The 57,671-nt window shown below is 39.5% G+C and carries 48 protein-coding genes and 3 pseudogenes (1 of these 51 running past the window's edge); 19 read left to right on the forward strand and 32 right to left on the reverse strand.

The genetic code is table 11. The annotated features are described in order from the left end of the window. Both EAL87_RS08165 and EAL87_RS00010 read right to left on the reverse strand, forming a co-directional pair. Positions 1–122: pseudogene (locus tag EAL87_RS08165) on the reverse strand (restriction endonuclease subunit S); the annotation flags it as partial. A 4-nt stretch (positions 123–126) separates the two neighbouring features. Continuing rightward, positions 127–2,580 carry a type I restriction-modification system subunit M gene (locus EAL87_RS00010; protein WP_120912467.1) on the reverse strand — a complete coding sequence of 818 codons (2,454 nt, stop codon included), beginning with the start codon at positions 2,578–2,580 and terminating at the stop codon, positions 127–129. A 69-nt stretch (positions 2,581–2,649) separates the two neighbouring features. Between EAL87_RS00010 and EAL87_RS00015 the strand changes: the two genes are divergently transcribed. Together EAL87_RS00015 and EAL87_RS00020 are read left to right on the forward strand one after the other, a co-directional pair. Further along, complete coding sequence (locus EAL87_RS00015; RefSeq protein ID WP_162972490.1) at positions 2,650–5,625, forward strand: type I restriction endonuclease subunit R; 2,976 nt, start codon at positions 2,650–2,652, stop codon at positions 5,623–5,625. Continuing rightward, complete coding sequence (locus tag EAL87_RS00020) at positions 5,625–6,332, forward strand: YgjP family zinc-dependent metalloprotease (protein WP_120912469.1); 708 nt, start codon at positions 5,625–5,627, stop codon at positions 6,330–6,332. The genes EAL87_RS00015 and EAL87_RS00020 overlap by 1 nt, the downstream gene beginning before the upstream one ends. Before the next feature lie 356 nt (positions 6,333–6,688). Here the strand turns inward: EAL87_RS00020 and EAL87_RS00030 are convergent, their stop codons facing one another. Both EAL87_RS00030 and rocF read right to left on the reverse strand, forming a co-directional pair. Then, entirely contained in the window at positions 6,689–9,214 is a 2,526-nt protein-coding gene (locus EAL87_RS00030) for a TonB-dependent receptor family protein (protein WP_162972492.1), read from the reverse strand. A 353-nt stretch (positions 9,215–9,567) separates the two neighbouring features. Beyond that, positions 9,568–10,536 (reverse strand): arginase, encoded by a 969-nt coding sequence (gene rocF / locus EAL87_RS00035; protein ID WP_120912470.1) that lies wholly within the window; start codon positions 10,534–10,536, stop codon positions 9,568–9,570. A 204-nt stretch (positions 10,537–10,740) separates the two neighbouring features. On the opposite strand from rocF, the gene EAL87_RS00040 reads away from it, so the two are divergent. The 3 genes from EAL87_RS00040 (at position 10,741) to EAL87_RS00050 (ending at position 15,187) form a co-directional block, all read left to right on the forward strand. Then, a complete protein-coding gene (locus EAL87_RS00040) occupies positions 10,741–11,883 on the forward strand; it encodes an alanine dehydrogenase (RefSeq protein WP_120912471.1) in 1,143 nt (380 codons plus the stop codon). Positions 11,884–12,152: 269 nt separating this feature from the next. Then, on the forward strand, positions 12,153–13,250 hold the full coding sequence (locus EAL87_RS00045) for an NAD(P)-dependent alcohol dehydrogenase (RefSeq protein ID WP_120912472.1): 1,098 nt from the start codon (positions 12,153–12,155) through the stop codon (positions 13,248–13,250). A gap of 140 nt (positions 13,251–13,390) precedes the next feature. Next, positions 13,391–15,187 (forward strand): DUF262 domain-containing protein, encoded by a 1,797-nt coding sequence (locus EAL87_RS00050; RefSeq protein WP_120912473.1) that lies wholly within the window; start codon positions 13,391–13,393, stop codon positions 15,185–15,187. 10 nt (positions 15,188–15,197) lie between these two features. On the opposite strand, the gene EAL87_RS00055 is transcribed toward EAL87_RS00050, so the two are convergent. After that, positions 15,198–15,926, reverse strand: coding sequence for an outer membrane protein (locus EAL87_RS00055; RefSeq protein WP_120912474.1), 729 nt, complete (start codon positions 15,924–15,926; stop codon positions 15,198–15,200). 101 nt (positions 15,927–16,027) lie between these two features. On the opposite strand from EAL87_RS00055, the gene EAL87_RS00060 reads away from it, so the two are divergent. From EAL87_RS00060 to hcpG, 5 genes are all read left to right on the forward strand, one after another. After that, a complete protein-coding gene (locus EAL87_RS00060) occupies positions 16,028–16,966 on the forward strand; it encodes an NAD(+)/NADH kinase (RefSeq protein ID WP_205584677.1) in 939 nt (312 codons plus the stop codon). A gap of 23 nt (positions 16,967–16,989) precedes the next feature. Further along, a complete protein-coding gene (locus EAL87_RS00065; RefSeq protein WP_120912475.1) occupies positions 16,990–18,564 on the forward strand; it encodes a DNA repair protein RecN in 1,575 nt (524 codons plus the stop codon). Further along, positions 18,561–19,868 (forward strand): putative RqcH family protein, encoded by a 1,308-nt coding sequence (locus EAL87_RS00070; RefSeq protein WP_120912476.1) that lies wholly within the window; start codon positions 18,561–18,563, stop codon positions 19,866–19,868. The genes EAL87_RS00065 and EAL87_RS00070 overlap by 4 nt, the downstream gene beginning before the upstream one ends. A gap of 18 nt (positions 19,869–19,886) precedes the next feature. Next, complete coding sequence (locus EAL87_RS00075) at positions 19,887–20,183, forward strand: hypothetical protein (protein ID WP_120912477.1); 297 nt, start codon at positions 19,887–19,889, stop codon at positions 20,181–20,183. A 141-nt stretch (positions 20,184–20,324) separates the two neighbouring features. Further along, on the forward strand, positions 20,325–21,302 hold the full coding sequence (gene hcpG, locus EAL87_RS00080; RefSeq protein ID WP_120912478.1) for a Sel1-like repeat protein HcpG: 978 nt from the start codon (positions 20,325–20,327) through the stop codon (positions 21,300–21,302). A gap of 34 nt (positions 21,303–21,336) precedes the next feature. Here the strand turns inward: hcpG and EAL87_RS00085 are convergent, their stop codons facing one another. Together EAL87_RS00085 and rpe are read right to left on the reverse strand one after the other, a co-directional pair. Beyond that, positions 21,337–22,200 (reverse strand): 3'-5' exonuclease, encoded by an 864-nt coding sequence (locus EAL87_RS00085; RefSeq protein WP_120912479.1) that lies wholly within the window; start codon positions 22,198–22,200, stop codon positions 21,337–21,339. Continuing rightward, positions 22,178–22,831: a ribulose-phosphate 3-epimerase gene (gene rpe, locus EAL87_RS00090; RefSeq protein WP_120912480.1), complete on the reverse strand. Its 654-nt coding sequence runs from the start codon at positions 22,829–22,831 to the stop codon at positions 22,178–22,180. Before rpe ends, EAL87_RS00085 begins: the two co-directional genes overlap by 23 nt. A 71-nt stretch (positions 22,832–22,902) precedes the next feature. On the opposite strand from rpe, the gene EAL87_RS00095 reads away from it, so the two are divergent. The 4 genes from EAL87_RS00095 to EAL87_RS00110 are packed head-to-tail and all read left to right on the forward strand — an operon-like array spanning position 22,903 to position 25,611. Beyond that, positions 22,903–23,775: a class 1 fructose-bisphosphatase gene (locus tag EAL87_RS00095; protein ID WP_120912481.1), complete on the forward strand. Its 873-nt coding sequence runs from the start codon at positions 22,903–22,905 to the stop codon at positions 23,773–23,775. Beyond that, positions 23,775–23,978: a hypothetical protein gene (locus EAL87_RS00100; RefSeq protein ID WP_001879690.1), complete on the forward strand. Its 204-nt coding sequence runs from the start codon at positions 23,775–23,777 to the stop codon at positions 23,976–23,978. Before EAL87_RS00095 ends, EAL87_RS00100 begins: the two co-directional genes overlap by 1 nt. A gap of 12 nt (positions 23,979–23,990) precedes the next feature. Then, entirely contained in the window at positions 23,991–24,887 is an 897-nt protein-coding gene (locus EAL87_RS08005) for an SAM-dependent methyltransferase (RefSeq protein ID WP_162972493.1), read from the forward strand. Beyond that, a complete protein-coding gene (locus EAL87_RS00110) occupies positions 24,880–25,611 on the forward strand; it encodes a type II restriction endonuclease (protein ID WP_120912482.1) in 732 nt (243 codons plus the stop codon). The genes EAL87_RS08005 and EAL87_RS00110 overlap by 8 nt, the downstream gene beginning before the upstream one ends. A gap of 119 nt (positions 25,612–25,730) precedes the next feature. Here EAL87_RS00110 and EAL87_RS00115 read toward each other — a convergent pair whose 3' ends face one another. The 16 genes from EAL87_RS00115 to EAL87_RS00190 form a co-directional block, all read right to left on the reverse strand. Beyond that, positions 25,731–26,588 (reverse strand): cytochrome c1, encoded by an 858-nt coding sequence (locus tag EAL87_RS00115; protein WP_120912483.1) that lies wholly within the window; start codon positions 26,586–26,588, stop codon positions 25,731–25,733. Next, positions 26,585–27,823: a cytochrome b gene (locus EAL87_RS00120; protein ID WP_120912484.1), complete on the reverse strand. Its 1,239-nt coding sequence runs from the start codon at positions 27,821–27,823 to the stop codon at positions 26,585–26,587. Before EAL87_RS00120 ends, EAL87_RS00115 begins: the two co-directional genes overlap by 4 nt. A gap of 10 nt (positions 27,824–27,833) precedes the next feature. After that, positions 27,834–28,337, reverse strand: coding sequence for a ubiquinol-cytochrome c reductase iron-sulfur subunit (gene petA, locus EAL87_RS00125; RefSeq protein WP_000763640.1), 504 nt, complete (start codon positions 28,335–28,337; stop codon positions 27,834–27,836). A gap of 131 nt (positions 28,338–28,468) precedes the next feature. Further along, complete coding sequence (mfd, locus tag EAL87_RS00130) at positions 28,469–31,462, reverse strand: transcription-repair coupling factor (RefSeq protein WP_120912485.1); 2,994 nt, start codon at positions 31,460–31,462, stop codon at positions 28,469–28,471. Between the two features lie 3 nt (positions 31,463–31,465). Next, the gene (locus tag EAL87_RS00135) at positions 31,466–31,876 is read right to left on the reverse strand and encodes a polymer-forming cytoskeletal protein (protein WP_120912486.1); all 411 of its coding nucleotides are present in this window, start codon (positions 31,874–31,876) and stop codon (positions 31,466–31,468) included. Beyond that, complete coding sequence (gene csd1 / locus EAL87_RS00140; protein WP_120912487.1) at positions 31,795–32,733, reverse strand: peptidoglycan DD-metalloendopeptidase Csd1; 939 nt, start codon at positions 32,731–32,733, stop codon at positions 31,795–31,797. The genes EAL87_RS00135 and csd1 overlap by 82 nt, the downstream gene beginning before the upstream one ends. Before the next feature lie 8 nt (positions 32,734–32,741). Further along, a complete protein-coding gene (gene csd2, locus EAL87_RS00145) occupies positions 32,742–33,668 on the reverse strand; it encodes a M23B family cell shape-determining DD-metalloendopeptidase Csd2 (RefSeq protein ID WP_120912488.1) in 927 nt (308 codons plus the stop codon). Further along, a complete protein-coding gene (locus EAL87_RS00150) occupies positions 33,668–34,843 on the reverse strand; it encodes a bifunctional folylpolyglutamate synthase/dihydrofolate synthase (protein ID WP_120912489.1) in 1,176 nt (391 codons plus the stop codon). The genes csd2 and EAL87_RS00150 overlap by 1 nt, the downstream gene beginning before the upstream one ends. Next, the gene (gene lptE / locus EAL87_RS00155) at positions 34,833–35,345 is read right to left on the reverse strand and encodes an LPS assembly lipoprotein LptE (protein WP_120912490.1); all 513 of its coding nucleotides are present in this window, start codon (positions 35,343–35,345) and stop codon (positions 34,833–34,835) included. The genes EAL87_RS00150 and lptE overlap by 11 nt, the downstream gene beginning before the upstream one ends. Then, positions 35,342–37,762, reverse strand: a complete 2,421-nt coding sequence (gene leuS, locus EAL87_RS00160) for a leucine--tRNA ligase (protein ID WP_120912491.1) — start codon at positions 37,760–37,762, stop codon at positions 35,342–35,344. Before leuS ends, lptE begins: the two co-directional genes overlap by 4 nt. A 10-nt stretch (positions 37,763–37,772) precedes the next feature. Continuing rightward, positions 37,773–38,111 carry a DUF6394 family protein gene (locus tag EAL87_RS00165; RefSeq protein WP_000383778.1) on the reverse strand — a complete coding sequence of 113 codons (339 nt, stop codon included), beginning with the start codon at positions 38,109–38,111 and terminating at the stop codon, positions 37,773–37,775. A gap of 9 nt (positions 38,112–38,120) precedes the next feature. After that, complete coding sequence (gene secF, locus EAL87_RS00170) at positions 38,121–39,092, reverse strand: protein translocase subunit SecF (protein WP_120912492.1); 972 nt, start codon at positions 39,090–39,092, stop codon at positions 38,121–38,123. 8 nt (positions 39,093–39,100) lie between these two features. Beyond that, the gene (secD, locus tag EAL87_RS00175) at positions 39,101–40,678 is read right to left on the reverse strand and encodes a protein translocase subunit SecD (protein ID WP_120912493.1); all 1,578 of its coding nucleotides are present in this window, start codon (positions 40,676–40,678) and stop codon (positions 39,101–39,103) included. Next, a complete protein-coding gene (yajC, locus tag EAL87_RS00180; protein ID WP_120912494.1) occupies positions 40,675–41,058 on the reverse strand; it encodes a preprotein translocase subunit YajC in 384 nt (127 codons plus the stop codon). The genes secD and yajC overlap by 4 nt, the downstream gene beginning before the upstream one ends. A 47-nt stretch (positions 41,059–41,105) precedes the next feature. Next, the gene (gene nhaA / locus EAL87_RS00185; protein WP_120912495.1) at positions 41,106–42,422 is read right to left on the reverse strand and encodes a sodium/proton antiporter NhaA; all 1,317 of its coding nucleotides are present in this window, start codon (positions 42,420–42,422) and stop codon (positions 41,106–41,108) included. Between the two features lie 23 nt (positions 42,423–42,445). Then, positions 42,446–45,286: a RecB-like helicase gene (locus tag EAL87_RS00190; protein WP_120912496.1), complete on the reverse strand. Its 2,841-nt coding sequence runs from the start codon at positions 45,284–45,286 to the stop codon at positions 42,446–42,448. A 249-nt stretch (positions 45,287–45,535) separates the two neighbouring features. On the opposite strand from EAL87_RS00190, the gene rpsB reads away from it, so the two are divergent. Together rpsB and tsf are read left to right on the forward strand one after the other, a co-directional pair. Then, positions 45,536–46,330: a 30S ribosomal protein S2 gene (gene rpsB / locus EAL87_RS00195; RefSeq protein WP_000258279.1), complete on the forward strand. Its 795-nt coding sequence runs from the start codon at positions 45,536–45,538 to the stop codon at positions 46,328–46,330. Next, positions 46,330–47,397: a translation elongation factor Ts gene (tsf, locus tag EAL87_RS00200; protein WP_120912497.1), complete on the forward strand. Its 1,068-nt coding sequence runs from the start codon at positions 46,330–46,332 to the stop codon at positions 47,395–47,397. The genes rpsB and tsf overlap by 1 nt, the downstream gene beginning before the upstream one ends. A 55-nt stretch (positions 47,398–47,452) precedes the next feature. Here tsf and EAL87_RS08450 read toward each other — a convergent pair. The 6 genes and pseudogenes from EAL87_RS08450 to flgB form a co-directional block, all read right to left on the reverse strand. Continuing rightward, positions 47,453–47,518 (reverse strand): annotated as a pseudogene (locus EAL87_RS08450) (AAA family ATPase); the annotation flags it as partial. Positions 47,519–47,840: 322 nt separating this feature from the next. Beyond that, positions 47,841–49,682 carry a peptidoglycan D,D-transpeptidase FtsI family protein gene (locus tag EAL87_RS00205; RefSeq protein ID WP_120912498.1) on the reverse strand — a complete coding sequence of 614 codons (1,842 nt, stop codon included), beginning with the start codon at positions 49,680–49,682 and terminating at the stop codon, positions 47,841–47,843. A gap of 6 nt (positions 49,683–49,688) precedes the next feature. Continuing rightward, entirely contained in the window at positions 49,689–49,817 is a 129-nt protein-coding gene (locus tag EAL87_RS00210) for a transcriptional regulator (protein WP_120912499.1), read from the reverse strand. Positions 49,818–49,840: 23 nt separating this feature from the next. Then, positions 49,841–50,170 carry a flagellar hook-basal body complex protein FliE gene (gene fliE / locus EAL87_RS00215; protein ID WP_001147916.1) on the reverse strand — a complete coding sequence of 110 codons (330 nt, stop codon included), beginning with the start codon at positions 50,168–50,170 and terminating at the stop codon, positions 49,841–49,843. Between the two features lie 127 nt (positions 50,171–50,297). After that, the gene (gene flgC / locus EAL87_RS00220; protein ID WP_021303938.1) at positions 50,298–50,783 is read right to left on the reverse strand and encodes a flagellar basal body rod protein FlgC; all 486 of its coding nucleotides are present in this window, start codon (positions 50,781–50,783) and stop codon (positions 50,298–50,300) included. A 12-nt stretch (positions 50,784–50,795) separates the two neighbouring features. Further along, positions 50,796–51,309: pseudogene (flgB, locus tag EAL87_RS00225) on the reverse strand (flagellar basal body rod protein FlgB). 110 nt (positions 51,310–51,419) lie between these two features. On the opposite strand from flgB, the gene EAL87_RS00230 reads away from it, so the two are divergent. Continuing rightward, positions 51,420–52,586, forward strand: a complete 1,167-nt coding sequence (locus EAL87_RS00230) for an FtsW/RodA/SpoVE family cell cycle protein (RefSeq protein ID WP_120912500.1) — start codon at positions 51,420–51,422, stop codon at positions 52,584–52,586. A gap of 22 nt (positions 52,587–52,608) precedes the next feature. On the opposite strand, the gene EAL87_RS00235 is transcribed toward EAL87_RS00230, so the two are convergent. Continuing rightward, positions 52,609–53,616, reverse strand: a complete 1,008-nt coding sequence (locus tag EAL87_RS00235) for an ABC transporter substrate-binding protein (protein WP_120912501.1) — start codon at positions 53,614–53,616, stop codon at positions 52,609–52,611. Between the two features lie 197 nt (positions 53,617–53,813). Beyond that, positions 53,814–54,815: an ABC transporter substrate-binding protein gene (locus EAL87_RS00240; RefSeq protein WP_120912502.1), complete on the reverse strand. Its 1,002-nt coding sequence runs from the start codon at positions 54,813–54,815 to the stop codon at positions 53,814–53,816. A gap of 238 nt (positions 54,816–55,053) precedes the next feature. Here EAL87_RS00240 and EAL87_RS00245 point away from each other — a divergent pair, with 238 nt between their 5' ends. Then, the gene (locus EAL87_RS00245) at positions 55,054–55,650 is read left to right on the forward strand and encodes a peroxiredoxin (RefSeq protein WP_000961654.1); all 597 of its coding nucleotides are present in this window, start codon (positions 55,054–55,056) and stop codon (positions 55,648–55,650) included. 145 nt (positions 55,651–55,795) lie between these two features. Then, entirely contained in the window at positions 55,796–56,611 is an 816-nt protein-coding gene (locus EAL87_RS00250) for a MetQ/NlpA family ABC transporter substrate-binding protein (RefSeq protein WP_120912503.1), read from the forward strand. Between the two features lie 492 nt (positions 56,612–57,103). Here EAL87_RS00250 and mrdA read toward each other — a convergent pair whose 3' ends face one another. Then, a protein-coding gene (mrdA, locus tag EAL87_RS00255; RefSeq protein WP_120912504.1) for a penicillin-binding protein 2 crosses the window boundary here: on the reverse strand, positions 57,104–57,671 show its end. 1,199 nt of this gene lie beyond the right edge of the window; only the last 568 of its 1,767 coding nucleotides appear in the window; its start codon lies off the right edge, out of view; its stop codon occupies positions 57,104–57,106.

A 57,671-nucleotide genomic window follows, 5' to 3' on the forward strand; every position in this document is an offset into this window, starting at 1 on the left:
TTAGAATTAGTGCAAAACCATTTAGGATTTTCAATAGGTCTAGGTGATGCCCCTCTTTTAATTTCGGCAATATCCCCAAGCCTCACTCTTTGCCAATTTGAGGGCGTTGTTAATGCGTCCATGCGTTTATCGCCCCATTAACCCCAAATCTTTCAAATGCTCTAAAACTTTTGATTCGCTCTCTTTGACTTCTTGGTCTAGTTCTAACAAGCCGTTAGAGTAAGTTTGAATGATTTCATTAAGGGCGCTAGCAAAAGCGTTGATGCGTTTTTGGATCTTGTTTTCTAGGGCGTTTTTTAGGCTGTTAAGCCATTTGTCTTGGATGATGAGATCCTTAATTTCGCCTAATTTCAAGTTTTTATACTGGTGGAACGCTTTTAATTCCAGCTCCTCATAAGCTTTATTTTTGCTTTTTAGCGCCTTGTTTTTAGCCTCTAGCCATTCTAAAGCGGTTTTTAGGATTTTTTTATCTTCTGGGTCGGTGGCGTTTTTTAGTTCCTTTTTCAAAACGCTTTCATTGATTTTCAATCCATCAAAAAGCCCTTCTTCGTTAGAATGCTCTTCTATAAATTCTTCAAAATGGGCCTCTTTTTCATTAAGGGCGTTTTCTAATTCTTCTAATTCTTTCGTTTCTTTTTCAAAAAAGCGTTGTTTGATTAAATGTTTAGGGATTAGATCGCTTTTATAGTAAGTTTTTTGAATGACAAAATCCGGCTCCTCTAAATAGTTGGCTTTTTTGTTTTTGTCTTTTAGGGGGGTTAATTTCCTTAAATTTTTAGTGCTCTCAAAGCCGTTGCATGAAAGAAGGAACCAATCGTCTTGCAAAACTTCATTGTAGTAATCTTTAAAGAGCTGATACACGCCGTATTTGTCTAAAATTTCTATTTTTTCAAATTCGTATAAAACTTTTGAACAAACGCTTTCTATGAGGGTTTTTGGGTTAAAACCTAGCTTTAAAGAGTTAAAAGTTGTGGATAAATCCAATCGGTCAAAAACGCTTAAAATGGAAGCGTGGAAGGTTTGGTATTCTAAGCTTTGGGCGATTGATTCTTTAATGTTTTCGCATTCTGTTTTTAAAGCGTAATAACCCTCTTTATCGCTCTTTTTAAAAAGCGTGTTTTTAAGCTCTTTAAACACTTGAAAATAAGGGGCGTAGGCTTTTATTTCGTTTTTGGGCAAATAACTGGCCTTGTGGCTGTTGATTAAAGCGAACAAGTCTTTTTCTGTTTCTTGCTTGGCGGCAATGTAGCGCGGGATGTTCAAGTTATAGTCGTTAGCGCTGATTTCTTCTAGGCTCACCATTTTGGAATAATAGGGGATTTCTTTGTAAGCGTTAAAAGTGTCTATCATTTTTTGGACATCTTGATCCCTTAAGCGGTTTTTATTGCCGTCTTTTTTAAAATCCTTGCTCGCATCGATCACAAAAACGCCTTTTCTGGCATGCGCGTTTTCTTTGTCCAAAACGATCACGCATGCAGGAATGGAAGTGCCGTAAAAAAGATTAGGGGCTAGGCCTATCACGCCTTTAATATAGCCTTTTATTAAAAGATTTTTTCTGATTGCACCCTCGGCATTCCCCCTAAATAGCACCCCATGGGGTAAGATCACTGCCCCTTTGCCCGTGTTTTTTAAGGATTTGATGATGTGGAGCAAAAAAGCAAAATCGCCATTTTTTTCAGGGGGCGTGCCGTCTTCAAAACGATTGAAACGATCGTTAATGACTTGCTTGCTTTTAGGGTCTATGCTTAGCCCGTCAGTCCAGTTTTTCAGGCTAAAGGGAGGGTTAGCCACGACATAATCAAAGGTTTGTAGCATGCCGTTTTTAATAAAAAAGGGGTTAGAAAGGGTGCTAGAACCCCCTTTAGCAATATCAGCAGTAGCGCTATTGTGTAAGATCATATTCATTTTACAAAGGGCTGTTGTGGAAATGTCTTTTTCTTGACCATAGATAGTTAACCCTTTTTCACCGGCCAAACTAGAAGCTTTTAACAATAACGAACCGCTCCCGCAAGCGGGATCATAGATGCTTTTATCCTGTCTGGTGTTTTCATCAATGCCAAGCAAAAGGGATAATAAAAGCGAAACTTCGCTAGGGGTGTAAAACTGCCCTTTGGATTTACCGGATTCGCTGGCAAAATGGCGCATTAAATATTCGTATGCATCGCCCAATAAATCATCGTCTAAAGCCCCATGCGCGCCCAAACTCAAATCCGCAAAGATTTTAACCAGATTAGAAAGGGTGTCCATCATCGCTTTACCCTCGCCAAGCTTAGTGTTATCGTTAAAATCCACGCTGTCAATCACGCCTTTTAAATCGTTTCGCTCTGCGATCTTGGCGATGATTTTATTGAGCTTATCGCCTATTTCCTTATCGCCCTCTAAAGCGAGGATGTCTTCATAAAAGCACCCTTGTGGCACTTCTATTTCGCTAAAGTTATTGTTTCTGGCTTTATCGCTGATGTATTTTAAAAAAAGCAGGTTCAAAACGTAGTTTTTATACTCGCTCGCATCCATTCCGCCCCTCAAGCTATCCGCTCCAGCCCATAAAGAGCTATACAATTCGCTTTTTTTGATCGCCATTTTAACCGCCCTATTTTGTTTTTAGGATTATAATATAAAGCGGTAAAAAGCGTTCTTAAGGGGTTTATGATGAAAACAGAAAGAGAAGTTCAAAAACAAGTCATAGAAACTTTTAAAAGCATGGGCTATGCGTATTTAGGGGATTTAACAAAGAGCGATAATAAAAACATCAATAAAGAAAGCCTAAAAGCATGGCTAATTAAAAATCAAAAAATTGAGCCTGAAAGGTGGCCTAAAATTGAGCAGAAAATCCATAACGCTTTAAAAAACGATTTATACGAAGCGAATCAAACATTTTACGAGCTTTTGATTTATGGCGTGGGAACTAAAATAAGCCAGAATGAAAACTTCCAAACGACTTATCTCATTGATTGGAAAGATGTTTTTAAGAATGAATTTAGCGTGGCTGAAGAAGTGAGCGTTAAAGGGCCAAACGCAAAACGGCCGGATGTGGTGCTTTATGTTAATGGGATCGCTTTAGGGGTGCTAGAATTGAAAAAATCCAGCGTGAGCGTAGAAAGCGGTATCCGGCAAAATTTAGACAACCAAAAGAAAGAATTTATTAGAGATTTTTTTAAAACGATCCAATTGGTGATGGCGGGCAATGAAAGCCAGGGGCTAAGGTATGGCGTCATAGAGACTGAAGAAAAATACTACCTTTCTTGGAAAGAAGAGGGCGTTTTAAAAAATTTGTTTGAGACGATTGAATGTTTTCTAGAAAAAGAAAGGTTTTTAGAATTTATCCATGATTTTTTGATTTTTGATAAGGGGCAAAAGAAATGTGCCAGGTTCCACCAATATTTTGCGATTAAAAAAACGCAAGAATTTATCAAAAGAAACGAAGGGGGGATTATCTGGCACACGCAAGGCAGCGGTAAGAGCCTGACTATGGTGTGGCTTACTAAATGGCTAAGAATAAATAGGAAACAAGCGAGGATTTTAATCGTTACGGACAGGAGGGAATTAGACGCTCAAATTCAAGGCGTGTTTGAAGGAATAGGCGAGGATCTTTATCGTGCAGACAGCAAGAAGGATTTATTGAGCGTGCTGTTTGAGAATAAGGAATTTTTGGTTGGCTCGCTTGTGCATAAGTTTGATGACAACGACTTAGAAGATTTAAAAAAACAACCTGTTTTAAAGGAATGGGTTGTTTTAGTGGATGAATGCCACAGAACCCAAGGCGCTAAATTGCACAAAGCCATGAAAAGCCTGCTCCCTAATGCGATTTTTATAGGCTTTAGCGGCACGCCTTTGTTGAAACAAGATAAAAAGACAAGCCAGGAAGTGTTTGGGGATTATATCCATTGCTATAAATTCAATGAAGCCGTTAGCGATAGGGTGGTGTTAGATTTAAACTATGAAGCCAGAAGCGTGGATCAATATGTCAGTAGCCATGAAAAGCTGGACGAATATTTTGAATTAAAAACCCAAGGTTTGAATGAGACGGCTAAAACAGAGCTTAAAAAGAAATGGGTTAATTTGCAAAAAGTTTTTTCCACCAAAGACAGATTAGCTCGTATTGTGCAAGATATTGTATTGGATATGGCAAAACTCCCAAGATTAAGCAGTGAAAAGGGGAATGCCATGCTGGTGGCTGAAAGCGTGTATAACGCATGCCGGTATTTTGAACTCTTTTTAGAAACAGAATTAAAGGATAAGGTGGCTGTGATCACAAGCTATGAACCCAATATCGCTGATCTTAAAGATTGCGGGAGCGATGAGAGCGAAGAGAGTTACAAATACCGCACTTATTGTAAAATGCTGCAAAACTTTTTTAATGAAACAGATGAGAAAAAAGCCCTTAATAAAATTAAAGAGTTTGAAGAAAAAGTTAAAGAGCGTTTTATTAATGAGCCTGCTAGAATGAAGCTGTTGATCGTGGTGGATAAGCTATTGACCGGTTTTGATGCGCCAAGTCTCACTTATTTATACATTGATAAGAAAATGCAAGATCATGGGCTTTTTCAAGCGGTGTGCAGGGTGAACAGACTGGATAGCGAAGATAAGGATTTTGGCTGTATCATAGACTATAAGGATTTGTTTGAGAGTTTAGAAAAAGCGCACAGCGATTACACGAATAAAGCGTTTGAAAACTATGAAAGAGAAGACATTCAAGGGCTTATCTCTGACAAAGCCCAAAAGATTAAGAAAAAATTAGAAGAAGCTAGAGGGCAATTGAGATCGCTTTGTGAAAGCGTGAAAGAGCCAAAAGATGAAACGGATTATACCGCTTATTTTTGCGGGAGCGATTTAGAAAAAAACGCTCAAAAAAGGCGGTTGTTTTACCAGCTTGTTGGCGCGTTTTTAAGAATGTTTGTGGAATTGAACAACTTAGAAAAGCCCATTTATTCTAAAGAAGAAACGCAACAAATCAAACAAGAAGCGGAATTTTACAGGCATTTACAAAAAGCGGTTGGCTTGAGTAGTGGGGATAGCGTGGATTTAAAAAGCTATAGCGAAGACATGCGCAGGATCTTAGACGCTTACATTAAAGCCACGGACAGCAAGACGCTAATTAAAATAGAAGATCAAGGGCTGTGTGAAGTTTTAGCCCAAATGGATATTAATGATTTTAATAAGGTGCTGTCTCAAGTCTTTAAAAATGAAAGCTCTATGGCAGAAAGCATCGCTAATAATACTAGAAAACGCATTATAGAAAAAGAAGCGAGCGATCCTAAGTATTACGAAAAATTATCTTCGCTTTTAAACGATTTGATTCTCCAGTTTAGAGAAAAGAAATTAACCTATTTAGAATACTTGCAACAAATCCACGACTTAGCCAAAAAAGTTATTGATAAAGAAAATAGAAATTACCCTAAAAAGATCAACACTGACGCTTTAAAAACCCTCTATGATAATTTAGATGAAGATGAAGAGTTAGCCCTAGAAATAGACGCATGCATAAGGGATAATAAAAAAGATGGTTGGGTGGGGCATCATCAAAAAGAAAAAATCCTTAAATTCGCTTTAAGAAAAATCATAGACGATGAGGGTTTGTCAGAAAGCATCTTTAATTTAGCCAAACGCATAGAGGAGTATCATTGATGAACGCTTATTGTTTAACTTTAAATAATACCAACATCGCTATAGAAAAAAAGGCTATTAAACATTTACACATTAGCGTTTGCCCGCCTGATGGCTCTGTGCATGTGTCTTGCCCCCTAGCTTTAAACGATGAGAGTCTCAGGCTTTCTTTGATTAAAAGACTCCCTTGGATAAAAGAACAGCAACAAAATTTTTTAAACCAAAACAGACAGAGCCAAAGAGGAATGCTAGAAAGAGAAAGCCATTATCTTTTTGGGAAACGCTATCTGTTAAAGATTGAACACACCATAAAAAAACACTTCGTCCTCCAAAGCCCTAAATATTTAATCTTGCATGTCCAGAAAAAGACAAGCTTAGAAAACCGCTTAAAGGTGTTAGAAAGCTATTACAGACAAGTTTTAAGAGAAAAAATACAAACCTATATCAACCATTATGAAAAGATTTTAAACGAAAGTATACGAAGCTTTAAAATCCAAAAAATGAAACGGATATGGGGGAGTTGTAATATAACTAAACGCGCCTTACTTTTTAATTTGGAATTGGCTAAAGCGCCTAGTGAGGGCATTGAATATGTGGTTGTGCATGAATTATTGCATTTCAAAGCGCGCCACCATAACGAATATTTTAGGGATTTGCTGAGTTTGTATTTGCCCAATTGGCAAAGGGCTAAGGCCAGCCTCAAAGAAACTTATTTGGAATATTCTTAAATGAATGTTTCATCATTTCGATAAAACCGCTAAAGTCTTTTATTTTAAATGTTCTAATCCTCCATTTTTTAAACCACTTTATTTGAGGGGGTTTATTGATCGCTTTATGGGCTTATGCTAGAGTGTTTTTTAGAATGATTAGCATAAACACCCCCTTGAGTGTTTTCAAACCCTAAACATTCTAATTCTTGTTTTAAATCGCCATCCTAAAAAGACTGATCTTTTAGCTTGAATACAGCCGAACGGCCGTGTTTACATCTTGTAAGGGATTTTTCGTGGTGGGTTTGTTGGGGTTTTGACCGCTATAAAGAGAGCGGCTCATCATCGCACAATAATCCCCCTCCTTTTTAAAGCCTTTAGAAAGTGTAGTTTAAATACGCTGTAACTGATCTTCCAGGTGCAGGTTGCAAGCCTGCAGGGCTAGAGCCAATCCCTGTAAAATAATACTTCATGTTGAAAATATTATTGATTTGCAAGCTTCCTGTAACTCTGTGTCTTCCGTTTTCCCAGAAAATTTGGCTCACTTGGATATTCCACACCCAATACCAAGGCAAGAGCCCTTCATGTTGGGTCATACACCAAGCTTCGCATTGATAACCGCTATTAAGAACGCTTTCATAGTTGTTCCCCCCACTATAGTATTGCATCCCATAATAGCCTCCTGCTGCACTGTTGCTAATCCCGCTATAAGCGCGGCTATAAAAATAGCTAGAAATACCAATGGTGGTTTTACGCCAGTTGTAACGAGCGTCAAAAATGAACTGGAAAGGGCTTACAAAAGGGAAATGCTTGTTGTAGCTAGTCCCTTTTAGCACATCCCCGTTCAAGTCTGTTAAAGGGCCATGGCTGGTTACACGAGTGTCAATGTAGTTGAAAGCGGCATGGAATTGCAACCCTCTAATGGGCCTGTAATACAATTCCAGCTCCACGCCTTGAGAATAGCCATTAATGGGGCGCACATTACCTTTCATGGGGCCGCTTGTATAGATTGAATACTGCCCGGTGGCAAAATCGCGCGCCCAAATCCTAAAGTAGTCCGCATTAAAGCTGAACTTATCCTTATAGGTGTAGCGCACTCCTGCTTCCACAGTGTCAAAGTGTTGGGTGAAATACTCCGCTCCTCCATAGCTCAAAACGTCTAATTGAGGCGGAACAAAAGAGCGTTGGTAGTTGAAGTAGGTAAGCACGTTGTGATCGCCTTGCACAGGGATAAAGCCAATGTTGGTTGAGGGCATCCAATTGTTCATGTGCTTGATTTTTCTTAAATCCTTTTCAGGGATTTGCACCCAGTTAGCCGCATTTTCGTTGTTGTATTGCACAAAAGCGTAGCGCAAACCAGGCACGATGAAAAAGCGCCCGTCCCAAGCTTCAATGCGATCGCTCAAATAAACCGCTGTGTAATTGTTACGCCAGTTGTTCCAGTTTCTATAAACGCCATGCTTGATGTGGGGTTGCCAACCGCTCATCACGTTAGCGCCCTCACACAAGAAGCCTGCCCCCTCACCGCTCGTTTTAGTGGCGCATTCATTGGTGTTTAAGTATTGGCGTTGTAAAAAAGTGGTGGTCATGAAACGCAAGCCCATGATAAAGGTTTGCTTGACTTTCCCGGTATTGACGATCAGATTCACTTTAGGCTCAAAAGCGTTATTGATGGAGCGCACAGGGTTTTCTACTTCTGCCCAGCCATTGTAGTTAGTGGCATAATAAGGCACAGCCAAGTTATACCCTGCCGGAAGTCCCGCCGCCCTGCATGCCGCTTCACTAAAACAAGTAACCATGTTAGCGCTATTGTAGCTAGAGCTCACTTGAAAGTCCCTAGTCATCAACTGCCCATAGTAAGTGAAGCTAAAAGTCCCACCCACTCTGTCTAAATCCCCAAAGCGGTTTTCATACACAGCCCCAAAGCGTTGCGAGCGCCCGCCTTTTTGGTTTAAGGGGCGTAAATTAGCGAAGCGGTTTATTTTGTAATCTTGCTCGCTGAGTGATCCCGGTTGGGCGATAGCAAAATCGTAGTATTGGTAATAGGCTTTAATCCCGTTGTTTTCATTAATGTCATAGACCCCATCCAACCAATAGTTTGAAATATTAGAGGGGCTATTGTCCCTAAAGCCTTGCCCTCTAACCCAGTTAGCTTGCGCTTGGATACCCACATGCTTATTGATCATCCCTCCGCTCCTCACATAAGTGTTATAGAGGAGGTTATTGCCTAAAGACTTGATAAAAGAAGGATCGCCGGTTTTATCAGGGGGAGCGGCAAACCCGGCGTTTCTAGCCTTAGCCCAATAAGTGATCCTTTCAGCCGCTTGGTTTTCCCATTGAGTAGGGATAGGCTTAGTGATGATATTGACAATACCCCCATAAGTGTTAGGCCCATATTGCACGCTGCCTCCACCTTTAATCACATCAATGCGATCAATGGCTTGGAAGGTAACAGGGAAAATGTCTAGCTCAATGTGAGCGTAGGGGGCCATATAAACAGGAATACCATTGACTAACATCAGTGTCGCATCGCTATGCCCTGAACCCCCCGCTCCAAAGCCACGGATTTGGATAGTGGGCATAGCCCCTACGCCTGTCGCATTCCTAATTTGCAGACCCGGGACATTCTGTAAAGCTTCTTCAATGCTTTGGTTAGCTTGTTGGGTGAGCGCTTTATTAGAGATCACCGTGCGGCTTCCTGTGTATTTTTTCACTTCTTCATCTTGCCAACTCTTAGGCGCGGTAATCCCGCTATAACCCAAATTGACCTGCCCAGAATAATCAGATTTATCCTTTTTCCCGGCAGTAGAAACCTTGCCCAAAGTGTAGTCTTTATCTTTAGCGAACAAAGACTCTTGGCAAATCAAGCTGGCAGTCAAAGCCAACAGAACTTTTTTATGCAACACCAACTCCTTATGTTTTGAGAGATTTAAAAGTTGTTTAAATTTTTTAAGTAAAATCACGCCAATAACGAGTGCAAGCATTATTAGGTAATAAAAACTAAAAAAACTTAATAACGCACGGAATTTTATCGTAAAATTCTTAAAATTTTATTAATCCCATGAAAATCTTTTTTTTTTTTTTTGATTTTGCTGATTTTGCTCAATCTCTAGTGAAAAATCCCTATTTTTGACACACAGCTAGCTTGCATGCGTTCTCAAAATGCACAAGACATTCTTTGACGCTCAAAGCGGTTTAATTTTCCATCTAAACACTGCCCCTTTTTCAAGCTTTTATCGTTTTGTTTGAAAAGCGATCAGCAACTCCTTGCAAAAGATCGCTTCTTATCTTTAAATTTACAGCTATTGATGATGAGATCTAAGATTTCTAAAACCTGCTTTTCTTCTTCATTATTGTGTTTTATACTCACCGTGGGGTTGTATTCGGTTACTTCAATGGCTCCCAGTCGGTCTTTAAAACCTTCTAAAAGCAAGCCCAATAATTGCTTTAACTCATCAAAACTCAGCCCGTTATTTTCACGCACGCCGGTAGAAGTGAAAAGCTTGCCATCCATAATGTCTAGATCCAAACTAAGGTAAATAATATCCACCGCTTTTAATAATTCTTTGGTTTTTTGAACCACTTCTTGCATGTTTTCTCTTATCGCTCCCACGCTGAATAAAGGGATTTGTAATTCCTTAATCACATCTCTTTCGCTCTGTTCGGTACTTCTTACCCCAAAATACACCAAACATTTAGGATCAATTTCTAACCCTCCCTTTTCTAACCCCAAAGAGCAAAGCTTTTGCCATGCCTTTTCTTCGCTCTCGCTCATGCGATTAAACCCGCTATGGACACGATTTAAAACCATGCCTAAAGGCATGCCGTGGATATGTTTTGAATCGCTGTCATAAGCCGTATGGATATCCGCATGCGCGTCTAAATACAAAATCCCTATTTTTTTGTCCTTATGAACGCTCCTAAAGGCTTGGAAAATCCCAAACATGTTCGCATGCTCTGAGCTTAAGATCAAAGGGAATTCTTTTTTCTCAAACACTTCTTGCATGCAAGGGATCAAATTTTCTTTACAAAAAAGGTAGTAATCTTCAAAATTCTTAGCGTATCTAAACTCCTTATAAAGCACGCACCGCTCTTGAGTGATCGTTTGCATGCCTTTAATCACATCGCCATGCGTGGCACTCAAAGCCTCTCTCAAACGCCTAACCCCTTTATCGGTGCCTCTTTTTGACGCTCCTAACTCCGCTTCTAATCCTACTAAAATCATTTTATAACTCCTTTTAAATCCCCACTCATATTTTTATTCTAAACCAAAATTAACAACCAATTATTAATAAGCAAATGGATAATAAATAGAACAATTTCATTGTGTAAAAGAGTAAAACCATTCAAGTTTTTGATAGAAAAACACTCAAATAGTCTTATTGAGCGAATATAATCGTAACTGACACTACATATTTAAAGGATTAACATGACTATTGGGCTAGTTAAAGAAAGCATGGATTTAGAATCACGAGTGGCTTTGGTGCCTGATGATGTGGCGCTAATCATTCAAAAGGGCGTGGAGGTTTTAGTTCAAAATAGCGCCGGCACTAATAGCGGTTATAGTAACGAAGCGTATGAAAGCGTGGGGGCTAAAATCGTGGATTCTAAAACAGCGTGGGGGCAGGATTTGGTGGTCAAATGCAAAGAGCCTTTAGAGCATGAGTATCATTTACTAAAAGAAAAAGCGACTCTGTTTAGTTATTTGGATTTAGCGTATCAAAAAAGCTTGTGCGAAATGTTTATAGATAAAAAAATCACTTCCATTTGCACTGAAACCATTGCCGGGCCTAAAAACGACTACCCTATTTTAGCACCTATGAGCGTGGTGGCTGGGAGGTTGGCCGCGCATTTAATCCAGCATTATTTATTGGCTTTAGAGCATGTTAAGGGGTTTATGGGTAAGGGGGTCATGCTAGGGGGTTTATCGGGCGCGCAAAGGGCTAAAATTGTCGTAGTTGGGGGCGGTGTGGTTGGCATGGAGAGCGCGAAAGTCTTAAGCCAAATGGGGGCTAAAGTAACGATTTTAGAATTAGACTACGCTAAATTGCAAAACCACCCCTATTATCATTTGTATGATTTAGAAGTTTTAAGCGTGAATGAAGCCAATATCATTCAGGCCTTAAGCGGAGCGGTGGGGCTAGTGGGAGCGGTGTTAGTTACAGCGAGCCAAACCCCTAAAGTGATCTTAAGAAAGCATTTAAAACGCATGCAAAAACAAGGGGTAGTCATTGATGTGGCTTGCGATTTAGGGGGGTGCATAGAGACCATACGCCAGACAAGCCATTCTAACCCGGTGTATGTGGAAGAGGATTTGTTGCATTATGGCGTGCCGAACATGCCAGGGATTGTCGCTAAAACGAGTTCTATGGCTTATAGCCATGCGAGCGTGCCGTATTTGTTGTATTATTTAGAGCATGGCTTGAAGGGTTTTTTAAAAGCCAACACTAAAATCGTGGCGAACACGCTTGGAGGCTTGAGCGCTTATAACGGCTATATCACCCAAGAAGGCATCGCTAAAGCTTTCAATCTGGCGTTCAAATCGCCTTTAGAGGTTTTAAAGGAGCTTTAAAAAATAAGCTTTAGCAAGGGTTTTAAAGGTTGCTTTAGGGTAAAGGTTTTTCTTTAGCTTAAGAAATCTTTAAGCATAAATCCCTTAAAATCCTTTCACATTTAGCCTTTAAATAGTTTTTGTTAAATTTTTGACGGTTACAGAAACACACAAACACTCTTCTTTTGAACCTGTTTGACGGTTACAGAAACACACAAAAATCCCTTTTTTCCTTGTTGTTAAAACTACAAATAAGACTGAATGATACTTTGATGTTTTAAGGAGTTTTTATGGGCAATACTTGCAATTGTAACAGCCAACGAGTGCCTTTTAAAGGTTTTGCGATAGACAACAAAGACGGGAAGTTCCACGAATGGGAGCATAGCCGCCATGCCATGGGCGAATACGATGTTGTCATTGACACCCATTTTTCAGGAATTTGTCATACGGATATTCACTTCGCTCATAGCGATTGGTTGCCTGGAATTTATCCTATGGTGCCTGGGCATGAGATTGCTGGGGTGGTGAGCGCGGTTGGTTCTAAAGTAACGAAGTTTAAAGTAGGCGATCACGCTGGAGTGGGTTGCATGGTAAATTCTTGCGGTGAGTGTCATACTTGTAAGCATGAACACCAAGAACAATGGTGCGAAAACAACAAAACCATTTACACTTACAGCTGGGAAGATTCTTTCCACAATAATGAGCCTACTTATGGCGGGTATTCTAACAATATCGTGGTGAGCGAAAACTTTGTGATTTCTATCCCTAAAGAAGCCCCATTGGACAAAGCGGCCCCCTTGCTTTGCGCGGGCATTACCGTGTATTCGCCTTTGAAATTTTCTAAAGTTACTAAAGGCTCTAAAGTGGGTATCGCTGGCTTTGGCGGGTTGGGGCATATGGCTTTAAAATACGCCGTGGCTATGGGAGCGCAAGTGAGCGTGTTCGCAAGGAATGACAAGAAAAAACAAATGGCTCAAAAATTAGGTGCGACTAACTTTTATACAAGCGTGGAAGAATGTAAAGAAAAATTTGATCTAATCATTTCTAGCATTCCCACGCAATATGACTTGCTCGCTTACACGAAATTATTAAAATATGGCGGTGAAGTGGCGGTTGTGGGTATCCCTCCAAAAGATCCGCAAAGGAATTTGGATTTTGGCGATTTGGTGCTGTTTTCAGGCAATCATAAGGTTTATGGCTCTTGGATTGGGGGTGTGAAAGAAACCCAAGAAATGATGGATTTTTCCATCAAGCACGGCATTTACCCTGAGATTGAGCTAGTTACCGGTCAAGAAATTGATGCGACTTGGGACAAACTCTTAAACGGGCAAGGGAATTTCCGCTACGTGATTGATATGAAAAAATCCATGGAAAATTTTAAGAAATAAACCCCAAAAACCCCTAAATTAGGGGTTCTTTTCTGTCTGCTCCAACAAAAACCATGCATTTTAATGTGTGAAAATATTTCAAAAAAAAAAAAAACACTTTTTAATGTTATAATCTACCCTAAATCATACAGGGGGTTTTTATGGCAAACGAAAGCATTGAAGGCAAAGCTCATTCATTAGGAGATATTTTAGCTACAGAATTTAAGGCTTATTACCAAATTCCGATCTACCAACGCCCTTACCAATGGACAGAAAAAAACTGCGAAAAGCTTTTAGACGATTTGTTTTCTAGCTATGAATACTATAAAGAAAGCGATTATTTTTGCGGCTCATTAGTTTTAATCGCAATTGGCACAGATTCTGCAACCAACGCTACAACCTATGATGTTGTAGATGGCCAGCAGCGCTTAAGCACTTTCATTTTGCTCGCAAAAGTTTTAGCCACTCTCTATAATAATGAAGTTTTAAACAATAAAACTAGCAAAGATTTTTTAGAAAAGAGTTTGGGCGATACTGATGGAGAAAAAAGAAAGCGGTTGACTTTTAATACTATAGGGTTTAACGCTAAAGATGATTTTCAAGGTGCATTAGATTTTTTTGACGATCTTGATGCAAGCAAGGGTAAGAATAGCAAGAGCAACGACCCAAGCAAGGGTAAGAACAACTACTTAAAAAATGCGATTTGTTTAAAAGACTATCTTGAAAAAAAAGAGATTGAAAACATTAACGATTTTATTAGGTGGCTGTATTTTAAGGTTGTATTTATCAGAACCACTTGCTCCAATATAAGTATGGCGTTAAGGATTTTTAGTGTTTTAAACGCTAGGGGTTTGCCCTTGCATGCGATAGATGTTTTTAAGGCGGAGTTGCTAAAAAAACTCGCTAAAGAAGAGGATCAAGAAGAGTTTGTGTCTCGTTGGAATGCCTTGCGTCAAAAATGCTCAGAGAATGAGTCAAAATTTCCAAAGAGAAAAGAGAACAAGCGAGAGAAGAACGCCGCAGAAATATTATTCAGCTGGTATTTAATCTATCTCAATCCGGTAACTAGTGGGAAAAGCATGGAAGAAAGACTTGCTGATCAGTTTGAAAGGCTTAATAAACCCCCTTTAGAATACTTTAAGGGCGTAGAAGATTTTTACAACGCTTATGTGGAAGTTTTAGAAATGCCGGATCGATACGCCCACTTGCTCTCTTATGTGCCTACGGATTCTTGGCGTGCCATCTTGTGCACCAGTTCGTTGCACTGCTATAACCAAAGCGAGATAGAGGCTTTAAAGGAGTTGTTGGTCAAGTTTTACTACCAAAATTGGGTTGCAGAGCAAACAGAACCTAAAAAACAAACTAATTGCAACATTATTAAAGCCCTAAAAGAAAAGCAAAGCGTAGAGAACATCGCTTCTATTGTGAAAGAATATTTAGATGATGATAAAAAAAATAAGATAACACAAAACTTTAGAGAAAAACTAAAAGATGACCATTTGTATGAAAAACACAAAAAGGCTTCAAAAAATTCATGGCTCAGACCTATTCTCATTTTAGTGGAATATTCCATGAGCGATAACGCCAACCCCGCTTACATTAAAATAGATGATGATTTGCATGTTGAACGCATTTTGCCCCAAAACCCCGATCTTTCAAGCCAGTGGGTGAAAGACTTTAGCGAAGAAGAAAGAGGATTATACACGCATTCTTTAGCCAACCTCACGCTTTTAGGGGGCACGAAAAACTCTCAAGCTTTAAATTTGGATTTCAAAGATAAAAAGAAAATCTACATGGGAGAAGAAATCAAGTCAAGAAAAACGAAAACTTCTAAGGTGATGACTTGCTATAAAATGACCATAGACATTGCACACAAATACACAGAATGGACGCCCAAAAGCTTAGAAAAAAGAAAAGAAGAGCTGATTGGAATCATTGAGAGCGTTCTAACGCTCTAGGGACGCACCCCTAGAAAGTGAACACGTAATTCACATACCACGAATACACGCGCCTAAACCCTATATCCAAATTTTTTGCAGTGATATAGGGGTTTTTTTTCAGCATGGGGAATTTCACGCCCGCTTCAATGCTGGAATGCTTTAAGATCCTTAAGCGAGCCCCCACATTGAATAAAAATTGGAAAGAAGTGGCTTTTTTACTCACCAAAACTTGCTCCACTAAAATGCTCTCAAAGCTCGGCGTCGCCATAAGCCATGAATTGCCGGCCAATTGCACCCCACCAAAAGCCCCCAAACTCATGATGCCGTTATTGATGACATTAACCATCAAGTCCATAGCCCCCCCATAAGTGAGCATGTTCGGCTCAAAGGTTTTGGGATCAGCAAGGCTCGTTAAACGATTGATTTCTTGTTTCCCAAGAATTTGACCCGCCAATTGCGCCACCTCGCTGTTATAGTTAGGGTTTTTAAGCTTAATAGAATTGGCATGAGCGTAGTCAAAAAACCCATAAAGGCGCAAGCCAAAGTGTTTTTCAAAGAAGAATTGATACCCTAAAAGCGCGTCAAAGCCCTTGATAGTAGCGTTAGTGGCTTGTTTTTGAGAATTAATATCCGCATGCATTTGGGCTTGTCCTTGCAAATAACCCGCCCCTAAAAAAACGCCATTGCCATCCATGGCTAGTAGCGCATTGATAGAAACAATCAAAGCTAATAAAGATTGAGAAAAAATTTTTTTCATATATGATTCCTTAACATAATGTTTACATTCTTAAAAAGAATACCCAAAAAAGAATTAAAAAAGTTTAAAAAATGAAACATTAACCAAAATAAAAATTTTTTATGAGTTTCACACAACATGATAAAAAAGCGTCTAAAACCCCCTTTTTTAAAATTTTGTTTCAAGCTTTAAGCTACAATATACGCATGAAAGATTCATACCAAACTATCGGCGTGTTTGTGCGGCCCACCCACCATCAAAACACTCTTTTTAGCGAGCTAGAGCAAGCTAAAGAATGGGTTTTAAAGCTTTTAGAAGATGAAGGGTTTGAAAGCTTTATGATTGATAATGCTAATCCGTTAGAAAATGAACGCCTGATAGAAAAAGCTTATGCGTTTTTGTGTTTAGGGGGCGATGGTACGATTTTAGGGGCTTTAAGAATGACGCATTCTTACAATAAGCCATGTTTTGGGGTTAGAATGGGGAATTTAGGGTATTTGACCGCTATTGAACTGGGCGGCTTGAAAGATTTTTTACAAGATCTCAAACACAATCAGATCAAATTAGAAGAACATTTGGCCCTAGAAGGCCGTATTGGAAAAATCTCTTTTTATGCGATCAATGAGATTGTGATCACTAGAAAAGAAGCTTTAGGGGTTTTAGACATCCAAGCTTATGCGGGCCATACGCCCTTTAACACCTATAAAGGCGATGGGCTTATCATTGCCACGCCCTTAGGATCGACCGCTTACAATTTGAGCGCTCATGGGCCGATTGTGCATGCTTTAAGCCAAAGCTATATTTTAACGCCCTTGTGCGATTTTTCTTTAACGCAACGCCCCCTAGTGCTAGGAGCGGAATTTTGCTTGAGTTTTTGCGCGAATAAAGACGCTCTTGTCATCATTGATGGGCAAGCCACTTATGATTTGAAAGCCAACCAACCCCTATACATTCAAAAAAGCCCCACGACCACCAAACTCTTGCAAAAAAATTCAAGGGATTATTTTAAAGTGCTTAAAGAAAAGCTGTTATGGGGGGAAAGCCCTAGCAAAAAAAGCTAAAAAGATAAAAAAGGGTGAAACGCATGCAAGATTTTAATAACGCTCAAATCACGCGCTTAAAAGTGCGCCAAAACGCTGTCTTTGAAAAACTGGATTTGGAGTTTAAAGACGGCTTGAGCGCGATTAGTGGGGCTAGTGGGGTGGGAAAAAGCGTTCTTATTGCGAGCCTTTTAGGGGCGTTTGGGCTTAAAGAGAGCAACGCTTCAAGCATTGAAGTGGAATTGATCGCGCCTTTTTTAGACACTGAAGAATACGGCATTTTTAGAGAAGATGAGCATGAACCCTTAGTCATCAGCGTGATCAAAAAAGAAAAAACGCGCTATTTTTTAAACCAAACAAGCCTGTCTAAAAACACGCTCAAAGCGTTATTAAAAGGTTTGATTAAACGCTTGTCTAACGATAGATTCAACCAGAATGAACTCAACGATACTTTAATGCTCTCCTTACTGGATGGCTATATCCAAAACGAAAACCAGGCGTTTAGCCCCCTTTTAGGCGCGCTTGAAGAAAAATTCACCCGCTTAGAGGAGCTAGAAAAAGAAAGGCGATTATTAGAAGATAAAAAGCGTTTCCAAAAGGATTTAGAAGAGCGTTTGAATTTTGAAAAAATGAAATTAGAACGCTTGAATTTAGAAGAAGGCGAATACGAACGCCTTTTAGAGCAAAAAAAATTGCTCTCCAGCAAGGAAAAATTGAACGACAAAATCGCTCTGGCGTTAGAGGTGCTAGAAAATACCCATAAGATCACGCATGCTTTAGAGAGCGTGGGCCACAGCGCTGAGTTTTTAAAAAACGCTTTATTAGAAGCGGGCGCTCTATTGGAAAAAGAGCAGGCTAAATTAGAAGAGTGCGAGCGTTTGGATATTGAAAAAGTATTAGAAAAACTTGGCATGCTAAGCGGGATCATTAAGGATTACGGGAGTATTGCACATGCTAAAGAACGATTAGGGCATGTTAAAAACGAATTGCATAACCTAAAAGAAATTGACCATTATTGCGAAACTTACCACAAAGAAATAGAGCAACTAAAAACCGAATGCTTGAAATTGTGCGGAGAAATAAGCGGCTTTAGAAAAGAATATTTAGCCGGTTTTAACGCTCTTTTAAGCGCTAAAGCGAAAGATCTGCTCTTAAAAAGCCCCAGTTTGGTTTTAGAAGAAGCCCCCATGAGCGAAAAAGGCGTTCAAAAACTCGTTTTGAATTTGCAAAATTCCCAATTAGAAACCTTAAGCTCTGGAGAATACAGCCGTTTGAGGTTGGCGTTCATGCTTTTAGAAATGGAGTTTTTAAAGGATTTTAAAGGCGTGTTGGTGTTAGATGAAATGGATTCTAATTTGAGCGGTGAAGAGAGTTTGGCGGTCTCTAAAGCCCTTGAAACTTTGAGCAGCCATTCACAAATCTTTGCCATTTCGCACCAAGTCCATATCCCAGCGCTCGCTAAAAACCATATTTTAGTCTTCAAAGAAAACCACAAAAGCTTTGCAAAAACCCTTAATAACGAAGAAAGGGTTTTAGAAATCGCGCGCATGATAGGGGGGAGCGAGAATATAGAGAGCGCGATTTCTTTCGCTAAGGAAAAATTAAAGGCGCAAGAATGAAATTTTTTCTTTTAAAGAAATTCAGCGAATTTTTAAACGCTCAAACGCATTTTAATCTCAAACGCTTGAGCATGTCTAGCTTTTTATTAGAGATTTTTTCTAAAGAAAAACACGCCTTTGTTGTGGATTTGAGTGTGCCTTATATCGGTTTGTCCAAAAAACCCCCAGAGAGCGTTTTAAAAAACACCCTAGCGCTAGATTTTTGTTTGAATAAATTCACTAAAAACGCCAAAATTTTACAAGCAAACGTCATTGATAACGATCGGATTTTAGAAATCAAGGGCGCTAAAGATTTAGCTTATAAGAGTGAAACTTTTATTTTGCGTTTAGAAATGATCCCTAAAAAAGCCAACCTCATGATCTTAGATCAAGAAAAATGCGTGATAGAAGCCTTTCGTTTTAATGACAGGGTCGCTAAAAACGATATTTTAGGGGCATTGCCTCCTAATATTTACGAGCATCAAGAAGAGGATTTGGATTTTAAGGGATTGTTAGAAATTTTAGAAAAAGATTTTTTATCCTATCAGCATAAAGAATTAGAACACAAAAAAAATCAAATCATCAAGCGATTGAATACCCAAAAAGAACGCTTGAAAGAAAAATTAGAGAATTTAGAAGATCCTAAAAACTTGCAGCTGGAAGCCAAAGAATTACAAACTCAAGCCTCTTTATTACTCACTTACCAGCATTTAATCCATAAGCATGAAAGCCGCGTGGTTTTAAAGGATTTTGAAGATAAAGAATGCGCGATTGAAATTGATAAGAGCATGCCCTTAAACGCTTTCATCAATAAAAAATTCACTCTCAGCAAGAAAAAGAAACAAAAATCGCAATTTTTGTATTTAGAGGAAGAGAATCTAAAAGAAAAAATCGCTTTTAAAGAAAGTCAAATTAATTATGTTAAAGGAGCACAAGAAGAAAGCGTTTTAGAAATGTTTATTCCGGTAAAAAATTCTAAAATCAAACGCCCGATGAATGGGTATGAAGTGCTGTATTATAAGGATTTTAAAATCGGTTTAGGGAAAAACCAAAAAGAGAATATCAAGCTCTTACAAGACGCAAGAGCGAATGATTTGTGGATGCATGTAAGAGGTATTCCTGGATCGCATTTGATTGTTTTTTGTCAAAAGAATACGCCCAAAGATGAGGTTATTATGGAATTAGCCAAAATGTTGATTAAAATGCAAAAAGATGTGTTTAATAGTTACGAAATTGACTACACGCAACGAAAATTTGTCAAAATCATCAAAGGAGCTAATGTTATTTACTCAAAATACCGAACTATTAGTCTAAAGGACACTTAAACACTTAAGGAGGTTAGCATGGGTGTTTCCGCTTTAGGCAATGTAACTTATATCAACCAAAACGCTCCTTTAAATTCTGCTATCCAACAGGGTGCAAGAAGTGATATGCTGGATTTAGCGCAAAGCTTTCAAAGTAAGCTTGAATTAGCCCAAGAGACAAGGGCGTTAGAAAACATGCAAGCTATTAGCGATAAAGATCCTAAAGAAGGCTCCAAAAACCGCTATCCAAACAGCCAAAGGGCTAAGGTGTTTGGCTTGGAAGAAGAAGAAATTGAATTGTGGCATGAAGAGCATTTGTTGGATATTGTGGGGTAGGGTGTTGCGAATAACCCTATCCTTTCATGAGCTTAAAATAAAATAATCAAATCCCCATTTTTTAAACATTAAAAGATTTTAGCTATCAATCATTAATTAATTGTAATAGAGTCTTATATTTTTAACAAAAGGAAATGCGTCATGTTAAGGGGTGTCAAAAAAGCGACTTTTAGGGTTTTAGGTTTGGGTGCGTTGTGTTTAGGGGGGTTAATGGCAGAGCCAGACCCTAAAGAACTTATACTTTCAGGTATCACTATTTACACGGATAAAAATTTCACTAGAGCTAAGGAATACTTTGAAAAAGCTTGTAAATTAAACGATGCTGATGGTTGCGCGATCTTAAGAGAGGCTTATTCTAAAGTCATAGCGAGCGAAAACGCAAGAGAAAGCATTGAAAAAGCTCTTGAACACACCGCTACTGCTAAAGCTTGCAAATCAAACGATGCTGAAAAATGCAAGGACTTAGCAGAGTTTTATTTTAATGCAAACGATCTTAAAAATGCTTTAGAATATTACTCTAAAGCTTGTAAGTTAAACAATATTGAAGGGTGTATGCTGTCAGCAACCTTTTATAACGATATGATAAAGGGTTTGAAAAAAGATAAAAAAGATCTAGAATATTATTCTAAAGCTTGCGAGTTAAACTATGGCGATGGCTGTGCGATTTTAGGGGATATTTATCATAATGGTGAAGGCGTAACGCAAAATTTTAAAAAAGCTTTCAAATATTATTCTAAAGCTTGCGAATTAAATAATGGTGAAGGGTGTTCTAAATTAGGAGGGGATTATTTTTTTGGTGAAAGCGTAACGCAAGATCTTAAAAAGGCTTTTGGATATTACTCTAAAGCTTGCGAATTGAACGAGGCTCTGACATGCACGCTTGTAGGAGAGTTTTATCGTGATGGTGAAGGCGTAACAAAGGATCTTAAAAAGGCTTTTGAATATTCTGCTAAAGCTTGTGAATTGAACGATGCTAAAGGGTGTTACGCTCTAGCAGCATTTTATAATGAGGGTAAAGGCGTAACAAAGGATGAAAAACAAACGACAGAAAACCTTAAAAAGAGTTGCGCGTTAGGGTTAAAAGAAGCATGCGATATTCTCAAAGAACAAAAACAATAAAATCCTAGCCCCAATCAAATTAAACAGCTTTCGTTTAACTGGTCGCTTTTATGGTATTGAACAAGCCCTTTGTCCTCTCAAAAAGAGAAAACGGCGATGGAATCTCTTGGTATCTGGCTTTTGGGGGTCTTTTGATGAGAGTGTTAGTGCATTTGGAAAAATCAATCAAATCCATCGTCGTTTTGATGTAACTGGGCAAGTTTAACAGGCATATTTCAAAGAGTTTATAGCTCGCTAAAGCGTCCGCATAGGCTCTGTGGCTGACTTCTATACCAAACCCTAAAAGCTCTTTTAAAAAGCTCAAAGAATAACGCATGGACAAAATGGCGCGTTTGGATAAATCCAAAGTGCAAAGCTTTAAATTCAATAAGGGGCAATGCAATTTTTCTACAAAATAACGCCCTAAAAAGTTGTAATCAAAATTAGCGTTGTGGGCTACAAACACGCTATTGCCTAAAAAAAGCCGCAATTCTTGCAAAGCTTCATGCACGCTTGGGGCGTTTAGGGTGTCTTCATAAGTGATGCCTGTAAGATCAGAAATATAATCAGGCACGCTTTTGACTTTCACAAGGGTTTCAAAACGATTAATAATTTCCCCCCCTTTCACTTGCACGGCCCCGATTTCTAAAATCTCATGCTTTATGGGGCAAGATCCGGTGGTTTCTAAATCAATAAAGGAAAAAACCTCATCTTTAAGGGGGGTTTTAAGGTTTTTGAGCGTGATTAAATTTTCGCTCGTTTCTACGAAATTAAGCCCGCATGCTTTTAAATATTCCAAATTGATTTCATCATAAATAAGGCGAGAGAGCGATTTTTCTAGCATGCTTAAGCTTAAATCCTGGTGCTTTAAGCGAGCGATTAGGGCTTGAATGTCTTTATGCAAGAGGCTGTCTGGCATTCTGTAAGCCTTCAATAGCCAGCTTACGATCTTTGGATTTAAAAATATAACTCCCTGAAACCACCACATCCACGCCCGCTTGTTGGAGTTCAAAGATATTTGTATCATTCACGCCCCCATCCACTTCCAAAAGACAGCTAGGGTTGTAGCGCTTGATCAATTCCTTGACTTTCAGGCATTTTTCTAGCACCAGATCTAAAAACTTCTGCCCGCCAAAGCCCGGATTCACGCTCATTAAAAGCACTAGCCCCACGCTTTCTAGCAAGTATTTAATACTTTCTTCATGTGTGTGGGGGTTTAGGACAATGCCTGGCGTGATGCCTGAATTTCTAATGAGTTGCAACACCCTATGGGGGTGCTTTTCATTTTCTGCATGAATGCTGATGATTTGCGGGTTTAAAGGAGCGAACAATCCCACAAAAAAGCTTGCGTTTTCTACCATTAAATGCACGTCTAAAGGCACTTGGCTCATTTGAGTAACGTTCTCTAAAACCACAGGCCCCATCGTTAAATTAGGCACATAATGCCCATCCATCACATCCACATGCAAAAAATCAGCGTTACTCACGCTCTCTATCTCTTTGGCTAAATGCATAAAATCAGCGCTCAAAAGGCTCGGGGCTACTTTCAAAATACTTCCCTATTTCCAATGTTTTAAAGTAAAATACTAGCATCTTTAATCAAATCATAAAAGGGTTTTTCATGGATTACAAACATTTTAAAGGCAAGCATGCAAACATCGTTATAGAAATCATCAGTCTTTTAGAAAAAGGGGTTAAAAAAGCCCAAGAGATTTTAGAAAAGCCGGACGCTGGGAGTTACACGAAGTTAGAAAACAGCAGCGGGGATACGCCTATTAAAGCGGATTTAGCCCTAGACCAATTTTTAGAAGAAAATTTTTTGAGTTTAGAAAACGTCAAAAGCGTTTTTAGCGAAGAAAAAGAAAAACCTGTTACTAAAGAAAGCGGCTCTTATTTGATCGCTTATGACCCGCTAGACGGGAGTTCGGTCATGGAGGCGAATTTCTTGGTAGGCACGATTATAGGGGTTTATGAAAAGGATTATAAGGCTCAAAATTTAGTTGCAAGCCTTTATGTGGTTTTTGGGCATAAAATTGAATTAGTGGTGGCTTTAGAAGAAGTTTATCGTTACGCTTTTTATCAGAACGAGTTTCATTTTATAGAAACCATCGTTTTAGAAAATAAGGGTAAAATTATCGCTAGTGGGGGCAATCAAAAGGATTTTTCTTCGGGCTTAAAAAAGGCTTTAGAAGGGTTTTTTGCAGAAAATTACCGCTTACGATACTCAGGGTCTATGGTGGCTGATGTCCATCATGTGCTCATTAAAAAGGGCGGAATGTTTTCCTACCCGCAAAAGAAATTGCGCAAGCTTTTTGAAGTTTTTCCTTTGGCCTTGATGGTTGAAAAAGCTAAAGGGGAAGCGTTTTATTTTGATAAGGGGGTTAAAAAGCGTTTGTTAGATCAAGGCGTAGAAAGCTACCATGAAAAAAGCGAATGCTATTTAACTAGCCCGCATGAAGCTCACATTTTAGAAAAATATTTAAAGGGAGAATGATGCAAAATAGCGCTAAAAAATTAGAATATGAAGAGCGTTTCAATGACGCTCTTTTGAAATTAAAAGCATGCCAAGAAGAAAAGCAAGTAGCGAGTTGCTTGAAATGCGAGAAGGTTTTAAAATGCGAGATCCGCAACAGCTATGTGGATGCGGCTTATGAAAGCATGAGTTTAGGCGAAGCGGGCGGGTTTGATTTCAATTAAAATGGGATTAAAATGGCTAGTAATGCTACCTTGCAAAAGAATTTAGACGCTTTTTACACCCACCCCAAAATCGCGCGATTTTGCTTGGATTTATTAAGAGATCTCATCGTTCAAAATCTAGGGCTAGACTTAAACGCATTCCATTTTTTAGAGCCAAGTGCAGGGAGTGGGAGCTTTGTTGGTGCGTTAAAAGGATTAGGGATTGCTGATTGTCTCGCCCTTGATATTGCCCCTAAAGCTCAAGGCATTCAAAAAAAAGATTATTTGTTGGAATTGATTGAGTTTAACCAAAAGCGTGTCATTATTGGCAACCCTCCTTTTGGGCATAGAGGGAAATTAGCCTTAGATTTTTTAAACAAATCTTTAAACGAAGCGCCTATCGTGGCGTTTATTTTGCCCAATTTGTTCAAACGCTATTCCATTCAAAAACACATTGATAAGCGTGCAAAATTGGTTTTAAACGCCCCTTTAGAAAAAAACGCTTTTGTTTTTAATGAACGGCCCTATGATGTGAAATGCGTTTTTCAAATCTATATGCATAAAAATATCGCCCTAAATCTTAAAGATGAACGCATCATTGCACCCCCAAAAATCCGCCATAATGACTTTATCACTTACATTCATAACAACACGCCACACACCCTAAAATATTTCAACAAAGAAAAATACCAATGGGATTTTGCGGTGGTGAGGCAAGGCTTTTATGATTACAACGAAAAGATCACCAATGCAAATTTACTGGTTAAAAACCGACAATATTTTTTTATCAAAGCCCATTCCAAAGAAGCTTTAATGATTATCCATAAAATTGATTTCAACAAACTCGCTCATAAAAACACGCAAGTTTTAGGGTTTTCTACTTATGATTTTGTGGAAGAATATTGCAAATTAAAGGAAATGCATGCTTGAAAAAGTGTTTCAAGAAATTACCAATAAAAGAAAGTTTTTTGCAAGTTCTAGCACAGGGGAGCAGTTTGAAAACCAATTTAGGAATGAATTAAAAAAACACTTTAGCGAAATCAACGGCGATTTAACAGAAGAATTAAGCCATATTGAAGAAAGGCCTAATAAGGAAATCAAAACCGCTTTTAACCAACTCAAAAAGCAAGTTTTAGAAAAAAATCACCCGCACACCCTTACAAACCCTTTTTCAAACCTTACAAGCCATTTTTTATACCAGCCTTTTGGCTCGCAAAATTACCCTGATTTTTTGGTTTTTATTTTTGATCATGTGGTGGGGATTGAAATCAAGTTTTCTAAAAACGATAAGGGTGAAAAAAACCTTCAAACTTCTCGCCCCATGTGGAATTCAAACCTGCCTAAACCCAATGCGATTTATCTATATGGAGTCGCTAATGCAGACATCACTTTTTTTAAAGGTTCAGATATTTTGAGCTATGAAACCAGAGAAGTCTTGCTCAAGTATTTTGATACTTTAGATAAAGATGAAGAAAGTTTGAAAAACGCCTTAAGGGATTTAGAAAACCCCTTTGGGTTTGCCCCCTACATCAGAAAAGCTTATGAGCATAAAAAGGAATTTTCTAACCACCACCAGATTGAAAGCTTTTTTTCGCCCAACCACATTTTAAGAGAGCAGAATGTCTTGGAATTTTTGAAAACGCTCACTCATTAGCGTATTTATTACCCATTTATCTATTTCCTGTAAAATTCGTTTATTTTTAGCGTAAAGAAATTGATGATCAGTCTCATAGAAAAAGCCCCTTACATGCTCTCCTCCCCCCCTTTTTTAATTCAATGCACTTCGCTCCAAACTTTTCTTTTCCACGCGTAAGCCAAGAACGACAGCACCGCAAAGAAAATCATGATTTTGATCCCTAAGGTGTTCCTCTCATGTTTTTTCCTATCGCCTGCTTTTTCCAAATATGCGATGACTTGTTTTTGAGCCTTTTCACTCAACCCCACTCTAGGCATAGCCGTGCCAGGCAAAAGCTTTTGCGGATCGTTGATGAAAATATTCAAGCCATGCTCGCCCTTAGCTCTAATCATCATGGACAAATCAGGTGCATGAGAGCCTAAATAATTGGCTAAATCTTTAGGATCGCTAAAGACCTTATCTTTCGCGTAATCCAGGCTATGGCACCTTTGACAGCTTTGCGCAAACACTTCCTTATCGCTCAAACTTTTAGGCAAAATAGAAGTGAGATACGCCACAATATCGCTCAAATCTTGATCGCTGAATTGAGAAAACGCCGGCATAGGATAGGGCCTTTCATCGTTGAATTTATGGCTCAATTTCGCCGTTTTCACAGGGTCTTTGATGAAGTGGGCTAAGAAATTCGCGCTCAAAACCCCCGCCACATGGCTTAAATCCGGTGGCACGACCCCAAAAGAGTTGCTCGCACTAAGGCTGTCCATAGGGGCTGGAATGTTTTGAGATTTAATGCCATGGCAAGCGGTGCAGTTTTCGGCTACAAGCTGTTTGCCCTTATTGGCATCGCCATTTTTTAAATCAATCGGCCCTAAATCCTTGAAAGCAAAATCTGCCGGAGCGACTTTAGGGTGCATCACCGAATGCGCATAAGGCTCAACCCCATAATAAATCACGCCTACCACCACAATAAGGATGATGAGAATCTTAAATTCTTTCATCTAACACCCCCTTGTTTCTTGCTCTCAGCGATAGTGATAAGGGGCAATACCACAAAGAAAAGGGCTAGGAAAGTGATTGAACCCGCTAAGCCAATGTATTTACCGATCCCAAGCGGAGGCAATTTACCATAGATCGTTAAAACAATCATATCAATGATTACAAGCCAAAACCACACCATAAACGCTGGCCGTTTGTGTGCGGGAGCGACCACAGGGCTTCTGTCTAAAAAGGGTAGCAAGAAGAAAATCACTTGCGCCACGCCAAAGGCCATTAGCCCTAAATCAGCGCTAAAGAAAAAGCCCCTTAAGACTTCATAGCTCCATAAGAAATACCATTCAGGGTAAATGTGAGGCGGCGTTTTAAGGCTGTTAGCCCTTTCAAAGTTGATAGGATCCATCGCAAAATCATAGTGGTAACACACCAAGTAAAAGAAAAAGACCATGAACGCGCAAACCACAAAAATATCTTTAGACAAGAATACCGGCCAAAAAGGAATGACTTTGGATTCTTTCTTCTTGCCTTCAATGAATTTCTTTTCTTCTAATTCAAAGTCAATCTCTTCGCCTTCTTGGTTATTGACATGCGGGACGCGTAAAGAATAAAAATGCACCCCAACAAGTAGAATGATCGCAATGGGCAGTAAAAACACATGGAGCATGAAAAAGCGCGTTAAAGTGGAATCCGCCACGACATAATTGCCCCTAATCCACTCCACCACATCAGCCCCAATAAAAGGAATGCCTCCAAATAAATTCGTGATAACCGCTGCCGCCCAATAGCTCATCTGCCCCCAAGGCAGCATATACCCGCTAAAGGCTTCGGCGCTAAAGACCACAAACAAAACCATCCCGCTAATCCAAATCATCTCACGGCCCTTTTTGTAAGAGCCATAATAGATGCCAACAAACATGTGGATGTAAATGATGACAAAAATCATGCTCGCTGCCGTGGCATGCATGTGGCGCCAAAGCCAACCATAAGCCACTTCTTGCATGATGGTGAAATTCACGCTATCAAACGCCATTTTCGCATCAGGCTTGTAATACATGAGCAAGAAAATCCCTGAGATCACAAGCACGCCAAAAAGGGTCAATAAAATCACCCCCATGGCCCATAAGAAATTGATGTTTTTAGGGATCCAATATTCTGTCATTAGCACTTTAACAAGCTTGTTAGTGCCAAGACGCATGTCCAGCCATTCGCCTAAATTCTTCGCTTTTTTTATCTCTGCCATGGAACTCTCCTTACGCTTTAGCCATCATTTTCTTGTATTCAGCCCCGGCTTCACCAAAAGTGATCTTAGTGCCTTCAATTTTAAAAGGCGGAATATCAAAAGGGCGTGGAGGGGGGGTGCCGGCAATATTCACGCCATCAGAAGTGAAACGCCCCCCATGGCATGGGCATAAAAAGCCTTTTTCTTCATCTTGATAAGTGGGGATACACCCTAAATGCGTGCAAATTTGAATGGCTGTGGTAAAAACGCTCTCACCGATTTTAAAATCGCGCTTTTCATTAAAGCCCTCTTTTTTAGAACGCTTGAGGATATAGACCGGTTTCCCACGCCATTCCACGGTGGAAAACTGCCCTTCTTGCATGTTCGCCACATCTATGGTTGTAAAACCGGCTGAAACAACGCTTGGAAGCGGATCCCAAGTCTTTTTCATCGCTACTAGACTCGCTATAGCCCCTATAGCTGTAACGCTAGCAAGGCTCATTCCTAAAAAATCACGCCTTTGAATATCTGCCATGACTAAAAACTCCTTAATGACTTGATTACCTTTTAACGACTAAAGGCATAGCAAATCCTTATTTTACAACAAACTCTCTTAATAATCTTTTTAAAATAACAAATTGAGACTAAAATCAAACCCTTTTAACGCTATTTTAAAGAAATTTGAGCGCGCAAATGTTTCAAAAGGGTTTCTAAAATATCGTTATCGTCTTTGCTTGGGGCTTTCAGGCTTTCTTTATTTCCATCGCTATAAGTAATGGTGATGTTTTGATTGAAATTAGAAAGTTTGATGATGCCAAGCTGGTTGGCTAAAATTTTAAGCGTAATGATTTGCAAAAATTGAGCGCTCAAATCGTCTATTTTGCCAAACCTGTCTTCTATTTCTTCGTGGATTTGCCCCACCTCATCTACATTTTCACACAAACTCAAACGGCGATACAAATCCAACCTCAAACTATCGCTTGCAATGAGTTCAGGGTTTAAAAAAGCGCTCACGCTAAGTTGGATTTCTACGCTTTTTTCAAGCCTTTTCTTCCCCCCACTCAATTCATAAATCGCGTCTTCAAGCATGCGCGTATAGAGCGTATAGCCGATATTTTTAATATGCCCGCTCTGATCCTGCCCGAGCAAATTCCCGCCCCCCCTGATTTCTAAATCATGATAAGCGACACTCTCTCCACTGCCCAAATACGAATTTTTTTCTAAAGCGAGCAAGCGTTTTAGGGCCTGTTCGTTCAAACTTTTTTGATCTTCTATGAGGAAATAGCAAAAACCTTCCTTTTTGCCTCTCCCCACACGCCCTCTTAATTGGTGCAAATCAGCCAGCCCGAAATTCTGTGCGTTATCTATAATAATCGTGTTAGCGTTAGGCAAATGAATCCCTGATTCCACAATAGAAGTGCATAATAAAACCTGATAATTTCCTTTAGCAAACTCTAGCATGATTTCTTCGCTCTCGTTAGCGTTAATCTGGGAATGCAAAATAGCGATTTTGAGTTTAGGGATTAAACCTTCTAGCTTAGTTTTGACTTTTGAAATGCTAGCGATGTGGTTATGGATGTAAAAAATTTGCCCGTTACGGCGCAATTCTCTATGAATGATCTCTTTTAAGAGTTCGTCATTTTTTTCTTTCAAAAAAGTGCGGCTGGGCTTTCTGTCTGTGGGAGGGGTTTTTAAAGAGCTAATGCCTTTAATTTGAGAGAGCGCCATGTTCAAAGTGCGCGGGATGGGCGTAGCGGACATGCTTAAAAAATGCACGCTTTTACTCAATTCTTTTAAAGCTTCTTTTTGTTTCACGCCAAATTTATGCTCTTCATCCACCACCACTAAACCCAGGTTTTTGAATTTCGCGCCTAAAATCGCATGCGTGCCTACAAGCGCATCAATCTGCCCTAATTCCACCGCCTTTAAAAGCTTGTTTTTTTCGCTCGCATACCGATCCAAACGAGCCACTTTAACGCCAAATTTTTCAAAACGCGCCCTTAAAGTCTCAAAATGCTGGTGGGCTAATAAAGTAGTAGGCACGACTAATGCGCTTTGAAAGCCGTTTAAAAACGCGCAAAAAATCGCATGCATCGCCACTTCTGTTTTCCCAAAACCCACATCCCCACTCAAAAGTCTATCCATCACCCTGTGAGAGCTTAAATCCTTTGAAATTTCAGCGATGGCTTTTTCTTGATCGTTTGTGTATTCAAACCCCGCATGCGATTTAAAGATCTCCAACTCCGCTAAATGCGTGTCCATCTTTTTACCCAAAATTAAATTGCGTTCAGCCGCTAATTCAATGATTTTGCTTGCAATCTCTAAAAGCTTAGCCCTTACTTTAGCTTTTAGTTTGAGAAAGCTCCCTTTCCCTAGCCGGTCTTTAACCGGCACGCTATCGCTTTGCGCCACATAGCGAGCGATTAAGTGCAAGTTTTCTACCGGTAATAGCAGTTTGTCTTCGCCCAAATAAGCGATCTCTAAAAAATCCCTCTTGCTCCCTAAAACGCTGTGCTGGACTAATTGAGAAAACACGCCCACCCCATAATCATCATGCACCACCCACTCGCCCGCATTCAATTCATTCAAAGCGAGCTTGGATTTTTGGCGTTTTTTCTTCCTTTCAAAGGAATTGAGCGAGATAAAAATCCCATCAGGGGTTTTAAAGTTTAACACAAAGGGGGCGATGACGCATTCCATGCTGTTTTTTTCAATCGCGCCTAATACATTGTCTAAAATCGTTTTATTGGGGGCTAAAAGCGTGATTTTATGATTTGAATGCAAAGCGATAAAGCTTTCTAGGGCATGCGCATGGATTTCTAAATCTTCATAGCCTTGCGCGTTTTCTAAAACCTTTAACAATTTGAAACACTCATCATCCAATTCGTTTAAGCTCGCTAATTCTTGAATTTCTTCTAGAGCTCTAGGGCTTATGATGCTTTTATAAACGCTTAGCAAGTCTTGCGCTTTTTCTCCTAAAAACCACAAACCAAAACTGGTTAAATCTTTAGAAAAGCTATTTAAGGGGCTTTGTTCCACTTTTGTTTTCAGATCCTTATAAGATGGTTCGTCCAAGCTAAAAAGCGTGGGGGGGATTTCAATTTCTAACAAATCTTCTTTAAGACTCATTTGAGTGGTGGGGTCAAATTCCTTAATGCTCTCACACTCCGTGTCAAAAAAACTCAAGCGATACGCTTTAGAATTAGGTGCATAAATATCCACAATATCCCCCCTAAAGCTCGCCTCCCCTTCCACTTCCACCAAATCTAAAATTTCATAGCCATAATAAAAGAGCTTGTCTTTCAAATCCTTAAGGTTATATTTTTCTAAAAGAGTGATTTTAAAGCTTTCTAAAAGTTCTTTTTTAGGTAAAGGGTGCAATAACGCGCTAATAGGAGCGATGATGATAACTTCTTGTTTGTTTTCTAAGGCCTGATAAAACTCCCTTAAAGCCCCTAAAAGCTGTAAAAATTCTTCAAAAAACGAACGCAAATCATCGTTTTTTTTAGCCCTAAACTCCGGAAAAAGAATGGCTTTGGTGTGTGGCTTAAAATAGCTTATGACTTCTTTAGCGAGCTCGGATTCTTTAAAATCCTTACAAGCGAGTATTTGATAATCAAAGCCTTTGTTTAAGGCTCTATAAAGGCTAGATTGGATCATTCCCTATTTATTTTCAATTTTCTTTTCTTGTTCATTGATTAACAACGCCCCCCCCTGAAGGTTTTTAGGGCGGGTTTCCCCAATCAAAATCCCCTTCCTTTCTACCACAAGTTCTTGGCTAGAAACCTTACCCTCAAGAAGGCCTGATGGCATGATTTCTACCACTTCCGCCTCCACCGTGCCAGTGAACTTGCCATTGACCACTAATTTATTGGCAAAAATCTCACCCACTACCGAGCCGGTTTGCCCAATCACCACCGTGCTTTTAGAATGCACCACCCCTTCTAATTCGCCATCTACGTGCAAATGGTAATCCAAATGAAGCTCCCCCTTTATTTTTGTGCCTTGAGCGATGATAGTCGCTGGTCCTGTTTTTGCATTAGCCGATTTATTATTGTTATCAAAGATTGCCATCTGATGCTCCTTTCTTTATTGAAAACTTCTTCAAAATTTTTCATGTTCCATTTGGTGAAACTCATGGGGTTTATGGGTTGATCCAAAAAACGCACTTCATAATGCAAATGCGGCCCTGTGCTCATTCCTGTATTACCACTATACCCAATCAACTGCCCTTTTTTGACAAATTCGCTCGTTTTCACGATGATTTTATTCAAATGAGCGTAGTAGGTTTTAAAACCAAAAGGGTGGAAAACTTTAATCAAATTCCCATACCCCCCATTCCACCCCTTGCTCGCTAACCCCACTACCCCGCTCGCGCTCGCATACACAGGGGTGTTAATAGCGGTGCTTAGATCAAGCCCGGTATGGTTGTGCAACACATGCAAAATAGGGTGGATTCTTTTATTAAAAGCGGCTGAAACGCGCCGATAGGATTCTAGCGGGTAGTCATTAGGGATAAGGCGCATGATAAAGCTTTTTTGAAGCCCGGTAATCCCAGCGACATCCAAACGGCTAGAAAAATTGCCCTCTTCTTTTTCTTCTTCAGGCCTATTCACTCCCACCACTTCTTCTAAATCGTTGATGCGCTCCCCTGAAAGCTGCAAATCGTCTAAAAATTCATCCATTTGCAAAGAAAGTTTTTCATTCGTCTCTTTTTTTTTCTCAAATTCTTTAGTGATTAGGGCATGCTGCTTTTCAATATTTTTAATCTCTTTATTTAAGACTAATAACGAAATGCCTAAAAACAATAAAGATCCCACAACGCTCAACAGTGCATACAAGCCAATTTGACGGAATAAGATATGCACATTAATATAACGGCTCCCTTTAGAGTCCGTAACCATCACAATCAAACGCCTGTCTAAAAACACCAAAATCCTTACTGGCTTATGAGCGCGTCTTTATCCACATGTTCTTGGAGCTGGACAATGTCTTCTAAAACCCAAAACAAATTCTTCCATTCAATAAATTTATTTTCTTCTAAAGCGCTTTGGAAATGATCCAAATCCCATGCCAGAAATTTTTGCGCATCTAAAATTTTACCCAAAAAGCGCACTTCATAATGCAATTTTTCGCCACCGCTATTACCGCTCTTCCCGCTATAGCCAATCAACTGCCCTTTTTGGATAAAGCTTTTAGGCTGCACATTGACATGATCTAAATGCGTGTAAATGGAGCTAAAACCAAACGCATGTTCAATGCGCACCAAGTTCCCATACCCCACATTAGAATTGGTTTTCACAAAATCCACAATCCCATCAGCACTCGCATACACAGGCGTGTTTAATGGCGCGATAAAATCAATCCCGGATTCAACGCCTTTAATTTTTTTAATGGGGTGGTTCCTTTCTTTGGTGGGTTTGATCGCGCTATAAGTTTTTAGGGGCATGCCATTAGGAATGAGCATGAGCGCTAAATGTTTTTGGACCAGATTCAAATTTTCTAAATCCACTCCATCATAGAGATGCACGCCCCCATTGGCCCCTCTTTTGACTTCAATCAAGGATTCCAACCCGCGAATCTTTTGCCCCACAATAAAAAGCTCTTCTCGCTTGTTTTTAATCTCTTTTGTCAAAGTGTAATTTTTTTGATACAAATCCCTAAAATCCCTTAAAACCGCATTCCTCTCGCTTGTCATCGTATCCATTTTAGCGATTAAAAATTTTAAAAACCCTACGCCAAGCCCCACGATCAATAAAAGAATGATAATAGAAATAATGAGGTTGCGTTTTAAATTTTTAGAAAATTTGAGCTGTTTAGAGCCTGATTCATCAATGATGGTGATCACAAGCTGGTTTTGTGGCATCAATCCCTCTTCTTTGGATAGCGTTCATAAAAAGCGTTGGCTACCAGAAATGAGCCATACACCAAATAATTTTCATTTTCTTTCAGTTCTTCAAACAAAGCGTGTTCTAACCCTAAAGTTTCTAAAATCCCTTTAAGTTTTTCTAATTGGATAATTCTTTCATTATGCAATTCTAAAATCAAAACCTTTTTAACCACAGGCTTTAAAATTTCTAGCACCAAAAAAGCGTCCTTATCTTGGTAGCAATTATAAATCAAAATGATTGGAGCGTTAAAAACGCGTTTGATTTCTTCTTTTAAGGCTTTGGCGCTATGGGGGTTATGCCCCACATCTATTAAGATATTAGGGCTTAAAAGCTCGCAACGGCCGATTAAATTTAGGGGCTTTAGGTTTTTTAAAACTTCTTGTTTATTGCATGGCAATAGCGTTTCAAACGCTTTTAGGGCCACTTCTAAATTCATCGCTAAAAAATGGGCTAAATGGTAGCGTTCAATATAGGCTTTCACTTCTTGTGAAATCTCGTTTTGAACCACAATCAATTGAGCCTGTTTGTCTTTGGCGATTCTTTGAGCGATATTTAAAACCAATTCTTGTTGGGGAGCGATGATGCTAAGAGGGCCCATCGCTTTTAATTTAGTGGTCGCAATGCTTTCTAAACTATCCCCTAAAAATTCCTTATGATCGTAATCAATGGGGGTGAAAACGCTTAGGGTTTTTTCTAAAGCGTTCGTGCTGTCAAACTCCCCCCCAAGCCCTGCTTCTAAGACTAAATAATCGCAATCTTTAGCGAGCATGACGGCTAGTAAGGTAGCGTATTCAAAATACGAGCAAACGCTGCTGAAAGCGTGCGGTTGCAATTGCTGGTGGGCGTTTTCTAAAACGCTTTCTCCAACAACAGAGCCATTCAAAAAAAAGCGCTCCCTAAATTCAAAAACATGAGGGGAGGTGAAATGCAACACCTTAAAATTTTGATCGGCTAATAAAAGGGTTAAAAACCGCCCTGTGCTGCCCTTGCCATTCGTCCCTACCACATGAATGACTTTGGCTTGAATCTCAAAAAAAGCGCTTTTAAAATCCTTGTAAATTTGAATGAAACGGCTAGGATCAAATTTATGGTATTCCTTAGGCTTTGTTTCTAAAAACGCTCTCAATCCATTCAAAGGGCTATTTTTCATTATTGAATTTCCCTTCATAAGCGATTTGTGCGACAAATTTAGTCAAAGTTTGCTCCACAGCCTGATTGATCGCATAGTAGCGGTTCTGGTAGGTGTTAAGGGGGTCTTGCAAATTCACAGCGTAGTTGTAATACCCGCTATTTTGAAAAGTCTTTTGTGTACCTCTTTTATTATCGTAAGTGTAGCTTACAGACACGGTCGCACGATAGAAAGTCGTAAAGCCTTCTTTATTTTGCGTGATGCTCGTATCGGTTACGTTCGTGATTTCTATGATAATGATAGAATCCGCATCCTTTTCACTCGCTAGGCGGTTTTGGAAGCGTTGCACGACTAAACGATTCATCAAGTCTTTAAACTCTACAGAGTTTTCAGGGTTAGGCAAATTCACAATGAGTTTCACGTATACGCTATCGCCTAAAGCGTTTTGAGCGTAAGCTGCAATAGGCTTATACCCACAACTCTTGAACAAAAACAACAAAATAAAAAAAAATAAAGCTCTCATGCGACAACAAAATTAACAAGCTTATTAGGCACATAAATTTCTTTTTTAACGCTCGCATTCTCTAAATATTTCTCTAATTCTTTTTTAGCCAAAGCGAGGATTTCTTCTTTACTAGCGTTAATATTAACTTTCAATTCCGCACGCCTTTTGCCATTAATGGTAAGCCCTAAAGTCATAAAGTCTTCTATTAAAGCGCTTTCATCTATTGCTATAGGCTTAAAATTCGCTCTTTTAAAAAGCCTTTCGCTCAATTCCCATGCCGTGTGCGGGATAATAGGCTCTAAAATTTGCAACAACACAAAATAACCTTCGCATAAAATTTGCTCATTATTTTGCGCACTCAAAGCGTTTAAAGCCTCCATGCAACTTGCGATCAAAGTGTTAAACGCGTAAGCGCTTTCAGCCTTATTGAAAATTTCATGCGATTTTTTTAACGCTTCATAGACTTTTTTACGCCCTAGTTTTTGCGCTTCATTCAAACTCACTTCTTTAAATTCAGGCTTAGAAGTAGTAGGGCTAATGGCACTCGCTTTGTCGTATAAGCGCTTGATAAACCGGTGCGCACCCTCTAAAGCGCTGTCATTCCATTCCAATTCTTTAGCCGGTGGGGCAGCAAAAAGGATAAAAAGCCTCGCTGCATCGGCCCCGTATTTTTTAAGTATCTCTTTAGGGCTAACGACATTGCCTTTAGACTTGCTCATCTTAGCGCCATCTTTTAAAACCATGCCTTGGGTGATAAGCTGTTTGAAAGGCTCATCTAAATGAAGATAGCCCAAATCCCTTAAAGCCTTAGTGAAAAAGCGCGCGTATAACAAGTGCAAAATCGCATGTTCAATGCCACCAATATAAGTGTCCACTGGCATGAAATACTTCAAGTAATTTTGATCAAACGCTTGATTTTCACGCTGGTTTTTGGGCGTGGTGTAGCGCAAGAAATACCAACTGGATTGGATGAAAGTATCCATGGTGTCTGTTTCTCTTAAAGCGTTTTTGTGGCATTTAGGGCATTGAGCGAATTTCCAACTCGCATGCTTTTCTAACGGATTGCCCTCCCCATCAATCACAATGTCTTCAGGTAAAGTTACCGGCAGTTGGGTTTCAGGCACAATCCCGCAATGTTTGCAATGAATCATAGGAATGGGCGCTCCCCAATACCTTTGACGGCTCACCCCCCAATCTTGCAAGCGGTAGTTGATCACCCTTTTACCGAGGTTTTCTTTTTCAAAATAAGCGATGATTTTTTCTCTGGCCACTGAGCTAGAAAGATCGCTCCACTCCCCGCTATTTTTTAAAACCTCTTCTTTGGTGTGGGGCAAATTTTGAGAACTTTGAGTGATCACTTTAATAGGGATATGATAAAGATTAGCGAATTCAAAATCCCTTTCATCGCAGGCTGGCACGCCCATTAACGCCCCAGAGCCGTAATTGGCTAGGGCAAAATTAGCCACCCAAACCGGGATTTTTTGCTTTGTTAAAGGATGGATAGCGTAAATGCCTAAAAACGCCCCTTTTTTCTCCAAAGCTCTTTCTCTTTGAGTCGTGTTTAAAATCGCTTTAATCATCTTTGAATCTTCTTGGCCCACTTGCTTAATGGCATGCTCCACTAAAGGGTGTTCTGGGGCAATGGCGATGTAAGTTACGCCATAAATGGTATCCGCTCTTGTGGTAAAAACTTCAATTTCTTGAATGCCATTGCAAGCTTTCAAGCACTCATCAGCGATTTTAAAGCCAAATTGCAACCCGCTAGATTTCCCTATCCAGTTTTTTTGCATGATTAAGACTTGAGAAGGCCAATGATTTTCTAAAGTTTCTAAGTCTTTTAGCAATTCTTCAGCGTAATTTGTGATCTTCAAATAATATTGATAGAGTTCTTTTTGAATAACTTCTGTATCGCAACGCCAACACCTCCCATCAATGACTTGCTCATTAGCTAAAACGGTCTTGTCGTTAGGGCACCAATTGAGCATGGCTTTCTTGCGATAGATCAGCCCTTTTTCCCACAAATCAATGAAAAATTGCTGTTCAAATTTCGTGTAATCCGGATCTGAAGTGGCAAATTCCCTGTTTTTAGAAAAAGAAAACCCTAAAGCTTCAAACTCTTTTTGCATGGCTTCAATGTTTTCATAAGTCCAGGTTTTAGGGTGGATACCATGCTTAATGGCCGCATTTTCTGCAGGCATCCCAAAAGAATCAAACCCCATAGGGTGTAACACATTGTAATGGTGCAAACGATAATAACGCGCTAACGCGTCGCCAATGGTGTAATTGCGCACATGCCCCATGTGGATTTCCCCACTAGGATAAGGCAGCATGCTTAGAATGTATTTTTTAGGGAGGTTAAAATCGTCTTTAGGCTCAAAACTCTTATTTTTCCACCAAAATTCTTGCCACTTTTTTTCTATATTGATAAAATCCATCAACTACCCCTTAATCTGTTTCGCTCGTTACAACGCTTTCAATCAACAAAAAGATGAGGCTGAAAGCGTTGCTAATCAAAGCCCCAATCATCAGCATGTAAGCGGTAACCAAATTATTTAAAATCTGTAAAAACACAAACGCCGGTATGAGGTGCAACACGGTAGCTAAAGAGCTGGCCAACAGCTCTGAAGCGAAACGCTTGATCACCCCAATTTTAAGCGTAACAGAAATAAGGTTTAAAGCTAACGCTACAAACAACACCACCGTGTTAGGCTCATACAAAAACCCTGCAATGGTGGTTAAAGAAATAAGGCTGAACAACACATGAACGACCCGACCCCAATCCATAGAAACTCCTTAAACTTGACCGCCCTCATACAAACGGCGCATTTTTTCTTTCTCTTGAGCTTTTTTGATTTTTCTAGCCTCATTCTCATAATATTTACCCATATCAAAGCCTAACAATAACGCTACTTTAGGGGCGATGAAAATAGAGCTATAAGTCCCCACAATCGTGCCTATTAGCATGGGCAATGAAAAGCCAATGATGATCTTACTCCCAAACACGCACAAAATCAACACCACAAAAAACACGGTTAAAGAAGTTAAAAGCGTGCGCGTGAGCGTGCTAGAAATAGCTTCATCAATGGCCTTGGCAGCATTTTGCGTTTTTTGAGAGAGCATTTCTTCTCTGATTCGATCAAAGATAATGATCGTATCATTAATGGAATACCCAATCAATGTGAGCAAGGCCGCAATCACTTCCAAATTCATATCAATCTTAAAAACAATCACCGAGCTTGCCACTAAAATCACATCATGCACAAGCGCAATAACGCTCGCTAAAGCGAAACGCCATTCATAGCGGAAACTCACATAAACCATGATCGCCATTAAAGCTAAAATCAGCGACAAAATGCCCTTTTCTTTCAATTCGCTCCCCACTCTAGGGCCCACGGTGTCAAATTTACGGATTTCAAAATCGCCGCTGGGTTTTAGAATGTTGGCCACGATAGCGTTCAAATCTTCGTTTTCAGCCGTTTCTACAAAAGGGAATTTGATTAGAATTTCTTCTTTAGAGCCAAATTCGCTCACTTGCACGCCTTTAAAGCGAGCTTCTTTTTCAAACAGATCGCGCACTTCTTTAACGGGAGCGTTTTGAGTGTAACGCACCTGCACCAAACTCCCCCCCGCAAAATCAATCCCTAAAGAAAACCCTTTGAAAAACAAAAGCCCTAACGCTAGAAGCGCTAAGATCGCTGAAACAACCACCCCATAATTGGAATAACGCATGAAGCTTAAGATTCTAGTTTGTTTGAATAATTCCATAAAACCTCCTAAGCTCTTTTATTCACGCCAAACCAAAAGTAAAGGCTTTTCGTTTGAGTGAGTTTAGGTAAAAGGGCTTGATAAATCCCTTGCGTGCCTACAATAGCGGTAATAATAGAGGCTAAAATCCCAATGCCTGTGGTGAGGGCAAAGCCTTTGATCGCTCCTGTGCCATAAGCGTATAACAACACCGAAGCGATCAAGGAAGTGATATTGGAATCAAAAATCGCTCTACTCGCATTGATATAGCCTAAATGGATCGCTTTAGCGATGCCCTCATTCTCTCTTAAGACTTCTCTAATGCGCTCATTAATAATGATATTAGCATCCACGGCAATCCCCACGGTTAAAACAATCCCTGCCATTCCCGGTAAAGTCAGCGTCGCTCCAAAAATCGCCATGACCGCCACAATCAAAAAAAGATTGACCACTAACGCCATGCAAGCGATCACTCCCGCCATAGAGTAATAAAGCACCATAAAGCCCATCACCAAAATAAAACCCCCTATGAGAGCGATAATGGAAGTTTTAATGCTGTCTTTCCCTAAACTCGGGCCTATAATCCTTTTTTCTAAAACCTGAATGGGCGCGCTCATCGCCCCACTCCTTAAAGCGATCGCCAAATCGCTCGCTTGAGCCACGCTAAAATTCCCGCTAATTTGCCCGCTCCCCCCACCAATACGCTCCCTGATCACTGGGGCTGAATAAACCTTATTGTCTAAAACGATCGCCATGCGTTTACCCACATTCGCGCCTGAGAAATCCCCAAAAATCTTAGCCCCTTGCGCATCTAAAGTGAAGCTCACCACCGGCTGGTTGTTTTGATCATACACCACTTTAGCGTCCGTAAGCATTTCGCCATCTAAAATAGGGATCGCTTTGAGCAAGATTTTACCCCCCATTTCCACATCAGACAACAACACGCTGCCTAATTTTTGAGCCTCTAAATCCGTCATTTTCATCGCATCTTTATTGTGCTCTTCATCCACCGCCATCATCTGCAAATGAGCGGATCTTGAAATCAAATCTTTAGCACGCCGTTCTTCTTCTAAAGTCTTAATACCGGGCAATTGCACCGAAATTTCTTCTCTGCCTTGCTGGATAACTATAGGCTCTGCCAAACCAAATTGATCCAAGCGGTTACGGATGATCCCTATCACTTGCAAAATCGTGTTTTTACGCAATTCTTCTTGCTCTAAAGGGGTGAGCTTCACGCTATAAAATTCCGCTTCTTTTTTGATTTCAAACTGGCTATGGCCTTGCAATTCCAATAAAAGCGCGTCTAATTTTTTCGCTTCATCTTCATCTAAAAGCTCAAAACTGATCCCTTCTAAGCTGGATTTAATGTCTTTAAGCAAGATGTTTTGCTTTTTAGCGTTGTATTCTAAAGCAGACGCCAAGCTTAAATACTTGTTTTTTAAAGCCTCATCGGTTTGCACCCCTAAAAGCATGTTCAACCCCCCCCTTAAATCCAAACCTAAAGTGATTTTAGGGCCTTTAGTCTCTAGCAAAGAAGGCACAGAAAACCCTACCCCTAAAAGAAGCGCAAAGATAAAAACGATTAAACGAGGGTTAAAAAGTTTCATTCAGTTGTTATTTGGCGTTGTTTCAAAGTCTTAGTGCCGGATAATCTTGCCGAAATTTCTTCTCTGCCTTGCTGGATGACTATAGGCTCTGCCAAACCAAATTGATCCAATTCGTCTAATTTGAACGCTACATAGTTTTTAGAAAGTTTAGCGGTGGTGTCATCATTGAGCTTCACGCTAAAAAAATTCGCTTCCGCTTTAAGCACCTCAACGATGAGCCCTCCTTGAGTAACGATTTTATCGCCCTTAGTCAAGCCCTCTATCATTTCTTTATGCTTTTTTTGTTGCTGGCGTTGCGGACGAACGATCAAAAAATAAAAAATAAGAAACAACACCGCAAAGGGTAAAACCGTTGTTAGAATTTCTTTAATTTGTCCCATTTAATTTCCTTAAAAGATGTTTTAATCTCAAATTATAGCATTTTTAGCTATTTCTTTAAAGCCACTCTTTTATCTAGCGCAAACAAATACAAAGCCCCTATGATCCCAGAAATCAAAGATCCGAGTAAAATCGCAATTTTTGCCACTTCCATAGCGTCTTTATGATCGCTCGTGAAAGCCAGATTAGAAATAAACATAGACATGGTAAAGCCAATCCCTGCTAAAAGCCCAGCCCCTAAAATATGCCACCAGCTGATGCCTTTAGGGCGTGCGGTGATTTTAAGCTTTTCGCTTATAAAAGTGATTAAGAAAATCCCTAAAGGCTTGCCCAAACAAAGCCCTAAAATAACCCCCAAAAGCACCTTATCCACTTCTAAATTGATGCTAGAATCAACGCTCACCCCAGCGTTTGCAAACGCAAATAAAGGCATGATGAAATACCCGCTGATGGGGGCTAAAAAATGCTCCAATCTTTCTAAGGGGCTTTGTAAAGCGCTCGCTTTTTCTTCAATAGAATGCAAGATTTCTTGCTGCTCTTTGGTTAAAAGTGCTCCTGAACTCGTCTCTGCGTATCGTTTGCCTAATTCCAAAAGCTCTACATTTTTAGAATCTTTAGGGATTTTCACCGGTATCATAAAAGCTAGAACCACTGCAGCGATTGTCGCATGGATACCGCTTTGATGCACGCAAAACCAAAGCAACACCCCTAAAAGCAAGTAAGGGACAAGCGAGCGGACATTCAAGCGGTTCAATACCGCTAAAATCAGAACCACCCCTAAAGCCCCTAAAAGCCATGCGAATTTTAAATTCGTGGTATAAAAGAGCGCGATCACCACAATAGCCCCCAAGTCATCAGCCACCGCTAGAGTGATTAAAAAAACCTTTAGGGCGGTTGGCACCCTCTTGCCTAAAAGCATGATCACGCCTAAAGCGAACGCAATATCTGTCGCCATAGGGATCCCAAAACCATGCTGAGAGGGCGTGTTGGAGTTAAGAAAAAAATAAATCAATCCTGGAGCTATCATGCCCCCAAGAGCCGCAATCACAGGAAAAGAAGCTTTTTTGAAACTGGATAATTCCCCAAATAATAATTCTCGCTTGATCTCTAAGCCTATCATTAAAAAGAATAACGCCATTAAAACATCATCAATCCAGTTATGCAAACTAAAGCCGATAAAAAAATCCCCTATTTGAAACCCAAAAGGGGTGTGCCATAGCGCAAAATAACTTTCTTTTAAAAACGAATTAGCCACCACCATCGCTAAAACAGCGTTCAAAAAGAGGAAAATCCCTCCAAAAGACTCGCTTTTAATGAAGTTCTTAAGCGTCAAACTGAGCGCGTTTTCTGTTTTTTTGAGATTCATAGACAACCTTAAAATTTTTATTTTCAAACCCATAATTTTTCAAGCAGTCTTTTATGAGCGTAAATGATGCCCGCTTGTATCTTAAAATGGGGGGCTTGAGTTTTCAAAAACTCAGCGTAATGAGACACTTGTGCCTTATGGCTTTGCTGGTAATTTTGAGAGCTTTTATAATCTAAAACACACAAATTTTGCCCCCTATCCCACAACAAAACATCAATCCTAGACACAACGCCTTGGAATAAAAAAGCCGCTTCGCCTTTTAGGGCGTTGTTTTTAAAAAGAGTTTGTATCTCTGTATCGTTTTCAAAAAGCTCTAAACTTTCTTCTAACGCTTGATAATCCAAACCATAAAAACCATGATGGTAGTTTAAATATTCTAAAACGCTTTTTTTAGGAATGTTATAAGCGTATTGGTATTCTAACCCCTTGTGCAAAGCGATACCAAAATTGATCGCTTCCTGGTCGTTATTCTTTTCATAATCGCTATCTGGCTCTTCTTCTATCTCTTGGACTTGCTCGCCATAGGCATGGGGCTTGATGAGAGTGCTTGTAATTAAAGGCTCTTTTCTATGAGAAATAACCGGCATAATTTCTCCCTCTTTTAAAGGCGTAAGATCCAATCTTTCGCGCATTGTTTTGTTTTTGCTTTCTTTTTTGCTTTCTTTCTTGTCTTTAGCCACGACAATCAGCCCTAACTCAGCCCTAGTGAATGCGACATAATACACATTAATTTCTTCATGATCTTTAGCCGCTTCTTCTTTGTCTAAAGCCCTGGCGTAATCTTTATCCACCACCTCACGATTTTTCATTCTGTAATAAAGGCGTGCAAGCTCTGCACCGTCATATTCTTCAAGGAGTTGATTGGAGTGATTTGATTTAGGATTGCCCAAGCGTTCGCACACGATCACATAAGGGAATTGCATGCCTTTAGATCTGTGAATGGTCATGATCTGCGCGCCTTTTGCATTGAAAGAAGCGATCGCTTTAGCCTCTAATTTTTCTAAAAATCCATCGGCGTCTTCGCACCCAACCGCTAATTCCAAACAGCTTTGCGCGCACTCTCCATAAAGCTCAAACAATTCCATCACCTTCCACACAAAGCCTGCCACGCTCTCTTTTTTGGGGTTAAAACCAGGTAAAGCGATCGCATCATCATGCAAGTATCCAGCGAGTTTTAAAACGCTGTGCTTATAAAAGGGCTTGTAAGGTTCTTCCGCTAAAGCGTATTCTAAAGCGTTCTTAATGATTTTAGACTCTACAAATTGAGACAATCTCGCGCTAGATTCCGTGCTTGGGCAAATTTCGCTCAAATACTCTTGCAAATAATTTTTGATTTCTAAAGCGTCGTCATTAGTGGCACATAAAATGGTAATGTTTTTAGGATCAATACGATGTTCTAAAAGGTTTTGAGCTTCTTGTAAGATTTGTTCTAACAACAATTCTCTTTCATCAGCCACTAAAGAGACTTTAACATAGCCGTCTGTAGCATGTTTATTTTGAGAAGTTTTAGGGTATTTTTGCTCCAAATAAGCGGTGGGGGAATTTTGATAAGCTCTTTTAAAAAAGGTGTTCACATAATTAATAATTAAAGGCGCACTGCGGTGGTTGAATTCCAAATTATCGTGGTAAAAATCCTTAGAAACGCTTTCAAACAAAGAGCTAAAACTCCCCCTAAAGGCATAAATACTCTGCTTGACATCGCCCACAAAAAACACGCTCCTGTGCCATTTTGCTTGCCCTATCCCGGCTTTAATCTCATCAATAAAAGGGGCTAAAATCTTATAATCGTTCAAGCTCGTGTCTTGAAACTCATCAATCAAAATGTGCGCGATCTTGCTGTCTAATCTGAAATAAAAAAACTCCGCCGGCATTTCTTCATAACCATTCAATAAGACATGAACCTTATCTTTAATCGCATCAAAATCTAGGGCTTGGATTTTAGAAGTGGCGTTATCATAAAGCTGGATGAATTTAGGGAATTTTTTAAATATTGCGGTTTCTTTGGCTTCATAATAGCGTTTTAAATCGTTTTCAATCTCTTCGCATTCGCTCTCTAAAGTGGGGACTTCATTTTTGAGTTTTTTAAAATAGAGGTATTCGCTCTTTTTTTCAAGCCAGGTTAAAGAGCTGTTTAAAAATCCCCTAAAACTATCGCATTTAATGGCTTTTTTAGCCCTATCTGACGCTGTTTCTATGCTTTGAATTTGTTCGTTTAAGCTCCTTAGTTTTTCTAAAAAACCCTTTTCATCAAATGCAGGCTCTTTCTTGTTAGGATCAAATAAATAGAGCTTGTTTTTTAAAAAACGCAACCGCTCTAAAACGGAATCGCTCGTGTAATTATCATAGCTTAAGCATTGAGCGATAAAAACGCTCAATTCTTCAAGCTGTTCGTTATTCAAAGCGCTCAAAAAACCCTCATTAAGCTGTTGCTGGTGCGCTTTGGTGTCTTCATTGACTTCAAAATTCGCACTCAACCCCACAAACCAGCAAAATTTCCTTAAAATGCTTTGAAAAAACGCGTCAATGGTGCTGATTCTCACTTCAGCGTTTAAAAAGCGTTGGTAGATTTTTTGAGCGCTATTTTGCACCAAACTAGGGTTTAAATGGTATTTTTCTTCTAATTCTTTCAGGATATTTTGGGATTTTTCTTTTTCATTTTCAAGGTTTTCTTTTTGCAAAATTTTTAAATAGTCTAAAATGCGCTCTTTCATTTCAGCGGTGGCTTTTTTAGTGAAAGTGAGCGTTAAAATCTCGCTAGGATTAGCCCCCTTAAACAATAGGGCCAAAAACCGCACGCTCAAAGCGAAAGTCTTCCCGCTCCCTGCTGAAGCCTTTAAAGCCATGCATTGTCTTTTTGTATCCATTGAGATCTATCCTAAAATTCTATTTTGTCTTTATTATAACCTAAAAGCCTTTTTTACTTAAGCTAAAAAACCTTAATCTTTTGCTATAATCATAGGGTTTTGTCGTTTTTCTATCATTTTAATAGGAACAAGGCAAAGACAGCGTCAAATTCACACATGCTAATCCTTGTATTTAGGTGTTCTTAAGAATTTAAGAATCAAATGAGCATGGAGGAAGAGAACCAAAATAACTTTAAGGAGAATATTCTCATGGTAACCATGAAAGATTTATTAGAATGCGGTGTGCATTTTGGACACCAAACAAGGCGTTGGAACCCTAAAACCAAAAAATTCATTTTTGGCGTTAGGAAAAATATCCATATTATTGATTTGCAAAAAACCTTGCGCTATTTTAGATACACTTATAATATCGTGCGTGATGCGAGCGCTCAAGGCAAAAGCATCATGTTTGTAGGCACTAAGAAACAAGCCAATGAGACTTTGAAAGAATTTGCTGAAAGCATTCAAGTCCCTTATGTCAATTACCGCTGGCTTGGTGGCATGCTGACTAATTTTAGCACCATTAGAAAATCGGTGAGGAAATTAGAAATCATTGAAGAAATGGAAAATAGCGGTCAAATTGATCTATTGACTAAAAAAGAAAAGCTCATGATTTTAAGGAAAAAAGAAAAGCTGGATAAGTATCTTGGTGGGGTGCGCCACATGAAAAAAATCCCTGATATGATTTTTGTGATTGATGTGGCTAAAGAAAAAATCGCTGTCGCTGAAGCACGAAAACTCCATATCCCTATCGTGGCTCCCTTAGACACTAACTGCGACCCTGATTTAGTGGATTACCCCATTCCTGGAAATGACGATGCGATCCGCTCTATCAGGCTATTTTGTAAAGAAATGAGCGAAGCGATTTTAGAGGGGCGAGAACTCATGCAAGAAGAAATCGTCCATGCGGATGAAAATAGCGAAGAGATAGAGTATGTGAGCAATGAAGAAAAAGAAGAAATGCTCGCTGAAATCCAAAAAGAAATCACTCAAGGAGCTGAATAATGTCAGGAATTAGCGCTCAATTAGTCAAAAAATTAAGGGATTTAACCAATGCGGGCATGATGGATTGCAAAAAAGCCCTTGTGGAAGTGGCTGGGGATTTGCAAAAGGCTATTGATTTCTTGCGCGAAAAAGGCTTGAGTAAAGCCGCTAAAAAAGCCGATAGGATCGCTGCTGAAGGCGTAGTCGCTTTAGAAGTGGCGCCTGATTTTAAAAGCGCGATGATGGTAGAAATCAATAGCGAAACGGATTTTGTGGCTAAAAATGAGGGCTTTAAGGAATTGGTTAAAAAAACTTTAGAAACGATCAAAAACCACAATATCCATACCACAGAAGAACTGCTTAAAAGCCCGTTAGACAACAAGCCTTTTGAAGAATATTTGCACTCTCAAATCGCTGTCATTGGTGAAAACATTTTAGTGAGGAAAATCGCTCATTTAAAAGCCTCTAGCTCTCATATCATCAATGGTTATGCACATTCTAACGCCAGAGTGGGCGTGTTAATCGGTATAAAATACGATAATGAGAAAAACGCTCCAAAAGTGGTGGAACTGGCTAGAAACATCGCTATGCATGCCGCAGCGATGAAGCCTCAAGTGTTAGATTGCAAAGACTTTAGCCTTGATTTTGTCAAAAAAGAAACTTTAGCCCTGATCGCTGAAATTGAAAAAGACAACGAAGAGGCCAAACGCTTGGGCAAACCTTTGAAAAACATCCCCACTTTTGGGAGTCGCATTGAATTGAGCGATGAAGTTTTAGCCCATCAAAAAAAAGCCTTTGAAGACGAATTAAAAGTGCAGGGCAAGCCTGAAAAAATCTGGGATAAAATCGTTCCTGGAAAAATGGAAAGGTTCATCGCTGATAACACCCTTATTGATCAACGCTTGACCCTTTTAGGGCAATTCTATGTCATGGACGATAAAAAAACTATCGCTCAAGTGGTTGCTGATTGTTCCAAAGAATGGAATGATGATTTAAAAATCACTGAGTATGCGCGTTTTGAATTGGGCGAAGGCATTGAGAAAAAGGCAGAGAATTTCGCTGAAGAAGTGGCTTTGCAAATGAAGTGAGATTTTAGCAAACAACCTTTAAAGGTTGTTTCTTCTAACCTTTCAACTTTCTTTATTTAAAATTTTCCATTTTAAGATGCTTGAAATTTTTGTAATTTTCAATCTCTATGCTTTTAATCATTTGAATTTCGCCTTTTAATGAGCCTAGTTGATATGCTAATTTTTTATATTTGCTCTAATTCTACATTATTTTGATTAAATTTTGAACATTCGCCTATTGTAAACCTTGCGTTTAAATTACAATAACAAGTTAATTCGCATTCTTTTTTGATTTAAGGGTTAGTTTTGATTGTCTTTCTAGGGATCATGCAGATCTTATTCTATTTAATTGGGTTCAATCTAACTCAAACAGATTTTTTCTAATCTGTCCTCTAAATTTGGCCTTAATGCCACAGAGCCGGCAACTTAAAACTCCTTTTTGGGGTTGGGTTGAAAAGAGCCTTTTATTTTATTTTAAAGCGGTTTTTCTCCAACGCATTTTGAATCGCAATAGAGGGCGATAGATAATTGTAACGCACTAAAATTTCGGTGATTTCTTTAAAAATAGGGGCTGCAATCTTGCTAGCGTAATATTCTTCCTTGCCGTGCGAGCCTAAGATAACCACGCCGATAGTAAAAACCTGCCTTTCATCTTCAGCGAACCCAAAAAAAGAGCTGTTGTAGGACTCTGCGCTATAACTCCCGTTTTTAGCAACCCTAGCCGTGCCGGTTTTGCCCCCTATGTATAACCCTTCAAATTGAGCGTTTTTACCTGTGCCATAACGCACCACTTTGATTAAGGTTTCTTTCATTTTCCTAGCGCTTTTGGGGCTAATGACTTGAAAAGTGGGTTTGGGGCTAGGGATGTAAATATCGCCATTAGGGGCGGTTTCTCGTTGCACTAAATAGGGGGTAGTCAATTTGCCTTCATTAGAAAACACCGCATAAGCCCTTAAAAGCTGCAAAAAAGTCGCGTTCAACCCATAGCCATAAGAGACACTCCCTTTTAACACTTCACGCTTGAAAGCAGATAAAGGAGGGATCTTTCCTGTGGCTTCTAAGGATAAATCAATGCCGGTTTTTTGAGAAAACCCGTAGCCTAAAAGCCCGTTATAGAAATCCTCTGGGTTTAAGTTTTTACTGATTTTTATCATGCCCACATTGCTAGATTGGATCAAAATGTCTTCCACAACGGCTTTTTTACTAGGGATAAAGTCGTCTTTAATGGTGTATTTTCCTAATTGGTAATAGCCATGGTTTAAATCAATGCGCTCTTTGGGGTTGATTAAATTCTTGTCTAACAGCAAGGAATAAACAATGGGCTTAATCGTGCTGCCTGGCTCAAAAACCTTTTCGGCAACGCTCAAATTCAAGCTTTCATAATCGCTGGTTTTAATGGCGTTAGGATTGAAGCGCTTGCTTGAAGCTAGCGATAAGATTTCCCCGCTTTTAGGGTTAATGATACCCACTAGGATTTCTTTAGCCTTGAGTTTGTCTTTAGTTTTATCTAATAGGGTTTCAATTTCTCTTTGGAGTTTTAAAGGAATGCTCAAATACACCTCATAGCCATCAAGGCGCTCAACCTCTGTGTAAGAGTGGTTTTGAATGAAGTTAAAGCTCACATCTCTTTTGCCTGTTCTTATGCCATTTTGTTGGGCTTTAAGCAAGTGATCTTGAGATTTTTCAACGCCTTTTTTACCGGTAGTTAAAGTGAGTTTGTCTTCTTCTTGTTTTTGCACATAGCCAATGATTGGCTCTAGGCTATTTTGGTAAGGGTAATGCCTAGAAACGCCGCTCACTTCAATGTTTAGCCCTTGCTTTTGCCACACTTTATCGTGCGCGTCTTTGAAATTTTGGAAAACCCCAAAGGCTAAAAATTTCTTATTCAAGTCCCTAATATTAGCGGCCATATTGGGCGTGAGATCATAGGCTAAAATCGTGTAGCCTTTCGTGTTGATCGCATCTTTTAGGGAGTTTTTAGGGATATTGCTATAAACAGAAAGGAAATCAATGAAAAAATCTTCTTTATCCGGGTTTAAAAACCTCGTGTCAAAGCCCAGTTTGAAAAGGGTTTGCGAAGTGGCTAGGCTGTAGTTGTCTTGACTATAGATAGTCCCTCTAGTGGCAACATCTTGTTTGCTCATCACTAGATTGGGCATGTTAGTTTGTGCAAAAAAAGCTTTTTTGAAAGCCACCAATAAGAAAATGAAAAAAAGCAATAAAAAAACTAGACCAGTAGAAGCGCACTTGTATCTTTGGGTTTGTAAAAATTGCTCTGGGTTGGAGTCAATGTTATTTTTATCCATGAACGCTTACTTAGAAATGGCGTAGCGTTGGATTTTCACAACGCATGAAAGCATGAATTTTTGATGGTAAAACCTACTAGGATTAGGTGTTGCAAAAAAAGATCGCTCTCTTAAAGAGAAAGACCAAGCGATCATTTAAAGAGAAGCCACTTAAGAGACTAGATCTGCGTTCTTAAAAGCTCTTTATAAGCGCTGATCGCTTTGTTACGCACTTCAAGCATGAGTTTCATGCTTGTTTCAGCCTTCCCTATGGCGATAGCCGCTTGGTGCAAATCTTTGATTTGCCCTGTCGCCATGTCGGCTAAGGCTTTATCAGATTGCTCTTGAGTGTTGTTAAGCTCATTGATAGATTGTTTTAAGAGTTTGGAAAACTCCCCACCCTTTTGTTCTTTAAAGGCGTTACCTGATTCTTCTCTTTTAGTCCTATTGTCTGTGTTAAGCTCAGAGAAAGGACTCAATAAGCTTTTATCATTGTGTATGGCTTGCATAGAACCTCCTTAAGCTCTTTTTTAAAATTTTAACTCTATTAAATATCTTATTCATTTCTGTATTCTACTGATCTTTGGCTAATACTACCTGAATTTCCTTATACTACCATAAATTGCTGAAAATCATTCATGTTTGTAACATGCCAATCGCATTTTGCGCCATGTTTTTAGCGCTTTGAAAGGCGGCAACATTGGCCTGATAGGCTCTAGTCGCTTCCACTAAGTCTGCCATTTCAACCACCGCATTCACATTGGGGTAAGCCACATAGCCTTGAGCGTTAGCGTCAGGGTGGCTGGGATCGTATTTCATCAACGGCTCGCTATCATCGCGCACAATCTTATCCACCACCACGCTTGTGATGGGGATTAAGGGGTTGTCATCGCCTTCATCTAAGGGGTCTTCATAGGGGGTCATTTGGTTGTTTTGAGCGATTTTTTGATTCAAAATCTCATTGAAATCAAAAGCCTTAAACACCGCTTCTTGTCTCCTGTAAGGGCCTCCTTCGCTCGTGCGCGTGGTGTTAGCGTTAGCGATATTAGAAGAAATCAAATTAGCCCTTAAGCGTTGGGCGGACAAACCATAACCGCTAATATCAAAAGAAGATAAAAACATGCTTTCCCTTAACTATAAATTCTTACTGGAATCAATGGCGTAATTGATCACGCCTCGATATTTTTTTACGGCTGAACTCAAGGCTAAATACATGGTGGAGTTTTTACCCATTTCGCTCGTTTCTATGTCTAAATCTACGCTGTTGCCATCATTTTTAGCCAAATGCCCATCTCTAAAAAAAAGGCTTGCCCCATCTTTAGCACTATTTTCAAAGTCTAAATGCCTAGGGTTAGTGTGGGCTAATGGCAAAACTTTACTAGACTGGTTTTCAAAAATTTCTGCTTTTTTCTTCGCTAAAACGCTTTCAAAATCCAAATCCTTTGGCCTGTAAAAGGGGGTATCCACATTAGCGATGTTAGAAGCGATCATATCTTGCCTTAAAGCCCTATAATCTAGCGCTTTATAAACCAATCCAAACGCTTTAGAAAAATCCATCAAAACCCCTTTCATTCAACCCTTATCAAAGCATGCAAAAAACATTCCAAAATTAACTCGCTTCCTCATCAAAGAATGCGATCAATTTCAAAGCATGCTTAAGCTTGAGCGATAAGCCAATTCAGAGTCATTATAGTGTAAAATACCCCTAAAATACCTTAAGATAACGCCTATTCAAAAACCAAAAATAAGGAAATCCTAATGACTACAGACAGAAACCTGTTTTTTTGCGCTTCGTTGTTGATTTTTTTGGGGGTATTGATGAGTTATTCGCTCTCAACTTACACCACAGTGGTGCTGTATCATTATGGGGAATTCCATTTTTTCATACGCCAGCTTTCAAGTGCGATCATAGGGATTGTTATCATGTGGGGGTTGTCTAGGGTTGATCCTAAAAAATGGTTCAGCCCTTTAGGGTTTTCGCTCCTTTTTATCCCATCATTACTCATCATTGCCATGCCTGTTTTGCCTGAAAGCCTTTCTAGTAGCGCAGGGGGGGCGAAGCGCTGGATCCGTTTGGGGTTTTTCTCTCTAGCGCCTTTAGAGTTTTTAAAGATCGGTTTTACCTTTTTTCTTGCATGGAGTTTGTCTCGCACCTTTGTGGCCAAAAAAAGGATCAATGTCAAAGAAGAACTCATCACTTTTGTGCCTTATTCGTTTGTGTTCATGGTATTAGCGCTTGGAGTGGGGGTTTTGCAAAACGATTTGGGGCAGATTGTTCTTTTGGGGGCGGTTTTAGTCGTGCTGTTGGTTTTTTCTGGGGGTAGCACGCATTTGGTTGGTTTGATTGTTTCAGGGGCGTTTGCGATCAGCGTTTTAGCGATTGTTACGAGCGCTCATAGGATTTTACGCTTAAAATTGTGGTGGTCTAATTTGCAAAATTCGCTTTTCACGCTTTTACCGGATAAATTAGCCAACGCTCTTAGAATAAGCGACTTGCCCGAATCCTATCAAGTCTTTCATGCGAGCAACGCCATGCATAATGGGGGGCTACTAGGCCAAGGGCTTGGGCTAGGGCAAATCAAGCTCGGGTTTTTAAGCGAAGTGCATACGGACATGGTTTTAGCTGGGATCGCCGAAGAATGGGGTTTTTTGGGGCTATGCGTTTGTTTTATTTTGTTTTCTGTTTTGATTGTTTTGATTTTTAGGATCGCTAACCGCTTGAAAGAGCCAAAATATTCGCTATTTTGCGTGGGCGTGGTGCTGCTTTTAGGGTTTTCTTTGGTGATTAATGCTTTTGGGGTGGGCGGAATCTTTCCGGTTAAAGGCCTTGCAGTGCCGTTTTTGAGCTATGGAGGGAGTTCGCTTTTAGCGAATTGTATCGCTATAGGGCTTGTTTTAAGCCTAGCACGATACACGAAAGGCTAAAGAATATTAGCCCTTTTAAAAATTAGTGCCACAAAAAAGGTTCAACCTCTGCATCATTCAAATCAAAAACCACTTTATAATAATCTTTGATTATCGCATTAATATCCACGCCCTTGAAGGCTTCAGGGTGGGCTTTTAAAGCGATAAAAAGACTAATGAGTGGGGCTCTAGGCCCGCCAATATCCATCGTGGGGAGTTTATAAACCTGCTTGTTTTTAATAGCTTTGATAGTGGAAAACTTGGGGTTGTTTAACACATCTTCAGGCGTGAGTGGGCTTACCCACCAAATGAAAATGATTTCAGGGTTTTCTTTAACGATTTTTTCCACGCTAATGTCAGCACGCCCAAACTTAACATATTTCAAGCCAAAATTGTCTATGCCCCCTTTTTCTAAAATGTCTGAGCTAATGGCCTGATGGCCGCTGATCTTATTGGCTTTATGGAAAAGCTCCACCCCTTTTTTCTTTTTAACATTTTTCAAACGCTCAGCAATAAAGTCCAAAGTTTCTTGCATTTTGGCGAATTTTTTAGAAGCGTCAATTTCTAAGACCGTGGCTTGAGCTTGCATGGCTTGCATGGCCTCTGCAATCGTTGTCTCTTGGAAAGAAAGGAATGATATACCAAATTTTTTCGCATGCTCTACCGCTTTAGGGTTACCCACAAAAGTTACCACAAGATCAGGGCTAAGTTTTTTCAAAAGCTCTACATTTAGTGCGGCTGTATGATCGGTGCTCATGTGTTTGACGCGTTTAAGTTCTTCGCCTTTGAGAGTGGCTTTGACAATGTCATCTTTAAAAGCGTAATCTGAAACGCCTACAACCCTATTCCAAACATTAAGCATGGCAGGCACTTCTACATAACTCCCTATATAGGCTATTTTAGAAACGGGAAGCTTTATATTTTGCTCCCCAAAATAATCCTTGACTTTGACTTCTTGCGCTGAAGCGTTGCACACATTCAATAATAATGAAGCGACAAGCGCGCCTAAAGAATAAGAAATGAAAGCTTTTTTAAAGCGAGTAACTAACATAACGATCCTTTTTGTATGATTTATAAAGCGATTATAACATTACTAAGAAAATAACAATAGTAAAAATGAAACTATTTTTCATAAAATCTTAAAAGATAAAAATAAGGTAAAAATATGGAAGAAAATTTTAATTATAAGGCTTATTCTAAGCCTAGCGCGATACACGAAAGGCTAAAAAGCTTATCCTTTTTTAAAAATCAATGCCATAAGAATGGTTCAACTTCTGCATCATTCAAATCAAAAACCACCTTATAATAATCTTTGATTATCGCGTTAATATCCACGCCCTTAAACGCTTCAGGGTGGGCTTTTAAAGCGATAAAAAGACTAATGAGCGGGGCTCTTGGCCCGCCAATATCCATTGTGGGGAGTTTATAAACTTGCTTGTTTTTGATGGCCTTAATAGTAGCAAATTTGGGGTTGTTTAACACATCTTCAGGGCTAAGCGGGCTTATCCACCAAATGAAAATGATTTCAGGGTTTTCTTTAACGATTTTTTCCACGCTAATGTCAGCACGCCCAAATTTGATGTATTTCAAGCCAAAATTGTCTATACCCCCTTTTTCTAAAATATCTGAATCGAGAGCTTGATGGCCGCTGATTTTATTGGCTTTATGGAAAAGTTCCACGCCCTTTTTCTTTTTGACATCTTTCAAACGATCAGCAATAAAGTCCAAAGTTTCTTGCATTTTGGCCAGTTTTTTAGAAGCGTCAACTTCTAAGGCTTTAGCTTGAGCGTCAATATCTTCCATGACTTCTGCAATGGTTTTTTCTTGGAAAGAAAGGAATGATATGCCAAATTTTTTCGCATGCTCTACCGCTTTAGGGTTGCCCACAAAGGTTACCACAAGATCAGGGCTAAGTTTTTTTAAAAGCTCCACATTCAACGCTGCCACATGATCACTGCTCATGGATTTAATGCGTTTAGGATCTTTGAGGGTGGCTTTAACAATATCAGATTTAAAAGCGTAATCCGAAACGCCTACAACCCTATCCCAAGTATGGAACATAGCAGGCACTTCTGCAAAGCTACCCAAGTAGATTATTTTGGAAACAGGAAGCTTTATGGTTTGCTCCCCAAAATAATCTTTGACTTTGACTTCTTGCACTGAAGCGTTAGCCACGCCTAATAACGATGAAACCATAAGCGCGCCTAAAGAATAGGAAATTAAAGCTTTTTTAAAGCGAGCGATTAGCATGACAATTCCTTTCGTATGATTTATGGAGCGATTATAACACCATTAAGGAAATACAAGCAGTGAAAATGAAACTTTTTTTCACAAAATCTTAAAATTTAAAAGGAAATATCTTTTCATTAACTTTTTAAGAATATACTCCACTATGTTTCCGCTGATTGAGTGGAAAGCATAGTAAAATTGAATCTATTCAGGTTTAATTTTGATCCAACAAAATTTTAATAACACTAAGGAGTTGTATATGTTAGTTACAAAACTTGCCCCCGATTTTAAAGCGCCTGCCGTTTTAGGAAACAATGAGGTTGATGAACACTTTGAGCTTTCTAAAAATTTAGGCAAAAATGGTGTGATCCTTTTCTTTTGGCCAAAAGATTTTACTTTTGTATGCCCTACAGAAATCATTGCGTTTGATAAAAGAGTGAAAGACTTCCAAGAAAAAGGCTTTAATGTGATTGGCGTGTCTATTGACAGCGAACAAGTGCATTTTGCATGGAAAAACACCCCTGTAGAAAAAGGCGGTATTGGTCAAGTAACTTTCCCCATGGTGGCTGATATTACTAAGAGCATTTCTAGAGACTATGATGTGCTGTTTGAAGAAGCGATCGCTTTGAGAGGGGCTTTCCTGATTGACAAAAACATGAAAGTAAGGCATGCAGTGATCAACGACTTGCCATTGGGTAGGAATGCTGATGAAATGCTTCGCATGGTAGACGCTCTCTTACACTTTGAAGAACATGGCGAAGTATGCCCAGCAGGTTGGAGAAAAGGCGATAAAGGTATGAAAGCGACTCATAAAGGCGTTGCAGAATATCTTAAAGAAAATTCCATTAACCTTTAATGGTTTAATCCGCTGTTCGATCAAGAGAAACTTTGTTTTTCTTGGTTGAATCCTTTTCTTTTTATTCTTTGCCAGTTTCTAAAATTTTCGTATCGTTTTATCTTTTTATCATTTTTGAATTAATTTTTTTTAATAAAGGGTTTTTATGAATACATTCAAGCGTATTATTTGCATAACTGCTATTGTTTTAGGTTTTTTTAACCTCTTAGACGCCAAACACCACAAAGAAAAAAAAGAAGACCGCAAAATCACTCGTGAGCTTAAAGTGGGCGCTAGCCCCGTGCCGCATGCACAAATCTTGCAATCAGTCGTGGACGATTTGAAAGAGAAAGGGATCAAATTAGTGATCGTGTCTTTTACGGATTATGTGTTGCCTAATTTAGCGCTCAATGACGGCTCTTTAGACGCGAATTACTTCCAGCACCGCCCTTATTTGGATCGGTTTAATTTGGACAGAAAAATGCACCTTGTTGGTTTGGCCAATATCCATGTGGAGCCTTTGAGATTTTATTCTCAAAAAATCACAGACATTAAAAACCTTAAAAAAGGCTCAGTGATTGCTGTGCCAAATGATCCGGCCAATCAAGGCAGGGCGTTGATTTTACTCCATAAACAAGGCCTTATCGCTCTCAAAGACCCAAGCAATCTATACGCTACGGAGTTTGATATTGTCAAAAATCCTTACAACATCAAAATCAAGCCTTTAGAAGCTGCGCTATTGCCTAAAGTTTTAGGGGATGTGGATGGGGCTATTGTAACAGGGAATTATGCCTTGCAAGCAAAACTCACCGGAGCCTTATTTTCAGAAGACAAGGACTCGCCTTATGCCAATCTAATAGCCGCTCGTGAGGATAACGCGCAAGATGAAGCCATAAAAGCGCTGATTGAAGCGTTGCAGAGTGAAAAGACCAGAAAATTCATTTTGGATACCTATAAGGGAGCGATTATCCCGGCTTTTTAAGCCATTTGGATAAAATTCATCTTTAAGATGAATGGGGGGTGCTTTTAGGCGCTAATCAAAAGCTCTTTTCTCATATAGCATTAAAAACGCTAAAAGTATTTTTAAAATAAAACGAAAAGAGCTTGCACTAATCAAGCAATAATTTCTTAAAAGCGTTAATTCTTAAGGGGGGAAATGGCGCAAAATAACCCTCCCTTATCCCTTTAAGAAAATAATGATCAAATCTAAAACGATGAAGCCAAATAACTAAAACCCCATTTTTAAAAAGATTAAACAAGACTTCAGCTGTCAATATGCGATTGGAACAAAGCCAAACATACAGCAAGCCTGAATCTCATTAAAGTTACGCTTTTAGAATATTCTTTATAATAAAGACCAGTTTTAAACCACCCGTTAGAATGGGTTATAGAGCGGTGGAATGAGTTGGAAACAAGCTGGCTAATGGTTTTTAGCGTTTAGAGAGTCGCGTTTTTGAAAAGATTTAAAATTTTATTAAAGATAGCCAAGCTCATAGAGTTTATTGCTCATTTTCACTAACAAGCCCCCTAGTTTTGACCCCCCTTCCCCATGTTCTACTAAAATCGTGATAGCGTATTTGGGTTTTTCATAAGGCAAAAATGCGGTAATCCACGCATGGGATCGATGGAAATATTCCATATCCTTTTCTTTCATGCGATTGACGATGTTTTGAGCGATTTCCACGACTTGCGCGGTGCCAGTCTTGCACGCTAAAGTAACTTTAGAACCCCTTGTGGAATGATAAGCGGTGCCGTCTTTATGGTTACACACTTCATACATGCCCACGCGCAAGGCTTGGAGCTTCTTTTTTTGAAAGCTATTTAGGGGGTCTTTGAGCGGTTGTTGGTTGTTGATAGCAAAATGAGGCGTTGCCAGTTTGCCCGTAGCAATGAGTCCCGTATAGGCTAACACCTGCAAGGGCGTAGCTAAAAAAGAGCCTTGCCCAATAGCCGTAATGAGCGTGTCCCCAACGCGCCAGTCTTGATTGAAGCGTTTGATTTTCCATAAACTATCCGGCACAATCCCCACAAATTCATTCGGC

Source organism: Helicobacter pylori (genome assembly GCF_003636935.1).
Lineage (GTDB): Bacteria > Campylobacterota > Campylobacteria > Campylobacterales > Helicobacteraceae > Helicobacter > Helicobacter pylori_CH.

What these genes read in the sequence shown, in the direction of transcription:
- EAL87_RS00010 (WP_120912467.1), bottom strand. Translation starts at nt 2,580, where the DNA reads ATGGCGATCAAAAAAAGCGAATTGTATAGCTCTTTATGGGCTGGAGCG.
- EAL87_RS00015 (WP_162972490.1), top strand. Translation starts at nt 2,650, where the DNA reads ATGAAAACAGAAAGAGAAGTTCAAAAACAAGTCATAGAAACTTTTAAA.
- EAL87_RS00020 (WP_120912469.1), top strand. Translation starts at nt 5,625, where the DNA reads ATGAACGCTTATTGTTTAACTTTAAATAATACCAACATCGCTATAGAA.
- rocF (WP_120912470.1), bottom strand. Translation starts at nt 10,536, where the DNA reads ATGATTTTAGTAGGATTAGAAGCGGAGTTAGGAGCGTCAAAAAGAGGC.
- EAL87_RS00040 (WP_120912471.1), top strand. Translation starts at nt 10,741, where the DNA reads ATGACTATTGGGCTAGTTAAAGAAAGCATGGATTTAGAATCACGAGTG.
- EAL87_RS00045 (WP_120912472.1), top strand. Translation starts at nt 12,153, where the DNA reads ATGGGCAATACTTGCAATTGTAACAGCCAACGAGTGCCTTTTAAAGGT.
- EAL87_RS00050 (WP_120912473.1), top strand. Translation starts at nt 13,391, where the DNA reads ATGGCAAACGAAAGCATTGAAGGCAAAGCTCATTCATTAGGAGATATT.
- EAL87_RS00055 (WP_120912474.1), bottom strand. Translation starts at nt 15,926, where the DNA reads ATGAAAAAAATTTTTTCTCAATCTTTATTAGCTTTGATTGTTTCTATC.
- EAL87_RS00060 (WP_205584677.1), top strand. Translation starts at nt 16,028, where the DNA reads ATGAGTTTCACACAACATGATAAAAAAGCGTCTAAAACCCCCTTTTTT.
- EAL87_RS00065 (WP_120912475.1), top strand. Translation starts at nt 16,990, where the DNA reads ATGCAAGATTTTAATAACGCTCAAATCACGCGCTTAAAAGTGCGCCAA.
- EAL87_RS00070 (WP_120912476.1), top strand. Translation starts at nt 18,561, where the DNA reads ATGAAATTTTTTCTTTTAAAGAAATTCAGCGAATTTTTAAACGCTCAA.
- EAL87_RS00075 (WP_120912477.1), top strand. Translation starts at nt 19,887, where the DNA reads ATGGGTGTTTCCGCTTTAGGCAATGTAACTTATATCAACCAAAACGCT.
- hcpG (WP_120912478.1), top strand. Translation starts at nt 20,325, where the DNA reads ATGTTAAGGGGTGTCAAAAAAGCGACTTTTAGGGTTTTAGGTTTGGGT.
- EAL87_RS00085 (WP_120912479.1), bottom strand. Translation starts at nt 22,200, where the DNA reads ATGCCAGACAGCCTCTTGCATAAAGACATTCAAGCCCTAATCGCTCGC.
- EAL87_RS00095 (WP_120912481.1), top strand. Translation starts at nt 22,903, where the DNA reads ATGGATTACAAACATTTTAAAGGCAAGCATGCAAACATCGTTATAGAA.
- EAL87_RS00100 (WP_001879690.1), top strand. Translation starts at nt 23,775, where the DNA reads ATGCAAAATAGCGCTAAAAAATTAGAATATGAAGAGCGTTTCAATGAC.
- EAL87_RS08005 (WP_162972493.1), top strand. Translation starts at nt 23,991, where the DNA reads ATGGCTAGTAATGCTACCTTGCAAAAGAATTTAGACGCTTTTTACACC.
- EAL87_RS00110 (WP_120912482.1), top strand. Translation starts at nt 24,880, where the DNA reads ATGCTTGAAAAAGTGTTTCAAGAAATTACCAATAAAAGAAAGTTTTTT.
- EAL87_RS00115 (WP_120912483.1), bottom strand. Translation starts at nt 26,588, where the DNA reads ATGAAAGAATTTAAGATTCTCATCATCCTTATTGTGGTGGTAGGCGTG.
- EAL87_RS00120 (WP_120912484.1), bottom strand. Translation starts at nt 27,823, where the DNA reads ATGGCAGAGATAAAAAAAGCGAAGAATTTAGGCGAATGGCTGGACATG.
- petA (WP_000763640.1), bottom strand. Translation starts at nt 28,337, where the DNA reads ATGGCAGATATTCAAAGGCGTGATTTTTTAGGAATGAGCCTTGCTAGC.
- mfd (WP_120912485.1), bottom strand. Translation starts at nt 31,462, where the DNA reads ATGATCCAATCTAGCCTTTATAGAGCCTTAAACAAAGGCTTTGATTAT.
- EAL87_RS00135 (WP_120912486.1), bottom strand. Translation starts at nt 31,876, where the DNA reads ATGGCAATCTTTGATAACAATAATAAATCGGCTAATGCAAAAACAGGA.
- csd2 (WP_120912488.1), bottom strand. Translation starts at nt 33,668, where the DNA reads ATGCCACAAAACCAGCTTGTGATCACCATCATTGATGAATCAGGCTCT.
- EAL87_RS00150 (WP_120912489.1), bottom strand. Translation starts at nt 34,843, where the DNA reads ATGAAAAATAGCCCTTTGAATGGATTGAGAGCGTTTTTAGAAACAAAG.
- lptE (WP_120912490.1), bottom strand. Translation starts at nt 35,345, where the DNA reads ATGAGAGCTTTATTTTTTTTTATTTTGTTGTTTTTGTTCAAGAGTTGT.
- leuS (WP_120912491.1), bottom strand. Translation starts at nt 37,762, where the DNA reads ATGGATTTTATCAATATAGAAAAAAAGTGGCAAGAATTTTGGTGGAAA.
- EAL87_RS00165 (WP_000383778.1), bottom strand. Translation starts at nt 38,111, where the DNA reads ATGGATTGGGGTCGGGTCGTTCATGTGTTGTTCAGCCTTATTTCTTTA.
- secF (WP_120912492.1), bottom strand. Translation starts at nt 39,092, where the DNA reads ATGGAATTATTCAAACAAACTAGAATCTTAAGCTTCATGCGTTATTCC.
- secD (WP_120912493.1), bottom strand. Translation starts at nt 40,678, where the DNA reads ATGAAACTTTTTAACCCTCGTTTAATCGTTTTTATCTTTGCGCTTCTT.
- yajC (WP_120912494.1), bottom strand. Translation starts at nt 41,058, where the DNA reads ATGGGACAAATTAAAGAAATTCTAACAACGGTTTTACCCTTTGCGGTG.
- nhaA (WP_120912495.1), bottom strand. Translation starts at nt 42,422, where the DNA reads ATGAATCTCAAAAAAACAGAAAACGCGCTCAGTTTGACGCTTAAGAAC.
- EAL87_RS00190 (WP_120912496.1), bottom strand. Translation starts at nt 45,286, where the DNA reads ATGGATACAAAAAGACAATGCATGGCTTTAAAGGCTTCAGCAGGGAGC.
- rpsB (WP_000258279.1), top strand. Translation starts at nt 45,536, where the DNA reads ATGGTAACCATGAAAGATTTATTAGAATGCGGTGTGCATTTTGGACAC.
- tsf (WP_120912497.1), top strand. Translation starts at nt 46,330, where the DNA reads ATGTCAGGAATTAGCGCTCAATTAGTCAAAAAATTAAGGGATTTAACC.
- EAL87_RS00205 (WP_120912498.1), bottom strand. Translation starts at nt 49,682, where the DNA reads ATGGATAAAAATAACATTGACTCCAACCCAGAGCAATTTTTACAAACC.
- EAL87_RS00210 (WP_120912499.1), bottom strand. Translation starts at nt 49,817, where the DNA reads ATGATCGCTTGGTCTTTCTCTTTAAGAGAGCGATCTTTTTTTGCAACA.
- fliE (WP_001147916.1), bottom strand. Translation starts at nt 50,170, where the DNA reads ATGCAAGCCATACACAATGATAAAAGCTTATTGAGTCCTTTCTCTGAG.
- flgC (WP_021303938.1), bottom strand. Translation starts at nt 50,783, where the DNA reads ATGTTTTTATCTTCTTTTGATATTAGCGGTTATGGTTTGTCCGCCCAA.
- EAL87_RS00230 (WP_120912500.1), top strand. Translation starts at nt 51,420, where the DNA reads ATGACTACAGACAGAAACCTGTTTTTTTGCGCTTCGTTGTTGATTTTT.
- EAL87_RS00235 (WP_120912501.1), bottom strand. Translation starts at nt 53,616, where the DNA reads ATGTTAGTTACTCGCTTTAAAAAAGCTTTCATTTCTTATTCTTTAGGC.
- EAL87_RS00240 (WP_120912502.1), bottom strand. Translation starts at nt 54,815, where the DNA reads ATGCTAATCGCTCGCTTTAAAAAAGCTTTAATTTCCTATTCTTTAGGC.
- EAL87_RS00245 (WP_000961654.1), top strand. Translation starts at nt 55,054, where the DNA reads ATGTTAGTTACAAAACTTGCCCCCGATTTTAAAGCGCCTGCCGTTTTA.
- EAL87_RS00250 (WP_120912503.1), top strand. Translation starts at nt 55,796, where the DNA reads ATGAATACATTCAAGCGTATTATTTGCATAACTGCTATTGTTTTAGGT.